The sequence below is a fragment of the Streptomyces sp. NPDC058284 genome (genome assembly GCF_042881135.1).
GTDB lineage: Bacteria > Actinomycetota > Actinomycetes > Streptomycetales > Streptomycetaceae > Streptomyces.
The window spans coordinates 1-56430 of sequence record NZ_JBHVYE010000038.1 but is presented as its reverse complement, the minus strand read 5'-3'; the positions used below and the strand labels follow the sequence as shown (position 1 = coordinate 56430).

Annotated in this window: 49 protein-coding genes (1 of these 49 only partly in view); 13 read left to right on the top strand and 36 right to left on the bottom strand. The window is 72.0% G+C overall.

The window, feature by feature from the left end; translation table 11 throughout:
* Nucleotides 1-264: the end of a hypothetical protein gene (locus ACFVYR_RS34520; RefSeq protein ID WP_384250284.1), read on the top strand. The gene continues 378 nt to the left of window position 1, outside the view; the window shows 264 of its 642 coding nt (coding positions 379-642); its start codon lies off the left edge, out of view; its stop codon occupies nt 262-264.
* A 42-nt stretch (nt 265-306) separates the two neighbouring features.
* On the opposite strand, the gene ACFVYR_RS34515 is transcribed toward ACFVYR_RS34520, so the two are convergent.
* Entirely contained in the window at nt 307-1038 is a 732-nt protein-coding gene (locus ACFVYR_RS34515) for a LuxR C-terminal-related transcriptional regulator (protein WP_384250286.1), read from the bottom strand.
* Entirely contained in the window at nt 1035-2324 is a 1290-nt protein-coding gene (locus tag ACFVYR_RS34510; RefSeq protein WP_384250288.1) for a PspC domain-containing protein, read from the bottom strand. Before ACFVYR_RS34510 ends, ACFVYR_RS34515 begins: the two co-directional genes overlap by 4 nt.
* 184 nt (nt 2325-2508) lie before the next feature.
* Between ACFVYR_RS34510 and ACFVYR_RS34505 the strand changes: the two genes are divergently transcribed.
* Together ACFVYR_RS34505 and ACFVYR_RS34500 are read left to right on the top strand one after the other, a co-directional pair.
* Nucleotides 2509-3897 (top strand): PspC domain-containing protein, encoded by a 1389-nt coding sequence (locus ACFVYR_RS34505; protein ID WP_384250293.1) that lies wholly within the window; start codon nt 2509-2511, stop codon nt 3895-3897.
* On the top strand, nt 3884-4123 hold the full coding sequence (locus tag ACFVYR_RS34500; RefSeq protein ID WP_384250296.1) for a hypothetical protein: 240 nt from the start codon (nt 3884-3886) through the stop codon (nt 4121-4123). Before ACFVYR_RS34505 ends, ACFVYR_RS34500 begins: the two co-directional genes overlap by 14 nt.
* On the opposite strand, the gene ACFVYR_RS34495 is transcribed toward ACFVYR_RS34500, so the two are convergent.
* From ACFVYR_RS34495 to ACFVYR_RS34485, 3 genes are all read right to left on the bottom strand, one after another.
* Nucleotides 4120-4683 carry a DoxX family protein gene (locus ACFVYR_RS34495; RefSeq protein ID WP_384250298.1) on the bottom strand — a complete coding sequence of 188 codons (564 nt, stop codon included), beginning with the start codon at nt 4681-4683 and terminating at the stop codon, nt 4120-4122. The two genes, ACFVYR_RS34500 and ACFVYR_RS34495, sit on opposite strands and share 4 nt — an antisense overlap.
* Nucleotides 4684-4857: 174 nt before the next feature.
* Complete coding sequence (locus ACFVYR_RS34490; protein ID WP_384250742.1) at nt 4858-6123, bottom strand: hypothetical protein; 1266 nt, start codon at nt 6121-6123, stop codon at nt 4858-4860.
* 151 nt (nt 6124-6274) lie between these two features.
* On the bottom strand, nt 6275-7060 hold the full coding sequence (locus ACFVYR_RS34485; protein WP_384250300.1) for a class II aldolase/adducin family protein: 786 nt from the start codon (nt 7058-7060) through the stop codon (nt 6275-6277).
* A 118-nt stretch (nt 7061-7178) separates the two neighbouring features.
* Between ACFVYR_RS34485 and ACFVYR_RS34480 the strand changes: the two genes are divergently transcribed.
* Nucleotides 7179-7679 (top strand): pyridoxamine 5'-phosphate oxidase family protein, encoded by a 501-nt coding sequence (locus ACFVYR_RS34480; protein WP_384250303.1) that lies wholly within the window; start codon nt 7179-7181, stop codon nt 7677-7679.
* Nucleotides 7680-7750: 71 nt separating this feature from the next.
* Here ACFVYR_RS34480 and guaA read toward each other — a convergent pair whose 3' ends face one another.
* On the bottom strand, nt 7751-9337 hold the full coding sequence (gene guaA, locus ACFVYR_RS34475; protein ID WP_384250305.1) for a glutamine-hydrolyzing GMP synthase: 1587 nt from the start codon (nt 9335-9337) through the stop codon (nt 7751-7753).
* Nucleotides 9338-9759: 422 nt separating this feature from the next.
* Between guaA and ACFVYR_RS34470 the strand changes: the two genes are divergently transcribed.
* A complete protein-coding gene (locus ACFVYR_RS34470) occupies nt 9760-10083 on the top strand; it encodes a chorismate mutase (protein WP_384250307.1) in 324 nt (107 codons plus the stop codon).
* A gap of 726 nt (nt 10084-10809) precedes the next feature.
* Here the strand turns inward: ACFVYR_RS34470 and ACFVYR_RS34465 are convergent.
* From ACFVYR_RS34465 to ACFVYR_RS34455, 3 genes are all read right to left on the bottom strand, one after another.
* Nucleotides 10810-11520, bottom strand: coding sequence for a hypothetical protein (locus ACFVYR_RS34465; protein ID WP_384250310.1), 711 nt, complete (start codon nt 11518-11520; stop codon nt 10810-10812).
* Between the two features lie 137 nt (nt 11521-11657).
* Nucleotides 11658-12551, bottom strand: a complete 894-nt coding sequence (locus ACFVYR_RS34460; protein ID WP_384250312.1) for a hypothetical protein — start codon at nt 12549-12551, stop codon at nt 11658-11660.
* A 119-nt stretch (nt 12552-12670) separates the two neighbouring features.
* Nucleotides 12671-13036 (bottom strand): hypothetical protein, encoded by a 366-nt coding sequence (locus tag ACFVYR_RS34455; protein ID WP_384250314.1) that lies wholly within the window; start codon nt 13034-13036, stop codon nt 12671-12673.
* 291 nt (nt 13037-13327) lie between these two features.
* On the opposite strand from ACFVYR_RS34455, the gene ACFVYR_RS34450 reads away from it, so the two are divergent.
* The gene (locus ACFVYR_RS34450) at nt 13328-14386 is read left to right on the top strand and encodes a hypothetical protein (protein WP_384250316.1); all 1059 of its coding nucleotides are present in this window, start codon (nt 13328-13330) and stop codon (nt 14384-14386) included.
* A 114-nt stretch (nt 14387-14500) separates the two neighbouring features.
* Here ACFVYR_RS34450 and ACFVYR_RS34445 read toward each other — a convergent pair whose 3' ends face one another.
* From ACFVYR_RS34445 to ACFVYR_RS34410, 8 genes are all read right to left on the bottom strand, one after another.
* On the bottom strand, nt 14501-16324 hold the full coding sequence (locus ACFVYR_RS34445) for a GMC oxidoreductase (protein ID WP_384250318.1): 1824 nt from the start codon (nt 16322-16324) through the stop codon (nt 14501-14503).
* A 76-nt stretch (nt 16325-16400) separates the two neighbouring features.
* The gene (locus ACFVYR_RS34440) at nt 16401-18017 is read right to left on the bottom strand and encodes a succinic semialdehyde dehydrogenase (protein WP_384250320.1); all 1617 of its coding nucleotides are present in this window, start codon (nt 18015-18017) and stop codon (nt 16401-16403) included.
* A 168-nt stretch (nt 18018-18185) separates the two neighbouring features.
* Nucleotides 18186-19922, bottom strand: coding sequence for a protein kinase (locus ACFVYR_RS34435; protein ID WP_384250322.1), 1737 nt, complete (start codon nt 19920-19922; stop codon nt 18186-18188).
* 88 nt (nt 19923-20010) lie between these two features.
* Nucleotides 20011-21681, bottom strand: a complete 1671-nt coding sequence (locus ACFVYR_RS34430) for a serine/threonine-protein kinase (RefSeq protein ID WP_384250325.1) — start codon at nt 21679-21681, stop codon at nt 20011-20013.
* A gap of 104 nt (nt 21682-21785) precedes the next feature.
* Nucleotides 21786-23507, bottom strand: a complete 1722-nt coding sequence (locus tag ACFVYR_RS34425; RefSeq protein WP_384250327.1) for a protein kinase — start codon at nt 23505-23507, stop codon at nt 21786-21788.
* A gap of 132 nt (nt 23508-23639) precedes the next feature.
* Nucleotides 23640-26357, bottom strand: coding sequence for a protein kinase (locus ACFVYR_RS34420; protein ID WP_384250330.1), 2718 nt, complete (start codon nt 26355-26357; stop codon nt 23640-23642).
* A 125-nt stretch (nt 26358-26482) separates the two neighbouring features.
* A complete protein-coding gene (locus ACFVYR_RS34415; RefSeq protein ID WP_384250332.1) occupies nt 26483-28648 on the bottom strand; it encodes a serine/threonine-protein kinase in 2166 nt (721 codons plus the stop codon).
* A gap of 430 nt (nt 28649-29078) precedes the next feature.
* Nucleotides 29079-30788 (bottom strand): glycerol-3-phosphate dehydrogenase/oxidase, encoded by a 1710-nt coding sequence (locus tag ACFVYR_RS34410; RefSeq protein WP_384250335.1) that lies wholly within the window; start codon nt 30786-30788, stop codon nt 29079-29081.
* 228 nt (nt 30789-31016) lie between these two features.
* Here ACFVYR_RS34410 and ACFVYR_RS34405 point away from each other — a divergent pair, with 228 nt between their 5' ends.
* Nucleotides 31017-32270, top strand: coding sequence for a nucleotide sugar dehydrogenase (locus ACFVYR_RS34405; protein WP_384250338.1), 1254 nt, complete (start codon nt 31017-31019; stop codon nt 32268-32270).
* Nucleotides 32271-32359: 89 nt separating this feature from the next.
* Here ACFVYR_RS34405 and ACFVYR_RS34400 read toward each other — a convergent pair whose 3' ends face one another.
* The 4 genes from ACFVYR_RS34400 to ACFVYR_RS34385 all read right to left on the bottom strand — a co-directional run bounded on the left by ACFVYR_RS34400 (nt 32360) and on the right by ACFVYR_RS34385 (nt 36698).
* The gene (locus ACFVYR_RS34400; protein ID WP_150171160.1) at nt 32360-33484 is read right to left on the bottom strand and encodes a GuaB3 family IMP dehydrogenase-related protein; all 1125 of its coding nucleotides are present in this window, start codon (nt 33482-33484) and stop codon (nt 32360-32362) included.
* Between the two features lie 113 nt (nt 33485-33597).
* Nucleotides 33598-35100 carry an IMP dehydrogenase gene (guaB, locus tag ACFVYR_RS34395; RefSeq protein ID WP_384250342.1) on the bottom strand — a complete coding sequence of 501 codons (1503 nt, stop codon included), beginning with the start codon at nt 35098-35100 and terminating at the stop codon, nt 33598-33600.
* A gap of 165 nt (nt 35101-35265) precedes the next feature.
* Nucleotides 35266-35841: a sigma-70 family RNA polymerase sigma factor gene (locus ACFVYR_RS34390; RefSeq protein ID WP_055563244.1), complete on the bottom strand. Its 576-nt coding sequence runs from the start codon at nt 35839-35841 to the stop codon at nt 35266-35268.
* Between the two features lie 245 nt (nt 35842-36086).
* A complete protein-coding gene (locus tag ACFVYR_RS34385) occupies nt 36087-36698 on the bottom strand; it encodes a response regulator transcription factor (RefSeq protein WP_003948568.1) in 612 nt (203 codons plus the stop codon).
* Between the two features lie 389 nt (nt 36699-37087).
* On the opposite strand from ACFVYR_RS34385, the gene ACFVYR_RS34380 reads away from it, so the two are divergent.
* On the top strand, nt 37088-37423 hold the full coding sequence (locus ACFVYR_RS34380; protein WP_384250344.1) for a WhiB family transcriptional regulator: 336 nt from the start codon (nt 37088-37090) through the stop codon (nt 37421-37423).
* Nucleotides 37424-37516: 93 nt separating this feature from the next.
* Here the strand turns inward: ACFVYR_RS34380 and ACFVYR_RS34375 are convergent, their stop codons facing one another.
* Nucleotides 37517-38416 carry a LysR family transcriptional regulator gene (locus ACFVYR_RS34375; RefSeq protein WP_384250347.1) on the bottom strand — a complete coding sequence of 300 codons (900 nt, stop codon included), beginning with the start codon at nt 38414-38416 and terminating at the stop codon, nt 37517-37519.
* Nucleotides 38417-38497: 81 nt separating this feature from the next.
* Between ACFVYR_RS34375 and ACFVYR_RS34370 the strand changes: the two genes are divergently transcribed.
* Together ACFVYR_RS34370 and ACFVYR_RS34365 are read left to right on the top strand one after the other, a co-directional pair.
* On the top strand, nt 38498-39175 hold the full coding sequence (locus ACFVYR_RS34370; RefSeq protein ID WP_384250350.1) for an MOSC domain-containing protein: 678 nt from the start codon (nt 38498-38500) through the stop codon (nt 39173-39175).
* A gap of 59 nt (nt 39176-39234) precedes the next feature.
* Nucleotides 39235-40008 carry an SDR family NAD(P)-dependent oxidoreductase gene (locus ACFVYR_RS34365; RefSeq protein ID WP_384250353.1) on the top strand — a complete coding sequence of 258 codons (774 nt, stop codon included), beginning with the start codon at nt 39235-39237 and terminating at the stop codon, nt 40006-40008.
* A gap of 263 nt (nt 40009-40271) precedes the next feature.
* On the opposite strand, the gene groL is transcribed toward ACFVYR_RS34365, so the two are convergent.
* The 3 genes from groL to ACFVYR_RS34350 form a co-directional block, all read right to left on the bottom strand.
* Nucleotides 40272-41900: a chaperonin GroEL gene (gene groL / locus ACFVYR_RS34360; protein WP_384250356.1), complete on the bottom strand. Its 1629-nt coding sequence runs from the start codon at nt 41898-41900 to the stop codon at nt 40272-40274.
* A gap of 137 nt (nt 41901-42037) precedes the next feature.
* Entirely contained in the window at nt 42038-42346 is a 309-nt protein-coding gene (gene groES / locus ACFVYR_RS34355) for a co-chaperone GroES (protein ID WP_384250359.1), read from the bottom strand.
* 589 nt (nt 42347-42935) lie between these two features.
* Entirely contained in the window at nt 42936-43856 is a 921-nt protein-coding gene (locus ACFVYR_RS34350; protein WP_384250361.1) for a polysaccharide deacetylase family protein, read from the bottom strand.
* Nucleotides 43857-43938: 82 nt separating this feature from the next.
* Between ACFVYR_RS34350 and ACFVYR_RS34345 the strand changes: the two genes are divergently transcribed.
* Nucleotides 43939-45189 (top strand): methyltransferase domain-containing protein, encoded by a 1251-nt coding sequence (locus ACFVYR_RS34345; protein WP_384250364.1) that lies wholly within the window; start codon nt 43939-43941, stop codon nt 45187-45189.
* A 10-nt stretch (nt 45190-45199) separates the two neighbouring features.
* Here the strand turns inward: ACFVYR_RS34345 and ACFVYR_RS34340 are convergent, their stop codons facing one another.
* Together ACFVYR_RS34340 and ACFVYR_RS34335 are read right to left on the bottom strand one after the other, a co-directional pair.
* Entirely contained in the window at nt 45200-46435 is a 1236-nt protein-coding gene (locus ACFVYR_RS34340) for an RNA polymerase sigma factor (protein WP_384250745.1), read from the bottom strand.
* Nucleotides 46436-46631: 196 nt separating this feature from the next.
* Nucleotides 46632-46988 (bottom strand): YciI family protein, encoded by a 357-nt coding sequence (locus ACFVYR_RS34335; protein WP_384250367.1) that lies wholly within the window; start codon nt 46986-46988, stop codon nt 46632-46634.
* Between the two features lie 169 nt (nt 46989-47157).
* Here ACFVYR_RS34335 and ACFVYR_RS34330 point away from each other — a divergent pair, with 169 nt between their 5' ends.
* Nucleotides 47158-47754, top strand: a complete 597-nt coding sequence (locus ACFVYR_RS34330) for a class I SAM-dependent methyltransferase (protein ID WP_384250371.1) — start codon at nt 47158-47160, stop codon at nt 47752-47754.
* A gap of 12 nt (nt 47755-47766) precedes the next feature.
* On the opposite strand, the gene ACFVYR_RS34325 is transcribed toward ACFVYR_RS34330, so the two are convergent.
* From ACFVYR_RS34325 to tsaB, 4 genes are read right to left on the bottom strand one after another with little or no spacing between them, the layout of a single operon-like run.
* On the bottom strand, nt 47767-48030 hold the full coding sequence (locus ACFVYR_RS34325; RefSeq protein WP_384250374.1) for a hypothetical protein: 264 nt from the start codon (nt 48028-48030) through the stop codon (nt 47767-47769).
* Nucleotides 48027-49139: a tRNA (adenosine(37)-N6)-threonylcarbamoyltransferase complex transferase subunit TsaD gene (gene tsaD, locus ACFVYR_RS34320; RefSeq protein WP_384250377.1), complete on the bottom strand. Its 1113-nt coding sequence runs from the start codon at nt 49137-49139 to the stop codon at nt 48027-48029. The genes ACFVYR_RS34325 and tsaD overlap by 4 nt, the downstream gene beginning before the upstream one ends.
* Entirely contained in the window at nt 49132-49614 is a 483-nt protein-coding gene (gene rimI / locus ACFVYR_RS34315) for a ribosomal protein S18-alanine N-acetyltransferase (RefSeq protein WP_384250748.1), read from the bottom strand. The genes tsaD and rimI overlap by 8 nt, the downstream gene beginning before the upstream one ends.
* Nucleotides 49615-49655: 41 nt before the next feature.
* Nucleotides 49656-50312 (bottom strand): tRNA (adenosine(37)-N6)-threonylcarbamoyltransferase complex dimerization subunit type 1 TsaB, encoded by a 657-nt coding sequence (gene tsaB, locus ACFVYR_RS34310; protein WP_384250380.1) that lies wholly within the window; start codon nt 50310-50312, stop codon nt 49656-49658.
* A 167-nt stretch (nt 50313-50479) separates the two neighbouring features.
* Between tsaB and ACFVYR_RS34305 the strand changes: the two genes are divergently transcribed.
* On the top strand, nt 50480-51034 hold the full coding sequence (locus ACFVYR_RS34305) for a hypothetical protein (RefSeq protein ID WP_384250384.1): 555 nt from the start codon (nt 50480-50482) through the stop codon (nt 51032-51034).
* Nucleotides 51035-51054: 20 nt separating this feature from the next.
* Here the strand turns inward: ACFVYR_RS34305 and ACFVYR_RS34300 are convergent, their stop codons facing one another.
* From ACFVYR_RS34300 to ACFVYR_RS34280, 5 genes are all read right to left on the bottom strand, one after another.
* The gene (locus tag ACFVYR_RS34300) at nt 51055-51264 is read right to left on the bottom strand and encodes a hypothetical protein (protein WP_384250387.1); all 210 of its coding nucleotides are present in this window, start codon (nt 51262-51264) and stop codon (nt 51055-51057) included.
* A gap of 192 nt (nt 51265-51456) precedes the next feature.
* On the bottom strand, nt 51457-51969 hold the full coding sequence (gene tsaE, locus ACFVYR_RS34295) for a tRNA (adenosine(37)-N6)-threonylcarbamoyltransferase complex ATPase subunit type 1 TsaE (protein WP_384250390.1): 513 nt from the start codon (nt 51967-51969) through the stop codon (nt 51457-51459).
* Between the two features lie 61 nt (nt 51970-52030).
* Nucleotides 52031-53245 (bottom strand): alpha/beta fold hydrolase, encoded by a 1215-nt coding sequence (locus tag ACFVYR_RS34290; RefSeq protein WP_384250392.1) that lies wholly within the window; start codon nt 53243-53245, stop codon nt 52031-52033.
* Nucleotides 53246-53269: 24 nt separating this feature from the next.
* Complete coding sequence (gene alr, locus ACFVYR_RS34285; RefSeq protein ID WP_384250395.1) at nt 53270-54421, bottom strand: alanine racemase; 1152 nt, start codon at nt 54419-54421, stop codon at nt 53270-53272.
* A gap of 66 nt (nt 54422-54487) precedes the next feature.
* Complete coding sequence (locus ACFVYR_RS34280; protein ID WP_384250397.1) at nt 54488-55924, bottom strand: NAD(P)H-hydrate dehydratase; 1437 nt, start codon at nt 55922-55924, stop codon at nt 54488-54490.
* Between the last annotated feature and the right edge of the window lie 506 nt (nt 55925-56430).

Sequence of the window (56430 nt, the reverse complement as noted above, 5' to 3'; positions counted from 1 at the left end):
CGGCTGCGCTCCCCCGGCCTCAGCCTCCTCTGGCTCCTGTCCTCCCTCGCGGTGTGCACGCTCGGCCTCTGGTCATCCTTCACGGCCGCCGCGTACGCCGAACCGGGCCGCGACACCTACGCCGACGTCGTCCTCGGCATGGGCGCCGGCCTCGTCCTGTGGCTGACGGGCCTGCTCGGCGCAGCGAAGGCCGTCGGCCACTACCGGTGGGCGCTGCGAAACCTGGGCCCGGCGGCGCCCAGGTCCACCGCCACACACCGCTAGGACCCTCCCCGGCCGACTGGCCGCGCGCCACGACGGGGCCGGTCAGACCAGCCGTCGCGCCGTCGCCCACCGCGTCAGCTCATGACGGTTGGACAACTGCAACTTCCTCAGCACCGCCGACACATGCGACTCCACCGTCTTCACGGAGATGAAGAGCTGCTTGGCGATCTCCTTGTAGGCATACCCGCGCGCGATGAGCCGCAGAACCTCCCGCTCGCGCTGGGTGAGGCGGTCCAGGTCCTCGTCGACCGGGGGCGCGTCGGTGGAGGCGAAGGCGTCCAGGACGAATCCGGCGAGACGCGGCGAGAACACCGCGTCGCCGTCCTGCACCCGGAAGATCGAGTCGACCAGGTCGGTGCCGGTGATGGTCTTGGTGACATAGCCGCGGGCGCCGCCCCGGATGACGCCGATGACGTCCTCGGCGGCGTCGGAGACCGAGAGCGCGAGGAAGCGCACCGGGTTCTCCGCTGCGGACATCAACGGCGCGCAGCGGCGCAGCACTTCCACGCCGCCGCCGCCCGGGAGGTGCACGTCCAGGAGGACGACCTCCGGCCGGGTGGCCGTGATGACCGTGACCGCCTGGTCGACGTCGGCGGCCTCGCCGACCACCTCGACGCCGGTGATGTCGGTACGGCCGATCTCGGCCTGCACTCCCGTACGGAACATCCGGTGGTCGTCGACCAGGACGACTCGCACACGACGCCCGTCCGCACCGCCGCCCTCGTCCGAACCGGTCGGCTCCATGGGCCCGTTCGCCCCGGTCGCGTCGCTCATGTCGTCGCCGTCCTCTCCATCTCCAGCTCGACTTCCGTACCGCCGCCCGGCACCATGCGCAGCCGCGCCGTGCCGCCGTTGCGCTGCATGCGGCCGATGATTGATTCTCGTACGCCCATGCGATCGTCCGGCACGGAGTCCAGATCGAAGCCGGGGCCGCGGTCCCGGACGGACACGAACACCGTCTCCCCCTCGACTTCGGCGAAGACCTGCACGGCACCGCCCTCGCCACCGTACTTGGCGGCGTTCACCATCGCTTCCCTCGCGGCCTGCATCTGTGCGGTCAGCCCCTCGTCGAGCGGGCAGTCGCCGACCACGACGACCTCGATGGGGACGCCGTGCTTGTCCTCGACCTCTGCGGCGCTGCGGCGGACCGCCTCGGCGAGGGTGTCGGGCTCCTCGTCCTCGTCCTTGCCGGTGCCCTCCGGTTTGTAGAGCCAGGCCCGCAGGTCGCGCTCCTGGGCGCGGGCGAGGCGGCGCACCTCGCCCGCGCTCTCCGCGTTGCGCTGGATCAGGGTCAGGGTGTGCAGTACGGAGTCGTGCACATGGGCGGCGACCTCGGCTCTCTCCTGGGCGCGGATGCGCATCAGCCGCTCCTCGGAGAGGTCCTGCATCATGCGGACGAGATAGGGGCCTGCGAGCAGCGCGACGCCGACGAGCACGGCGAGCGAGGCCTGCAGTACGGCACCCAGATGTGCGGCAGAGCCCTGGAGCACGAAGATGCCGGAGACCCCGGCGCCGACCAGAAGCACTCCGGCCGCCGACCGGGCGAGGGTCAGGATGCGTCTGCGGCGGCCGACGGCCATCCAACGGGCCCTGCGGGCATTGTCGGCCTGCCGCCAGACGAGGGCGACACCGGCGGCGACGAGCAGGGTCGGGATGACATAGGCCCTGGTCGAGCCGTCGAGGTCCACATTGCCGACGAAGACCATGGCGACGACGACCATCGCGAGGAGCGCGACGAGCTGTCCCTTGTCGGGCTTGCGGGCCACGAGTCTGCGGCGGCCGTCCGCCGAAGTCTCGCTCGTGACGGCCGCGGGCGGGCGATCGGCGTCCACGCCGCCGATACCGAGCGGGACGAAGAACCAGAACGCCGCATACAGCAGAGCGCCGAGGCCGTCGGCCGTGAACAGGCCGACGAAGATCAGCCTGACCCATACGACGGGCAGCCCGAGGTGCCCTGCCAGACCCCGCGCGACCCCGCCCAGCCAGCGTCCGTCACCGCTGCGGTAGAGCTTGCGCAGCGGTCGGGCGTCGTCGAGGGGCGCTGCGGCGGCTTCCGGCATGTCATCGATATTCACACGTGAGCACGGCGGTGAGCATCAGGGTCGATCCCCGAGACTTCCCTGATCTCAACCCCTGCGCCGGCCCTGTCAGGGGCGCGGCCCGAAAAGTCTCAGGGGCGATATCAGGGTTCGTCCAGGGTCCTCCCGACTGCCGCGGCGGGCCCTCGGCCGTCACCATGGACGCATGACAGATCAGCAGCCCGCCGAGACGGAGACCGAGGCCGCCCTCCGCGATGCCCTGCGCACCGCGCACGGCGAGCCGGGTGGTCCCGCGAGCAGTCGAGCGGGCAGTCACGCGGCGGACCTGCCCGCGGTGGAGCGGAAGTTCCGCCGCGACCGCCGGCAGAAGAAGATCGGCGGCGTGTGTGCCGGACTGGGCCGGCAGTGCGACATGGACCCGGTGATCTTCCGTATCGGCCTTGCCGTGCTCGCGATCACCAGCGGCCTCGGCCTGGTCTTCTACGGCTTCGCGTGGCTCTTCGTGCCGGACAAGGACGAGGAGGAGAACGAGGCGCGCAGGCTCCTCTCCGGCCGGGTCGACGGCCAGGCCCTGACCGCTGTGCTCTTCGCGCTCGTCGGCTGCGGCGTATTTCTCACTCTGTTGAAAAACGGCGGGGCGCTGACCTTCGCCGCCGTCCTCGCCCTGCTCCTCGCGGGCGCGGGGTACTGGTCGCAGCAGCGCGACACCCTCGAGACCGACCCGGTGGCGGCACAGGCGGCGGCGGACGCCCCGCCCGAGGCGAAGGCGCCACCTGTCGCCGGAAGCCCCTCGTGGTGGCGCGACCCCATAGTCAAGGACGGCACGCACGACGGAATGACCGGCTACTTCTGGGGCCCGGACACCCTCCCAGGCCTCGAGGTCCGGTACGGGGTGGCGGGCCACCGGGGCAGGCCCCGCAAAGCGACCGAGGCCGTCCCCGCTCCCCCGCCGAAGCCCCGCGGGCCACGGTGGATCGGCGGCTGGGTGTTCCTGTCCGCACTCCTCGCGGGCGGCCTCGGCACTGGCCTGACCTGGGAGGAGCAGCCGCTCGGCACGACGCTGCAGACCGGCCTCGCGTGCGCGCTGGCGGTGTTCGGCCTCGGGATCGCGATCAGCGCCTTCCTCGGGCGCACGGGCGCGGGATCGATCGTGCTCGCCCTGGTCACCGCCGGGCTGCTCGCGGGCTCGGCGGCCCTGCCGAAGAACATCACCACGCATTACGCCCGCACGGACTGGATACCGGCCGCGGCCACGGACGTCCAGCCTCGGTACGAGGTGGGGCTGGGCCGGGGCACGCTCGACCTGAGCAGGATCGAGATCGGCAGGGGCAGGACGTTGACGACCGGCGCCGAGGTCGGCGCGGGCGACCTGAGGGTGATCGTGCCGAAGGACGCCACGGTGCGGCTGAACGCGGAAGTGGGCGTCGGCGACATCGTGTTGCCGGACGACAAGAGCAAGGACCTGGACATCGCTCCGGGCCGCGAGAAGAAGGTGACGCTGCGGCCGCCCTCGGGCAGCAAGGACGGCGGAACAATCGATCTGCACCTCGAAGTCGGCATCGGACAAGCGAAGGTGACCCGTGCTACGTCATGAATTCCACCCCGGCAAGCTGGTGGCAGGCCTCTTCCTGCTGGCCGTCGCCGTCGTGTACGCGGGTGATGCGGGCGGTGCCTGGGACGCACCGTGGTTCGTCGCTCTGCCACTCGTGATGGCCGGCCTGTTTCTCGCGGGCGTGGCGGCGGCTGTCCACGGGATACGCCCGAGGGGCGCCGCCCGCGGGGGCGAGCGCGTCCGGGGCGCCAAGGCGTCGGGGGACTAGGACCCGGAGTCGCGGGCAGGGCCAGGGTCGGAGGTCCTTCCGCGGCGGGCGGCGAGCAGGGCGTCGACCGAGTAGACCGAGGCCCCGGCGAGCACCAGCGGCAGCCATGCCATCAAGTACGCCAGGTCGTTGCCGTAGTAGTAGGGCTCCTCGTGCCAGCTCATGGTCAGCCAGAGACTGAGGGAGATGAGCGCACCGCCGAGCGCGGCGACCCGGGCGAAGAGTCCGATCAGTGTGCCGATGCCGACGGCCAGTTCACCGAGGGCGATGGCGTAGCCGAAGCCGACGGGGCTCTTCAGGGCCAGGTCGACGAGGGAGGGGATGGCGGAGATGTCGCGGATGCCCTCCATTTGTGCGCCGATCGAGCCCGCGCCGCTCGCCTGCAGGAAGGTGCTGTCGGTGAGTTTGTCCAGGCCGGCGTAGATGAAGGTGATGCCCAGGAAGATCCGCAGGGGGAGCAGGGCGTAACGGGAGGCGGCAGCCCGCCACGTATCGCGCCTGAGGTGGCCGGTGGGGCCGACGTGGCTGATGTGACTGTTCGTCCGTATGCCGTGTGCCATGGCACTCCGCCTCTCGCGTTGTCCCGTCTCTGACGATACGTACGCGGCAGAGTCGCTGCTCATCGGCGGGAGGCGCGTTCCACACCATCGATCCGAAAAGCCAGGGGGAGTTCTGATGTGTGTTGAGGCAGGACAGGAAAGGCGAGGTCAGGGCAGGGTCGATGGGCCGGTGGGTCAGTCCGTGACGTCGATGGTGACGCGGTTCGTCTCCACGCCCGCGGCTGTGACGACCTGGACGTCGACGCGGCCGGGTTCGACGTCGACTGGGACGGGGACGGTCAGCACCGCGTCGCTCGGGTTGGCGAAGCCGCCGGGCACGGGGACGAGTGGCACGTGGACGTGGACGGTGCCGATGCGGACGACGGTGCGGGCGAGCCGGTCCGCTTCCCCGGCGCCCGGCGGTACGAATCCCGCGCCGCGGATCTCGATGTCGTCGCCCGTGCGGATGGGGGCGTCGAGGTCGCCCGCCTCCCGGGCGCGGACGACGGAGAGGATCACGGGACGGCCGCCCTCGGCGTACTTCCCGGCCAGGTATGTCGCGGCCGAGACCAGCACGAGTACGGCGAGGCCCCACGGCAGGTCGGGCAGCTGCCCGGGGCGCCGGGCGAGGCGTACGGCGGCGAAGACCATGGCGACGGCGCTGACCAGGACGTACTGCGTGTCGGTGAAGCTGCCGCGGCCCGCGTCGTCGGTGAGCGGGTCGGCGGCCCGCGGCCGGTCCGCGCGCACCTTCTGCAGGCGCTGGCCGAGCACCCGCAGACTGACGATCCTGCGCACCAGGACGGCCACCGCGCACGCCACGGCGAGGACGGTCACCGTTCCGGCGGCGCGGGCGAGTTCCAGGCCGGCGACCAGTTCGTCGCGGTCCCGATGCCCCGAGGCGGCGGCAAGTTCGCCCGCGAGGACGAGGACCGCGAAGACGACGAAGAGCACCCAGCAGGCGGCCACGGCACGCGAGGTCGAGAGCCGGTTGTCCTCGCCGATCACCGGTGCGAGGACACCGCCGCGGGCCCGGTGCGCGTACGCCGCGCACGTCAGCAGCCCGCCCGTCAGCAGGGCCGCCAAGAGCCCGGCCGTGCGGGCGGACGTCCAGCCGGAGCCGATCGCGGTGAGCGCCTGGACCAGGAGCAGGACCGCGAAGAAGCCCCAGACCACGCCGAGTGTGCGCGTCCACAGCCGCCGCAGCCAGGCCTCGCCCTCGGCCCTGGAGCGCTCGGCGACGTCGCGTGCGGACTGTGTGAGCTCGTCCGAGACCCACTGCCGTGAGGCGCCCGCCGAGTGGGCGACGGCCGCGGGCAGTCCCTGGCCGGCCGCGTACTCGTCCCGCTTGGCGACGAACACGGCCACGGCGCGCCGGTGCCCCTCGCGCGCGCCGTGCGGACAGCCGCCGCACGTGCAGCCGCCCCCGTGCGCGCCCTGCCCCGCCTCCTGCACCGCCACCGTGTACGCCGCCTTCCCCACCCGCGAAGCCCTCGGGGCTCCTCACGAACTTCCTTGCAGAGAAGGGGAATTGTGCCGTACTGAAGGGCGAACGAATCGCCGGGGTCAGGTCAGCGGGGGTGAAAGGCCGGGGCCTGCGTTGACGTCCGGGTCAGGCCAGCAGATCCGGCTCGCTGCGGCTGATGTCCTGCCACAGCGACTGGTAGTTGATCCACGCCACCAGGTCGCTGCCGAGTTGCTCGCGGGTCTGCACCGCCTGCTTGTGGCCGATCAGCACGGGCCGTCCGGCGGCCCGTGCGCTCAGCTGGACCTGGCAGGAGCGTTCCATGGAGATGAACCACCAGGCGGCGGCGTCGACGGAGTCCCCGACCGTGAGCAGACCGTGGTTGCGCAGGACGACCGCCTTGTGACCGCCGAGCGCGGACGCGATCCTGCGGCCCTCTTCCGCGTCCACGACGACGCCCGTGTAGCCGTCGTACAGCGCGTGGCTCTCGTAGAAGGCGCAGGCCTCCTGCGTGATGGGGTCCAGGAGTTCGCCGAGCGTGGAGAGCGCGCGGCCGTGCAGCGAGTGGCAGTGCGCGACGGCGACCACGTCGGGCCGCGCCAGATGAGCCTGGGCGTGGACGGTGAAAGCGGCCTGGTTGACGTGGTGGCGCCCCTCGACCACCTGCCCTTCGGCATTGGCGAGGACGAGGTCGCCGACGGTGACGTGCTTGAAGGGCATGCCGAAGGGGTTCACCCAGAAGCAGTCGGTGTACTCGGGGTCGCGCGCGGTGATGTGGCCGGAGACGCCGTCCTCATAACCGAGCCTGCCGAAGATCCGCAGCGCCCCGGCGAGCCGCTCCTTGCGGTGCCGGCGTTCGTCCGCCACGGAATCGTGGACGGGCGGCATCGCGAACTGCAACCGCTCGACGGGTATCGGTGTGGGCGCCTGCATGTGTCCTCCATCCCTGGCTGTACGAGGCGGAAGGTACCGGTGGTGCGTACAGGAGAACAGGGGGGCGGCTCACGCAAAGGCGACAGGGGATGTCGGGTATCGGCGCCACACTCGGCGCATGACGTTCAACACCCGGAGCACGACGTTCAACTGGGCCGCGTTCACCGCGGCGGAGCCGGACCTCGCCGAGACAGTGGAGCAGCGCTTCGCCGCGTTCACCCATCATGTCCTCGCGACGCTCCGCAAGGACGGTTCCGCGCGCACCACCGGGATCGAAGTCCGGTTCCGCGCCGGGGGGTTGTGGTTCGGGATGATGCCGAACTCCTTCAAGGCGCTCGACCTGCGCCGCGACCCGCGGTTCGCGCTGCAGGCGAATCCGGGGCCCGGCGCGGAGATGGCGGGCGGCGACGTCCGGATCGCGGGCCGCGCGATCGAGGTGCGGGACCGGGAGACCGTCGCGCGCTACGTGGAGGCGGTGAATCCGCCGGACCCGGACGCGTTCCACCTCTTCCGTACGGAACTGACGGAGGTGGTCCGCACGTACATCGAGGACGGGACGTACCTGGCGGTGCGGTTGTGGAAGCCGGGCATGCCGTCGCGTGTCACCAGGCGGAGCTGACAGGGTGGGCAAGCGGACGGCGCCGCCCACAGGTCTGTGGACGGCGCCGGCTCAAGCGTGCGGGGAGGCGGTCACTCCCACTCGATGGTGCCCGGCGGCTTCGACGTCACGTCGAGCACCACGCGGTTCACGTCGGCGACCTCGTTGGTGATGCGCGTCGAGATCTTCGCGAGGACGTCGTACGGCATGCGGGTCCAGTCGGCCGTCATGGCGTCCTCGGACGAGACGGGGCGCAGAACGATGGGGTGGCCGTAGGTGCGGCCGTCGCCCTGGACGCCGACGCTGCGGACGTCGGCGAGCAGCACGACAGGGCACTGCCAGATGTCCCGGTCGAGACCGGCCGCCGTCAGCTCCTCACGGGCGATGGCGTCGGCCTCGCGCAGCAGGTCGAGGCGGTCCTTGGTGACCTCGCCGACGATGCGGATGCCGAGGCCGGGGCCGGGGAACGGCTGGCGCTGGACGATCTCTTCCGGCAGGCCGAGCTCGGCGCCGACCATCCGGACCTCGTCCTTGAACAGCTTGCGCAGCGGCTCGATGAGCTGGAACTCGAGGTCCTCGGGGAGTCCGCCCACATTGTGGTGCGACTTGATGTTGGCGGTGCCGGAGCCGCCGCCGGACTCGACCACGTCGGGGTAGAGCGTGCCCTGCACCAGGAACTCCACCGGCTGGTCGCCGGGGGCCTCGGCGATGATCTCCGCCTGGGCCTGCTCGAAGACGCGGATGAACTCGCGCCCGATGATCTTCCGCTTCTCCTCGGGGTCGGAGACCCCGGCGAGCGCGGCGAGGAACCGCTCCTGGGCGTCGACGACCTTCAGCTGGACACCGGTCGCGGCGACGAAGTCCTTCTCGACCTGCTCGGTCTCGTCCTTGCGCATCAGGCCGTGGTCGACGTAGACACAGGTCAGCTGCGAGCCGATGGCCTTCTGGACGAGGGCAGCGGCGACGGCGGAGTCCACGCCGCCGGACAGGCCGCAGATCGCACGCTTGGTGCCGACCTGCTCGCGGATCACGGCGACCTGCTCGTCGATGACGTTGCCGGTCGTCCAGTTCGGCGTGAGGCCGGCGCCGCGGTAGAGGAAGTGCTCGAGGACCTGCTGGCCGTGCGTGGAGTGCATCACCTCGGGGTGGTACTGCACGCCGTACAGCTTCTTCTCGTCGTCCTCGAAGGCCGCGACCGGCACGACGTCCGTGGACGCCGTGACCGTGAAGCCCTCGGGCGCCGCGCTGCACGCGTCGCCGTGCGACATCCACACGGACTGCTCGGTCGGGGTGCCCTCGAAGAGGGTGGACCCGGCCTTGGAGACGGCCAGCGGCGTGCGGCCGTACTCCCGGGCGCCGGTGTTGTCGACGGTGCCGCCGAGGGTCGTCGCCATCAGCTGGAAGCCGTAGCACATGCCGAAGACGGGGACGCCGGCCTCGAAGAGCTGGCGGTCGACGGTGGGCGCGTTCTCCGCGTACACCGACGAGGGGCCGCCGGACAGGATGATCGCCGCGGGCTTCTTGGCGAGCATCTCGGAGACGGGCATCGTGCCCGGCACGATCTCGCTGTAGACGCGGGCCTCACGGACGCGACGGGCGATGAGCTGGGCGTACTGCGCTCCGAAGTCGACGACCAGAACGGTGTCGGGAGCGGCGGCAGCGGGGGGCGCTGATGGCACGGCGGCGGCCTTCCGGCGTTGAGCTTGAGCGGTGCGTGAGCAGAGGCTCGTGCGTGAGCAGGGGGTCTGTGTTTGTCGATTCTACCGGGCGCGGCAGGACCGTCCTCGTCGTATCCGACAGGCCCCGTGCCCGTGCGGCGGCGCCGGGGCGGGGCCTGGACGTCCGTCTCAGCATGCGAGCCGTACGAGAGCGGGATTGACCCGGCGTACGCGGTTGGGTCCATACTGGTCCCGTGACCAAGCACCTCAGCTTCCTCTTTACCTATGGCAACCGGCCCACCGGCTGCCATGGTCGAGCTGCTTGATCCACTGACAAGCGACTTACCGGGCGCCCCGGGCCGACAAGGCCCGGGGCGCTCTGTCGTACGCGGGACTTGCCGCTCCGGGGCACCACGGTCACCACGGACCACAAGGAGCCCCGCATGACTGCCACCACCACCCCCGCCCCCACCGCGCCCGCCGCTGCCGCTGCCGCCGACAAGACCGGTGCCCGCACCCCCGAGGCCGCGGGCGTCATCGAGAACGCAAGGGAACGGATCGACGCGCTCGACGACCGGATCATCGGCCTCGTCCAGGAACGCATGGCCGTCTCGGCCGTCATCCAGGAGGCGCGGATCACCTCCGGCGGCCGCCGTGTGAACCTCTCCCGCGAGATGGAGGTTCTCGGCCACTACAGCGACGCGCTCGGCAAGCCCGGCACGACGCTCGCGATGACGCTCCTCGAGCTGTGCCGGGGCCGCGTCTGAGCGCCGCCGTGAGGGCGGCGGGTGCCTGCGGAACTGAGTTCGGATCCGTTCTCACCCGTACGGCGCGTGACCGGTTCCGGGCGGGCTTCGTTGGTCCCGGTGTCCGTGTCAGCCAGGGGCGGGCCCGCAAGAACCACGCGTGGCTCCGCTGGAGCGATGAGGCGTGCGGATCATGCCGTGCGCCGTGGGACCTCGCTCCAGTGATTGTGACCGGACGGCAGGGGACAGCAGCCCGGTCACCCAAGAGAACGGTCGGCTCCGGGGACGCCTGGAGCCGGCCGGCCTCAGTCCCGTAATCCGCACCCTTTACCCCTGTGGGTGTGGCCGAAACAGGTGCGGTCGAAATGGTTGCGCCGCCGTCAGCACTTCCAGCACGATGCGTAGAGGGCGGGCCCAAGCCCTCCGTCCACCGTTCCATTGCCAATGGTCGATACCACGCGAGCGCCCCCAGTGCGCCGGGTCGGCCACCGGCACCTCGACCAAGCGGCGCACTCCCCCCGGCGCCGCCCCGAGGCACCGACGCGGCCCTGACGTCGGTGCCGCAAGCCAAGGGCCCCGCGGTTCCGTCCCGCGGGGCCCTTCGCTCTGCCTCTGACCGGTTCTGCGCGCCTACTGGTTCTGTGCTCTTACTGGTTCTGTGCTCTTACCGGTCCTGCGCTCTCACCGGTCCTGCGCTCTCACTGGTTCTGCGCTCTCACTGGTCGTGCCTTCTCCGGCGTTCTGCCGCTACAGGCTCTTCAACTTGTCCACCTGCGCCTCGACGATCTTCTTGGGCACGCCGAACTTCTTCGGCTGGAGCAGGTTGATCGAGTAGAAGGCCGCGAGCGTCGAGCCGCTGCGTACGACGGTGAAGCTCATCGGCGTCTTCTGCCCCTCGATGAGGCCCACCACCTTGTACGAGACGCTTTCGTCGCCCGCCTCCGGGGTGGGCAGGGCGGCGACGTCGCGGTACTTGGAGTCGGCGTGCTCGTAGGCGGTGCACTTCTTCGTGGCCGTCCGCAAGCCTTCCATGATCTTCTCGGCGTCGTCCTGGCCGTGTGCCATCAGGGCGAGGGAGACGACCATGGCGTCCAGTTCATCGGCGTCGGTCAGGGTCCGGCCGACGCGGGACTTCGCCGCCGGTTCGGTGGCGAACATGAACATGTCAGCCAATGACTGGCAGGCGGCCGGGTCCGCGGGCACGGGCTCCGACGGCATCTCCGCCGCGGAGATCTTCTCGAACTTGTAGCCCTTGATGTCGTCCTTGGAGAGCACCGCCTTCTCCAGGGCGGCAGCGGACAGGGCGGGCGCCTTCTTCTCGGCCGGCGCCTGTGCGGACTTGGAGGGTTCCGACGACTTGTCGCCGTCGCCGCCGTTCCCGCCGCCGCACGCTGCGGTCAGACCCAGCGCGGCCGCGACGGACGCGGCCACGACGGCCCGAGACACAGTTGACTTCACGTTTCCTACCTTCAGATGCCACCGCGCGGACGACGGCCCGCGCCGAGGCGATATGAAAGCGGCTGAGTCACGGCTGCCACCAGCGTTTTCCGTAACGATCGGAAACCGCTGGAAAGGTTGTACGCGGCGCGTGTGACTTAGGCCGTCCCGCGCCCGAGCTTGGCGAGCTGGGCGTCGATGATCTTCGGGGCCACCTTCGGGTCCTCGTCCGCCGTGGGCGTTCCGGTGCCTTCCATGCCGTCCTTCGCGGCGTCCTTGTCGCTCTGGACGCCCTCGGGGTCGTACAGGTTCGACGCGTCGAAGACCACGAGCGTCGAACCTCTGCGCACGACCGTGACGCTCTCCCGCGTGACGTAGTCGCCCTTGCGGTGGGCGGCCTTGTACGAGACGGCCTCGTCGCCCTTGTCCGGCGCGGGCAGTGACCTGACGCCGGTGTAGCGGTCGTCGCCGACGCGGAAGCCGGCGCACTTCTTCGCCTTGACCGCCGCGCGCAGGTCGGCCATGGCGTGCACGGCGTCGGCTTCGGCGTAGCCCGACAGGTCGACCGCGGTTGTCGTCGACCCCTTGCCCCCGGCGAGGGTCAGGGTGCGGCTGACGTGGGCCTTCGGCGCGGTCTTCGCCGAGGCGCCGGTGCCGGTGCCGGTGCCGGTGCCCGTTCCCGCGCCGGCACGGAGCGGGGCGGCCACCGGGCCGCACTCCGCTGGTGACGGCTTCGCGGCGGGCGGCGCGTCGGCCCCAGGGCCCGACCCCTCACGCCCGCCCTGCTCGCCCTGCCCGCCCTGCTCGCCCCGCGCGCCCGACTCGCCCTGCGCGTCCGGCTTCTCCACCTCATAGCCCTTGACGTCACCCGCCGCGAGGGCCGCCTTCTCCAGCTTCGAGGCTCCGGCACCCGCACCCGCACCCGCACCCGCACCGGCATGCGGCTTCGTCGGCTTCTTGTCGGCGCCGTCGCTGCCACCGCAGGCGGCGCTCGCACCGAGGGCGGCCACGATCGAGACGGCCACCACGGCACGCGACACAGCTGCCTTCACGTTCTGTTCCCCCGCTTGCTCTTGCGCTTGCTGTTCCTGCCCATGGGGCTACCGAGTTCTACGACGGGAGAAGATCAGTTCTGGTTCCGCGGCGGCGGGGTGCGCCTCGCGACCGGAGCTCACCAGCCCCAGAGCCAGAAGCGGAACGGGCTGAGCAGGACGATCGCGAGGGCCATGCCGCCGATGACGATCACCACGCTCCACACCCGGCGACTGCGCTCGGACCTGGCGCTGCGGCGCGGGCCCGTCGGCGCCGACCGCCAGTCGTCCGGGCTCCACCGCGCGGACTCGGCCTCGCGCCTCGCGCGCCTGCGGCGCAACCGCCCGGCCTGCTCGACCTGTTGGCGCGCGGCCTCCTCGTCGAGGCGCCGGAGCCTTTCGGCCACCATGCGCGCCCGCGCGGACGGCTCCTTCGGCGCGGACGAGCGGATCTCCCGCTCGCTGTCGTTCTCGAATCTCTTCCACACCTCGTCGGGTATGGCCACGCTGTCCCCTCCCCTGGATCTGCCTGGGTCTACTCGGATCTGCCTGGGTCTACACGCGTCCATTTCACTGCGTGCTCATGCCACCTGAGCGGGGCAGTTCTACGGCACCCCGCCACGGCGGCACAAGCGATGTGAGTCACGCCACATAAGCGTGCTGTGAGATCGAGACAACCATTCACAGGGACCACAGGTCATGCATGCGTAACAACGGCCACACCCGCGTCCCCACCGCGGAGGCCTCCACCTCCGTACTGCCGCCCAGGGCAGTGCGCCGGACTTCCTGAGGTCTTCATGAAGCTTCGTCGTGCCGTGGCCGCCGCGGCTGCTACGGCTGCCATCGCCCCGGCCGCACTGCTCTCCGCTCCGACCGCTTTCGCGACCGAGGGCACCGTTCCCGCTCCGCCCGCGGTGACCGCGGACACCGCGAAGACTCCGGAGGCTCCGGAGACGCCGACCGGCACGCCCACCCCACCCGCGACGGTCCCGTCGCCGGGTGCTCCGACTCCGTCCAAGTCGACGCCGGGCCCGGTCTCGCAGCACGAGGAGCCCACGAAGGCGGGCAAGACCCCCGAGATCCCCAAGGGTGCCGACGCCCCCGAGGACCCGGCGGACGAGCCCGACGAGCCCCTTCCGGCCGACTGCCCGACCAACAGGGACGGTGTGGACGCGAACTCGGTGCTTGAGGTCGATCTGGTCGGGCTGCCCAAGAAGCTCGTCCCGGGAAGCGGCTGGCACCGGTTCGAGCTGACCGCCGCCAACCCCACCGATGATCCGCTCGGTGAGGTCAGGTGGACCGCGTTCGTGAACAACTTCCCCGGGAGCAAGGACAAGAAGGACGCGCTGCGGACCTACGCGGACCTGCAGTTCCGCGACCCCGAGACCGACGAGTGGACGACGATCGACAGCAAGCTCAACGACGGCCTCGCCTACGGCACCACCGAGCTCGACGCCGAGGACGAGGCCACCATCGAGCTGCGGGTCAGGATCGGCGCCAAGGCTCCGCTCGGCAAGGGCTACGCGTTCGGCCGCGCCAAGTACGTCGACGCCGTGGACGACTGCGTACACAGCTCGGACAAGTACCACCCACTCACGATCGCCAAGGCGGGCGGTGACCACGAGAGCCCGGCCACGCCGACGGCCACGCCCACGCCGAGCCCGTCCAGGACGCCCGCCGCGGTGAAGAAGCAGCAGGGCGGCGCCCAGGACACCCCGGTCGCCGACGGCAGCCTCGCCGAGACCGGCGCCGGTTCGATGCTGCCGACCGTCGGCCTCGTCGGTGGTGTCGCCGTCGTCGCCGGTGCGGGCGTGATGTTCGCGGTGCGGCGCCGCAAGACCGACTCCGCCGTCTGAGTCCGCACGGCACCCGATCACACGTAAGGACCTGCGCTCGGAGGGGGGCGCAGGTCCTTACGTGTATCCGGGGGCGGGCGGCGCCGCGGGCTACTTCCTGGGCGGCACCGCGGGCTACTTCCTGGGCGGCACCGCCGGCATCCCCAGGAACGGCAGCTTCAGCGCGCCGAAGGCGTCCGCGGGGACCGCCGGGGTCTTCGGCTCGACGGCCGCCACCCGTACGTACCGCAGGCCCTGCGCCGGACGCGGGTCCTCGCCGCCCTTGTTGGGCCAGAACGACATCGCGCGCTCGGCCTGCGCGGTGATCGTCAGGGACGGGTTGACGCCCAGGTTGGCGGAGACCGCGGCGCCGTCGACGACCGAGATCCCGGGGTGGCCGTAGAGCCGGTGGTAGGGGTCGATGACGCCGGTCTCCGCCGAGTCGCCGATGGGGCAGCCGCCGAGGAAGTGCGCGGTCAGCGGGGTGCCCATGAGCTCGCCGATGTTCGAACCGGGGAAGCCGTTGATCTCCTGGGCGAGGAGGGTCGCCGCGCGCGTGGCCTCGGGAATCTGGTCGGGGTTGGGCGCGCCGTGGCCCTGGCGGGCGGTGAGCAGGCCCTTTCCGAGCCCCTTCTCCTTGCGGTACGTGGTCAGGGAGTTGTCGAGCGACTGCATGACGAGGCCGATGATGGACCGCTCCGACCAGCGCCGGTTGGAGAGCGAGCGCACGGCGAGGAGCGGGTGGCGCGCCATGTTGCCGAGCCAGCCGCCGACGCGGTGCTTGCCGCCCTTGAGGCTGTACGGGACCTGGAGCAGCGTCAGGCTGCCCATCGCGTTGGACTTCTTGCCGTAGCGGACGGGCTCGATGTGCGTGTTGGCGTCCGGGTGGATCGACGAGGTGATCGCGACGCCCTGGGTGAAGTCGGCCTTCGCAGCGCCGTGGCGCTTGCGGTAGCGGCGGTCGGTGGTCTGGGCGCCCACCAGAGCCTCGGAGTTGGTGCGGGTGAGTGTGCCGAGCCGCTTCGAGATCCGCGGGAGCAGGCCGGAGTCCTTCATGCGGTGCAGGAGGGTCTGGGTGCCGTACGTGCCTGCGGCGATGACGACCTTGCGGGCCTTGAACGTCCGGCCCCGGCCCTTCCGCTTGTCGTCGGTGGGCAGCGTCGCGACGGCGAAGCCGCCCCGCGAGTCCTCGGTGACGGCGACGACCGACGTCATCGGGTGGACGACCGCGCCGGCCTTCTCCGCGAGGTACAGGTAGTTCTCGTTGAGGGTGTTCTTCGCGCCGTGCCGGCAGCCGGTCATGCACTCGCCGCACTCGGTGCAGGCCCTGCGGGACGGGCCCGCGCCGCCGAAGTAGGGGTCGGGAACTTCCTGGCCCGGCCCGGCCGTTGTACGACCGTCCGCGTCCTTCGCGTCACCGAAGAAGACGCCGACGGGTGCCATGTGGAAGCTGTCGCCGACCCCCATCGCCTGGGCGGTGGCCTTCAGGTGGACGTCCGAGGGCGTCGTCGTCGGGTTGAGCCGCACCCCGAGCATGCGCTTGGCCTGCTCGTAGTAGGGGCGCAGCTCGTCCTGCCAGTCCGTGATGTCCTTCCACTGCGGATCGTTGAAGAACGGCGCGGGCGGTACGTAGAGGGTGTTGGCGTAGTTCAGCGAGCCGCCGCCGACCCCGGCGCCCGCGAGGACCATCACGTTGCCGAGCAGGTGGATGCGCTGGATGCCGAAGAGGCCGAGCGCGGGCGCCCAGAGGTAGTTCTTGATGTCCCAGGAGTTCTTGGGCAGCGTCGCGCGCGTGAAGCGGCGGCCCGCTTCCAGGACGCCGACGCGGTAGCCCTTCTCCGTGAGGCGCAGCGCGGAGACGGCACCGCCGAAGCCGCTGCCTACGACGATGACGTCGTAGTCGTACGCGTCGTCGGACACGTCGGCGCCCTGGTTCTGGGCAGAGCTCTCCTGTGACATTGACTCTCCTCATATGAAAACGCGCGGGCCGATGGTGGCTGAGCGCGCAGCTCCCCACGCCCCTTACGGGACGCTGCTAGCGCAGCCGGAACGCCTTCATGACCTTCAGGCTCGTGTTCATGAACGCCGCGTACTTCTCGTCGTCCAGGCCGAAGGACGGCGCCAGCGGCATGACGCGCTGGGTGGCGACGGTCTGCGCCTCGGTGAACTTGAGGATGCCCTCGGAGCCGTGCCGTCGGCCGAGGCCGGAGTCCTTCATGCCGCCCATCGGGGACTGCACGCTGCCGTAGGCGGGCGCGAACCCTTCGTTGACGTTGACCGTGCCGGTGCGCAGGCGGGCCGCGACCTGGCGGCCACGCTTCGCGTCCTTCGTCCAGACCGAGGAATTGAGGCCGTACGGGGTGGCGTTGGCGAGCTCGACCGCCTCGTTCTCGTCGGTGAAGCGGTAGAGGGAGACGACGGGGCCGAAGGTCTCCTCGGTGCAGACCGACATCGGGGCCTCGACGCCGTCCAGGATGGTCGGCTCGAAGAAGTAGGGGCCGATGTCCGGGCGCGCGACGCCGCCCGCGACCAGCGTGGCGCCCTTGGCGACGGCCTCCTCGACGTGCCGGGTCACGGTCTCCAGCTGCCGTTCGCCGACGAGGGAGCCCATGTCGGCGCCGTACGCGAGGGACGTGCCGAGGCGCATCGCCCTCGTCCGCTCCGCGAAGCGCTCCACGAAGCGGTCGGCTATGGACTCGTGGACGTACAGCCGCTCGATGGAGATGCACAGCTGGCCCGCGGACGAGAAGCAGGCGCGCACCGCGCCCGCGGCGGCCTTGTCGATGTCGGCGTCGTGCAGCACCAGCATGGCGTTCTTGCCGCCGAGTTCGAGGGAGACGCCGACCAGGCGGGCCGCGGCGCCCTGGGCGACCTCGCGGCCCGTGCGGGTGGAGCCGGTGAAGGAGACGTAGTCGGCGCGGCTGACGAGCTCGGGGCCGACGACCGGGCCCTCGCCGAGGACGACCTGGAAGACCTCGGACGGCAGGCCCGCCTCGATGATCAGGTCGCGGGCCCACAGGGCGGTGAGGCAGGTCTCCGTGTCGGGCTTCATCACCAGGGCGTTGCCCGCGACGAGGGCGGGCAGGGCGTCGCCGATGGACAGCTCGAAGGGGTAGTTCCAGGGGGCTATCTGCCCGACGACACCGCGCGGCTGGCGGTTCTCGGTGACCTTGGTGAGGACCGGGACGACGCCGGTGTGCCGCTTGGGGCTCAGGTACGCGGGGGCCTTGCGGCCGTAGTGCCGGGCGGCGACCGCGACGGCCTGCACCTCCTCGTGGGCGTGCAGGCGGGCCTTGCCGGTCTCCAGCTGGATCAGGTCGAGGACCTCGGCCTGGCGCTGGAGCACCAGGTCGTGGAAGCGCAGGAGGACGGCGGCGCGCTGCTTCACCGGGGTCCTCGCCCAGGCGGTCTGCGCGGTGCGGGCCCGCTCGAAGGCGGTGGCGACGTCCTCGGGGGTGGACTCGGGCAGGTCGGCCAGCTTCTCGCCGGTGAGCGGCGTGTGGTTGGCCGTCCGCCCCGAACCGATGACGTCACGGGTGAGCTGGGCGATCAGCTCGGGCGTGACCACGTCGGCGGCGGTGCGCGCGCCTGCGGGGGCCGGGGCGGTCGGGTTCGTTCCGAGGGGCGCTGCGGTGGCCTGCGAGTCCGTCATGCTCGTGAGAGTAGGCCTACGTCAGGGATTTGGGTACCCATCGGTAACGGGGTTCACGGGTCACTCACACGACGCCAGCGATTGCTGGCGTCAAAGCCGCTGATCAGGGCGTTGTCGCGGGCCGCGCCCCTCGGCGCACGTTTTTGGGACACCGTGCGGAACCCGGTCTCAGAGCTTGTCGGGCGCCAGCTCCGCGACCGCCGTCCTCGCGACCTCGCGACCGCGGGCCGTGAAGTCGCCCTTGCCCGGATAGCTGATGACCATCTTGTACATGTCACCGCTCCTGGTCCGGTAGTAGAAGGCCTTGAGCTCGCGGGGCCGCGGGTTCTGGCTGTCGGTCGTGGAGTACGTGACGGTGTTCTCAGCCGCCTTCTCCCCGCGGAACTTGGTCTCCTCCGGCGCGGTCCTGGGAGCGGGATCGGAGGCCATGCCGAGGTTGTAGTCGCCGGACTCCTTGAAGTCGGCGTCGTCGTCGTACATCTGCGCCGCCGCGGTCCCGGCGATCTCACCTTCGTCCTCGGCCTTCTTGCTGAGGGCGAGGCTGATCGTGATGCTGCCGCTCGGGTCGGTGTAGGCGACCCAGTGCGCCTTGGCCGTCGAGTTGTCGTCCTCGGACTTCTCGTACCCCTTGGGCGCGGAGACGGTCGCCGCCAGCTCCTTCACGTCGTGCTTCTGCCAGCCCTCCGTGTCGTCCGAGCCCCCGAAGGGGTTCAGGGCCACCAGGACGCCCGCCGCCACCGCGGCGACGACCACACCCGCGACGGCGGCGAGCGCCTTGCGGCTCAGGAAGATCCCCTTGCCGCGGCCGCCGTCGCCGTCGCCGTCGTTCGTAACGGTGACGACCTGGGTGGGCGCCGGCTGCGGTGGCCGCGCCGCCTCCTCCAGGAGCGCGCGCACCTGCGCCGCGTTCGGGCGCTGCGCCGGGTCCTTGACCAGCAGCCGGTTGATCGCCTCCGCGAGCGGGCCCGAGGCGGAGGCAGGTGCGGCGGGCGTCGCGTTGAGCACCGACTGGAGCGTCGCCGGGGTGTTGTTGCGGCGGAACGGCGAGACGCCCTCGGTCGCCGCGTACAGAACGACGCCCAGCGACCAGAGGTCGGAGGCCGGACCGGGGCGTCGGCCAAGCACCCGCTCCGGGGCGATGAATTCGGGCGAGCCGACAAAGCCGCCCGTGTCCGTCAGGTTGGTCTCGCCCTCGATCTGGGCGATGCCGAAGTCGGTGAGGACGACGCGGTCGTACCGGCCCAGCATGACGTTGTCCGGCTTCACGTCACGGTGCAGGATGCCCGCCTGGTGCGCGGCGTCCAGGGCGTTCAGGACGTCGAGACCGACGCGCGCGGCCTCGCGGGCGTCCAACGTGCCCTCCTGCAGCGCGGCGCCGAGCGAGCGCCCCCGGACCAGCTCCATCACGATCCACGGCTGACCGTCCTCCACCGCCACGTCATGGACGTTCACCACGGCCGGGTGGTCGAGGCGGGCCGCGGCCCGTGCCTCGCGGCGCATCCGCTCGAAGACGTTGGCCCGCTCGCGCTCCGGGAGGTGGTCGGGGACGCGCGGCTCCTTCACCGCGACCTCGCGGTCCACCGTCTCGTCCTTGGCGCGCCACACCGTTCCCATGCCGCCGTGGCCGAGCTTGGCCAGCAGCCGGTAGCGGCCCGCGATGCGCCGGCCCGCGCCCGGCTCGGCCCCGGCCGCCTGGTCCGGCACGGCCTGGGTGGGCCCGGGGGCGGACGTCTGCTGGGGCGGCTGCTCCTGGTGGGCGGGCTGCTGCGGCTGCGCGTACGGGTTGTCGGGGAGAGCCCCGGCACGGTGGCCCGACTGCCCCGGTACACCCGGCTGTTGCGGTGGCTGAAGGCCGAAACTGGTGGGTTCGTACGGCCCGTAGGAGGCTCCCCCGTCATTACTCATGCCCCCATGAGTACCGTGCCGGGCACCTCGGTATCCAGCCAGGCCCCCCACTTGTGACCGGGGTGATGCACGCGGCACACCGCCGGGCTCACCTGCGTACGAACGTGTCCACCGCCGCGTCGAAGTACCGCCGCGCCTGCGCCGCCTCCCCGACAGGCGCCGACACCCACACGTCGAACATCCGGCCGCCCTCCTCCCAGCACAGGTCGAAGGTGTGCCGGTCGCCCTCCGCCGCGGTGAAGCCGTCCCAGGTGAACTCCCACAGCGCGGCCGGCCTGCCGTTGCGCGTGGTCTCCGTGATCCTGCCGCCGCGGTAGCCGGGGTTGTTCCGCGGCCCCGCGGCGTCGGCGCGGCGCTGTGCGGCGAGTGGGCCGCCGGGCTCGCGGCCCGTCTCCTTGATGCCGATGCGGTACGTGCCGTCGGGCGAGACGTAGAAGACGCGGGGGCCGTCGACCTCGCGCCGGAAGCCTTGGGGGACGGCCAGCGCAAAGCCCCTGGGGTCGTTCGCGATGCGGTAGCCCTTGGGCGCCTGGGGCGAGGACGGTCGCGCCGACGGGGACGTGACGGTGACCGTGGGTGTCGGCACACCGTGGGGCGTGGCGGAAGACGCGGCGGGCGGTGTGCCGTTGGCGTCATCTTCCCTGCTCAGCAGCAGCGCGGCGCTGACACCGGCGCCCGCGACGGCGGCCACGAGCGCGGCGGCGATCAGGACGATCCGGCCGTGCCCGCCGTACGGCTTCGCGGGCGCCGCCGTCGGCAGAGCCGCGGGCAGGGCCACCGGGATGTCCCGCTGGGTCGGCGGGTGCCCGCCCCGCCCCGGCCACCCCGGAAGCCCGTGCAGCCCCGGCCGCCCCGGCCGTCCGGCCCCCGGTCTCTCCCGCGCCACCGCGGGCATCCGCCCCGTCTCGACGTACGCCCGCAGCAGTTCCTCCGCCTCGCTCGCGTCGAGGCGGCGCTCCGGGTCGCGCTCCAGGAGGCCGAGCACCACGGGCAGCAGCGGCGCGGCGGCCGCGGGCGGCCGTATCTCGTCGTAGACGACCGCGTGCAGGACCCCGCCGATCGAGTCGCGGCGGAACGGCGACTCACCGGCAAGCGCGGTGGCCAGGAGCGCGCCGAGCGACCACAGGTCGGACTCGGGCCCCGTCCGCTCCCCCGCCATCCGCTCGGGCGCGGTGAACTCGGGCGAGCCGACGAACGAGCCGACCTCCGTGAGCGTCGTCGCCCCGGTCAGCTGCGCGATCCCGAAGTCGGTGAGCACGACACGGCCGGTCGCCCGCTCCAGGAGTACGTTGGCGGGCTTGAGGTCGCGGTGCAGGATGCCCGCCTCGTGCGCGGTGCCCAGGGCGCCGAGCAGGTCGATGCCCATCCGGGCGACGGTGAGCGCGTCCAGCGGGCCGCTCCGCGCGATCCGCCCGGCCAGCGAGCCGCCCTCGATCAATTCCATGACGATGTACGGCTGTTCGCCCTGCACGACGACGTCGTGGACGACGATGACATGCGGATGCCGCAGCTGCGCCACCGCCCGCGCCTCGCGCAGGGTCCGCTCGCGCCGGCCCTCCGCCTCGGCGTCGGAGAGCGTCTCGTCGCGCGCAAGCTCCTTGACCGCGACCTGGCGTGCCAGGAGCAGATCGGTGGCGCGCCACACGACCCCCATGCCGCCCCGGCCGAGCGGCGACTCCAGGCGGTAACGTCCCGCGATCACACGGGCGTCGTCCCCACCGGCGCCCGCCCCGCCGGCGTGGTCTCCCAGGCTCCCCATGCGGCCATCATGCCCCACACGTGCGCGAACGGTACGGGTCCGAGCGATCGGCGGGGCCGGTTCCGGCCGCTGCCATCAGGCACCTCAGAGGTGGGCGTACGTGCTCAGGGCTCACGCCACCCGAGGACCATCGCGTCGAACTGCTCCCGCGTGGCCGCCCAGTTCGCGGCCGGAGCCGACATGTAGAGCACGTACTCGACGCCGTCACGGCTGACATAGGACTGCGAGATGGCGCGGCGTGGCCCCGCCGTGGTGTCGTTGGCGCCCGCCTTCCAGCTGAACTCCCAGAGGGCGCCGTGCTGGTCGCGGAACGTGTTGGAGTTCATTTCCAGCCGCCGGTACCCGGGGAGCTTCACCCGCAGGTTCTTCTCCAGCGCCACCTGGTGCGCGTACGGGCTCTCGGACTGCGGGTTCTTGTCGACAGCGATGCGCAGGAAGCGGCGGCCCCCGTCGGGCGTGTAGTCGATCTGGTTGCCGTTCGCCTCGCGCTTCCAGTTCCTGGGCAGCCTGAGGCTGAAGCCCTCGGGGTCCTTCACCCGCTGCCAGTCGTCGGGGATGCCGCCCACCACCCTGGCCGGCCCCTCGCTCGCGCCCGAGCCCCGGTCCTTCGTACCGGCGTCGGCGAAGCGCAGGTAGCCGAGCACACCGCCGCCGCCGAGCAGCGCGGCCACGACGGCGAGGGCGGCGATCGCGGGCCAGCGTCGGCGGCGGCGCGGGTGCGCGGCTCCCTGGTGGGCGAGGGTGTGGAGATCGCCGCCGCCGCTGCCGGGGACCGGGGTGGGGTCGTAGCCGTGGGGCGTGGGGGCCTGGGGGTGCGTGGCGTGCGTGTACGGGGAGGGGGCGTGGGTGGGCGTGTGAGGTTCGGAGGGTGCTTGATGCGCGTGCCCTTGCGCGACCGTGTACGGGCCGGTGGTGGGCTGGGGGCCGTTGGCGGACTGTGTGCCGTTGGCGGGCTGCGGGCCTTCGGCCGGGTGCGCCTGCGTCGGGACGTACGCGTGCGCCTGCTGCGGAGGCCTGCCCTCCGCGGCCTGGGCCAGCATCAGCTCGGCCTCCTCGGCGCTCGGCCGGGCCTGCGGGTCCTTGTGCAGCAGCGCGCCGATGACCGGCCCGAGGACACCCGCGTACCGCGGCGGCGCAGGTTCCTCCGTCACCACGGCCTGCATCGTGCCGAGCGGTGACGTGCGCCGGAAGGGCGAGTGCCCCTCGACCGCCGTGTACAGCGTGGCGCCGAGCGCCCACAGGTCGGAGGCGGGGCCGGGGTTGCCGCCGCTGACCCGCTCGGGCGCCAGGTAGTCCACGGAGCCGACGACTTCACCGGTCCGCGTGATCGTCGAGTCCCCCTCGATCGCGGCGATCCCGAAGTCGGTGAGCAGGATGCGCCGGTCGTCGGAGAGCAGGACGTTGCCGGGCTTGACGTCACGGTGCAGGACTCCGGCGGCGTGCGCGGCGCGCAGGGCCTTGAGGGTCCACAAGCCGATGCGGGCGGCCTCCGTGGGCTCGACGCGGCCGTCGTCCTTGACGGCGTCGGCCAGCGAGCGGCCCTCGACGAGTTCCATCACGATCCAGGGCCGGTCGTCGTACTGGATGACGTCGTGGACGGTGACGACGGCGGGGTGGTTGATGCGGGCGGCGGCGCGAGCCTCCGTCTGCGTACGTGTGAAGAGGACGGCGCGGTCGGCCTCCTGCACGAACTGGGCGGCCGTCAGCTCCTTGACGGCGACGGCCCGGTGCAGCACCTCGTCCTGCGCGCGCCACACCCGTCCCATGCCACCGCGCCCGATGGATTCAGCGAGTCGGTAGCGGCCCGCGAGGAGCTGGCCCTGCATCTGATTCACGTTCCCCCGCAATGGTCTGGTCCCGCCCAGGTTAAGGAGCGGGCGGCGTGCAGGGAACCACAGGGGGGCTTAGGAGACCGCACTGTGACGCATGCCGTGCATGTCCAAAGTGCCGGAATCGGCTCAGTCCGTGACCCGATAAGTGGCCGAGGCCTGCTCGTAGAGCCGCGTCACCTCGTCCCGTTCGGCCTCGGGCCCGCGCACCTGCACCACGTGGTACTTCCCGCCGACGGCCATCGCGAGATTGCGTACGAAGACCTCGCGGCCCGCGCCGTCCTGCCAGGTGAACTGGCCTTCCGCCATGGTCCGTCCGCCGACGTCGATGCGCCGCATACCGCTGGAGGTCGCCCAGGAGGAGTCGCGGAACGGCTGCAACTCGCGCTCGTGCTCGCGCTGGTACTTCATGGGGTCGCTGCCGTACCCGTCGGTGGTGTCGCGGCCGGGGACCAGGAGCAGCTCGAAATCGCCGTGTGTGTACCGGACCTGGCCCCGGCCGTTCTTGGGCTGCCGGTCCCAGCCGCTCGCGACGGCGACGTGGAAGCCTTCGGGGTCCTTGCGCAGGGTGAAGCCTCGCGGGAGTTCGGGCGCGCCGGTCTGCGGCTCCTGCGAACTGGGGTTCTTGCCGTTCTTGCCCTTGCCCTTGTCGTTCTCCTTGTCGTTCTCCTTGTTCTTGTTCTTGGAGCTGCCCTCGTTCCCGCCGGGGCCGGTGCCTGTCCCGTTGCTCGCGTCCGGCGCCGAACTGACCTCGCCCGCAGCCCCCGTACGGTCGCCCGAAGCATGGTCACCGCTCTTGGGCATGAACACCATGGCGTACACGACGGCCGCCGCGAGTCCCAGGAGGATGGCGATCAGCAGCAGCTTCCCCAGCGAACGGGGGCGGCCCGGGGCGCGCGGCTCGCGGGGCAGCTCCGGCTCGTGGGACAGCCGGGGTTCCTCCACCGTCCCGGTCTCCCTCGGCGCCTGCGGAGGGAGCAGCCCCTTGCCGCCTGCGCCCTTGGCGCCCCTGCCCTTCCCGCTTCGGGCCTTCCCGCGCTTGTGGCGTCCGTGTGCCCCCGGCCCGCTCCCCGCGGCACCTGCCACCACGCCCCCGCGCCGCCTGCGGACGACCTCGCCCCGTCGGCGTACGACAGGCAGCCTTCCCGCGTCGTACGCCGGGACCGGTACGACATGCGCACCGGCTTCCGGCTCGGGCGCGGAGCGCACGAGGGAGCGCAGCCAGCCGCTCAGCTCCTCGAAGTCGAGCCGGTCCGTCGGGTCCTGACGCAGCAACGACTCGACGACCGGCCGCAACGGCCCGCACTCCTCGGCGAAGGCGGGCGGCTCGGCGCACACGAGCTGGACGAGTTCGGCCGTGCTGTCCTCCGGATACGGGGCATGGCCCTGCACGGCACGAAACAGCAGCGCGCCCAGGGCCCACAGGTCGGTGGCGGGGCCGATCGGTGCGGCCAGCTGCCAGTTCTCGTGCACGGGCCCTGCCTGCTCGGGCGCCCACCGCTCAGTGACGGCGCCAACGACGACCATGCGCGCGTGGCGGGCGCGCTCGGCGGCGAGAGCGGTGGTGGGGCCGCGGACGGCCCCTTCGGCGGGACCTTCGTCCCAGGCCCCGCGCCCGTTCCCCGGCCCGCTCTCCGGCCCATTCCCCGGCTGGCTCTCCGGCCCGTCCTGGTGCGCGTGCTCGTTTTCGTGCGTGGGTTCGTTCCGGTGCGTGGGCTCGTTCTCGTACGTGTGCCCGTACGCGCTCCGTGCGGCCGGGACGCCGCCCCTCGGCACAGCACCGTGCCAGGGCCTCGTCTCCGCCACGCCGTAGGGGTCCGGGATCCGCCCGGCCGCCGCCTCGCTCTCCCCGGTCACCCGCGCGGCCGCACGCGTCCCCGCGCGGTACGCCGCGACGGCGCCGGTGGCCCCGGCCCGCGCGTCCCGCCCGGCGGACTCCGGCGCGGGATCGAGAGACATGTCCCCGGCGTCGTCACGGGACTCACCCCACGCACGGGACGCACGGGACGCACGGGGCGCACCGGACGCACCGGACGCACCGGACACACGTGATGCGCGGGCTACACCAGCGGCCCCAGGAACCCCAGAGGCCCCAGGGACCCCAGGGGCCCCGGAAGCCTCAGCGACCCCCGTCTCCCCGTACCCCGACACATTCCCGACCGACCCCGCCGAGCCTGCCGCCTCCCCTGCCTCCACCGGCCGCGGGTCGTACCCGCAGAGCGCCTCCTCGGCCGCCCCGGCCGCCAGACCCGTCAGCATGACCCGGCCGTCGTCGCAGATCAGCACCGTCCGCGCGGTGATGTTCCGGTGCACCCAGCCGTACGCGTGCAGCACCCGCAGCGCCGCGAGGACGTCCGCCGCGACCTCGGCCGCCCGGTACGGACTCAGCGGTCGGTCCGCGAGGAGCGCCGCGAGGGGCCGCGCCGCCACCAACTCGCTGACTATCCACAGCGAGCCGCCCTCCGCGAACACGTCGAAGACCTGGTCGAGGCGCGGGTGGTCCGGTATCTGCGCGGCCGTCTGCGCCGCCTCGATCGCGCGCCGCACCGCCGGGTCCGTGGGCCTGCGCGTCGTGCGCGACGCGGCCCTGCGCACTCCGGTACCGCCCGTCCTCGCCCGCGGCACGAAACCCTCGGGCAGGTCGTCCACGACCGGCTCGGCCTCGGCAGGACCGCCCTCGCCGACCACCTCGGCCTCGACGATCTCGGGTAACGGCACCTGGCGGACCAGGACTTCCTGCCCGCTGTACGTGTCGAAGGCGCGGGACTCGGCGAACTCGTACTCGTCCGAGGGCGGCAGCGGCAGGCGGTAGCGGTCGGCCAGCACCCGTCCCGCATAGTCGTCCACGTCGCCTCCCGTCCGCCCGGTGGTCAAATCCGTTCGTCTTATGGCTCGTTGCGGCTGCTTACGGTCCGCAAGCACTCACGATACGTGCCGGAGGCGAACCGCAATGAGGGATACCAGATCTCGGGCTAGGACTTCGGCTCGAACGTCCTGGTGAACGTGCGCCATGTGTCGCGCCGCTTCGCGCTTCCCCAGTCATCGGCCTTGGCCGTGTACATCATTCCGTAGCCGAGGCCGTCGTTGACGACGAAGCCACGGTCTATCGACCGGTACTTGGTCCCGCCGTCGACATAGGTGAACTCCCAGTCCGCCGTGTTCCAGCCGCGGAAGCCCACCTTCTCTATGCGGATCCGGTGGTACTGCGACCGGACCATGCCCTTCTCCTGGTTGTTCCAGTCGCGCACCGGGTCGTCCTTGGGCGTGCCCGTCCAGCCGAGCAGCAGCTTCTGCCCGTCGGGCCCGCCGAACCGCGCGCCCGCGGCGCTCGTGGACTGGTACTTCCACCCCTTCGGCAGCCCGATCTTGAAGCCCTGGCTGTGCTTGTACGTCGACTCCGCGCCGTCACCCGGCTTCTTGTCCCCATCGTTCTTGCCCGGGTCGTCCTTCTTGTCCTTGTCCGGGTCGGAACTCGCGTCCTTCGTGGGGTCCTTGGACCGGTCGCCGTCGGTACCCGCGGCGGTTCCCTTGTCCCCGTCCTTCCCGGCGCCCTTGTCCGCTTCCTTGCTCTGGTCGCCGCCCGCGTTCGCCCCGCTGGACGCGGCCTTGTCGCCGCCCTTGTTGTCCTTGCTGCCGGAACCGTCGTCACCGAGCGCGAGGGCGAGCACGGTGCCGAGCACCGCGAGCACGACCACCACGGACAGGATCACCAGCGTCCGCCGCGGCACCACGTCGGTGAGCGACGCCTTGACGGGCGGCCGCGACGACGGGCCCCCCGGACCGGACGGCGATCCCGCGGACGAACCGGTGCGCGACGTCGTGGACGCGGACGTCCCCGCGGCGCGCGCGGCGGCTGCCTTGCGCAGCGACTGCACGGCGCCCTTCAGCCGGTCGGCGGCGACCTCGGCCGTGCGCCCCGCGGCGGCCCCGACGGCGGAGACACCGGAAGCGCCTCCGGCCTTCCCACCGGAAGTACCGGTACTCCCGGAACCACCAGCGCTACCGGCAACGCTCGAATTGCCGGAACCGCCCGAACTGCCGGAACCCACAGCACTACCGGCCCCGGCGGCACCGACAGCCCCACCAGCGGCCCCCGCGGCCCCTGCGGCCTTGGACGGCTTGGTCAGCCTGTCGGTCAGCGGAGTCTTCGGGCCCTTGGGAGCCTTCGAGGCCCACGGAGTCCTCGGCGACTTCTGCGCCTTCGGTGACTTCGACGGCGCGGGCGGGACCGGCGGCAGCGGCACCACCTTGGTGGCCTCCACCGGCTCCGGCTCCCGCTTGATCTCCGGAGAGTGGATCACGTCCATGAGGAGCGCCCGCGCGCCCGCGTCGTCGAGCCGCTGCTCCGGGTCCTTGGCGAGCAGGCCGTAGATGACCTTCTCCAACGGGCCCGCGTTCGTGGGCTGTTCGACGTCCTCGGTCATCACCGCGGTGAGGGTCGCGATGGCCGACCCCTTGTCGTACGGCGGGACGCCCTCCACGGCCGCGTACAGCAGGCCGCCCAGCGACCACATGTCGGCCGCGGGCCCCGGCTTGTGGCCGCGGGCGCGCTCCGGGGAGATGTACGAGGGCGCGCCGACGAGCATGCCGGTGGAGGTGATCGACGGGTCGCCCTCGACCTGGGCGATGCCGAAGTCCGTCAGGACGACCCGGCCGTCCTCGGCGATCAGCACGTTCGACGGCTTCACGTCGCGGTGCAGGATGCCCTCGCGGTGCGCGGACCGCAGCACGTCGAGTACGGCGAGGCCGACCTCGGCCGCCCGGCGCGGCGTGAGCAGTCCGTCCTCACGGATCACCTCGGCGAGCGACTTGCCCTCGACCAGCTCCATCACGATCCACGGGCGGTCGTCCTCGTCGACCACGTCGTAGACGGTGACGGCGCTGGTGTTGCGGATCCGCGCGATCGCCTTCGCCTCGCGCAATGTCCGCGTGATGAGCCGCCGCTTCTCCTCCTCGTCGATGCTCGAGGGGAACCGCAGCTCCTTCACCGCGACCGTACGGCCAAGGGTTTCGTCCTTGGCGCGCCAGACGGTGCCCATGCCGCCGCGGCCGAGCACCTCTCCCAGCCGGTACCGGCCGGCGAGGAGACGTGCGCTCTTGTCCCGACGGGCCTCACCCGTCTGCTCCGCGTCCGACATGCGTCCCCTCTGCTGCTACCGCTGCTACCCGAGCAACCCGCCCTGACAGAGCCTTCATTGTCCCTTACTCAAGGACCGGCCGACGCCCAGGGTCCACAGGCCCCCAAGACATGGTCCGCGGCCCCCCATCACGCCTCTCATGATGGGCCGCGCACGAGGACGGCGCCGCTCGACAGCGTGCCGCCGGGCCGCCCGCGCCGTGCGGATCCGGCCACGGACGCCACTCTTCCGCTGGTCACCGGCCGAAGCAAGGCCTCGGCCCCGGCGCACGGGAGACGTACCGCACGCGGGCCGGCCGGTTGAGCCGACGGGTCGTCACCTTCCAGACCAACATGGACATGCCGACCCATTGGGGAGCGAATCGACTGTGCCGACGGGTGAGTTCCGCCCCCGTGCCCTGGATGGGCGGGGCCCCCGCCCCCCTCGTGACCTAGTTGAGCGGCACGATGTCCGGCGCCCCCAAGCGTGCCGCGTCCGCCGTGAGGTCGTCCGGCTGGCGCTGCGACTCGCGCTCGGCCTCCACCCGCTTCTCGTAGTGCTGCACCTCCCGCTCGATCTGGTCCTTGTCCCAGCCGAGGACGGGCGCCATCAGCTCGGCGCACTCCCTGGCGCTGCGCGTGCCCCGGTCGAACGTCTCGATCGAGATGCGGGTGCGCCGGGTCAGTACGTCGTCGAGGTGGCGGGCGCTCTCGTGCGACGCGGCGTAGACGATCTCGGCCCGGAGGTAGTCGTCGGCTCCGGGCAGGGGCTCGCCGAGCTTCGGGTCCGCGGTGATGAGTTCGAGCACCTCCTCGGCCAACGAGCCGTATCGGTTCAACAGGTGCTCCACTCGCACCACATGCAGGCCCGTCCGCGCGGCGATCCTCGCCCGGGCGTTCCACAGCGCCTTGTACCCTTCGGCGCCGACGAGCGGGATGTCCTCCGTGACGCATTCGGCGACGCGCTGGTCGAGGCCGTGCACCGCCTCGTCGACGGCGTCCTTGGCCATCACGCGGTACGTCGTGTACTTGCCGCCCGCGACGACCACGAGGCCGGGTGCCGGGTGCGCGACCGTGTGCTCGCGGGACAGCTTGCTCGTGGCGTCCGACTCGCCGGCAAGCAGCGGGCGGAGCCCCGCGTACACGCCCTGGACGTCGTCCCGGGAGAGCGGCACCGCGAGGACCGAGTTCACGTGCTCAAGGAGATAGTCGATGTCGGCGCTGGAGGCGGCCGGGTGCGCCTTGTCCAGGTCCCAGTCCGTGTCGGTCGTGCCCACGATCCAGTGCCGGCCCCACGGGATGACGAAGAGGACGCTCTTCTCGGTCCGCAGGATCAGTCCGGTCGACGCGTTGATCCGGTCCTTCGGCACGACCAGATGGATGCCCTTGGACGCCCTGACGTGGAACTGGCCGCGCTCGCCCACCATCGCCTGTGTGTCGTCCGTCCACACGCCGGTCGCGTTCACGATCTGCTTGGCCCGGACCTCGTACTCCCCGCCGCCCTCCACGTCCTGCACGCGGGCGCCGACCACCCGCTCGCCCTCACGCAGGAAGCCGGTGACCTTGGCGCGGTTGGCGACCTTCGCGCCGTACGCCGACGCGGTGCGCACCAGCGTGGCCACATAGCGCGCGTCGTCCATCTGCGCGTCGTAGTACTGCATGGCACCGACCAGGGCGTCCTTCTTCAGACACGGGGCGACGCGCAGGGCGTGGCGGCGCGTCAGGTGGCGGTGCATGGGCAGGCCGCGGCCGTGTCCGCGCGACATCGACATGGCGTCGTAGAGGGCGACGCCGGAGCCCGCGTACAACCTCTCCCAGCCCTTGTGCTGCAAGGGGTAGAGGAACGGCACCGGCTTCACGAGGTGCGGGGCGAGCCGCTCCAGGAGCAGGCCGCGCTCCTTCAGCGCCTCCCGCACGAGGGCGAAGTCGAGCATCTCCAGATAGCGGAGGCCGCCGTGGATCAGCTTGCTGGACCGGCTCGACGTGCCCGAGGCCCAGTCCCGCGCCTCGACAAGGCCGGTGGACAGGCCTCGGGTCACCGCGTCGAGCGCCGTGCCCGCACCGACCACGCCCGCGCCCACCACCAGGACGTCCAGCTCCCGCTCGGCCATTCCCGCAAGTGACTCGGCACGCTCCGCCGGCCCCAGTGTCGCTGTCCTCACCGCTGCCTCCCGTTGAGCTCGGGTGTGGTCGGACTCACATCATGCCCAGATTTCCCCGCCGCCCGCCGATCGTGACCCCCGGCCTGTGGACAACACTCCGGAACCCCACGCAACGCAATACCGCAAATCGGTCATATTTACTCCTAGTCTGACATTGCGCTGCTCCGCCTTGTCCACAGGGCTTGCGCACTCGTCCCACACCGGCTATTGGGAGGACGGCCCACCGCCATGCCCGCAGATCTCGCCGTCATCGGTCTCGGCCACCTCGGCCTGCCCCTCGCCCAGGCCGCCGTCGCACGCGGCATCGCCACCATCGGCTACGACCCCGTCCGCGCCGCCGACCTGGCCGGCGGCCGGCTCCCGTGCGACGGCGCCGAAGGCACCCTCACCGCCGCCGAAGTCCGCCGGATGCTCTCGGGAGGCTTCCGGCCGACCGTCAACCCGGCCGAACTCGGCCGGGTCCGCACCGCTGTCATCTGCGCCCCCACCCCGCCGGCCGCCGACCGCTCACTCGACCTGAGCCAGGTGGCCGAAGCCGCCCGGGCGCTGGCCGCACGGCTGCGCCCGCACACCACGGTGATCCTCGAATCCCCCGCGTACCCGGGGACCACGGAGGAATTCCTCCGCCCGATCCTCGAATCGGGCTCGGGCCTGCGGGCCGGCCGTGACTTCCACCTCGCCTACTCCCCCGGCCGCCTCGACCCCGGCAACCGCACCCACGGCTACGCGGGCACCCCCAAGGTCATCGGCGGCCTCACCCCCGCCTGCACCGAATCGGCCGCCGCCTTCTACGGCCGCCTCACCGACAAGGTCGTCCGCGCGCGGGGCCCGCGCGAGGCCGAGACCGTGCACCTCCTGGAGACCAACTACCGGCACGTGAACATGGCCCTGGTCAATGAGATGGCCGTGCTCTGCCACGACCTGAGCATCGACCTGTGGGACGTCATCCGCTGCGCCGAGACCAAGCCCTTCGGCTTCCAGGCCTTCCGCCCAGGACCCGGCGTCGGTGGCCACGGCGTCCCCCTCGACGTGCCGAACCCCTCCCGCGGCGCCCGCCCCCTGCGCATGGTCGAACTGGCCCAGCAGGTCAACGACCGCATGCCCCAGTACGTCATCCAGCGCTCGGCGACCCTCCTCAACGAACACGGCAAGTCCGCCCGCGGCGCCCGCGTCCTGCTCCTCGGCGTCACCTACAAGCCCGACCTCGCCGACCAGCAGGGCGCGCCCGCGCAGGAGGTGGCCACCCGCCTCATGGAGCTCGGCGCGTCGGTCAGCTACCACGACCCCTACGTGCCCAACTGGAGCATCCTCGGCCGCCCCGTCCCGCGCGCGGACTCGCTCTACGAGGCCGCGGCCGACGCCGACCTCACGATCCTGCTCCAGCACCACCGCACGTACGACCTGCAAGGCCTCGCGGTGAAGGCCCAGCTCCTGCTCGACACCAGGGGCGCGACCCCGGCGGGCGCGGCCCACCGCCTGTGACACGCACAGGAACGCGCAAGAAGGGCCCCGGTACGCATACCGGGGCCCTTCTTACAGAGGCAGGCGATCAGCCTTGCAGAGGCAGACGATCAGCGCTTGTGCTGCGAGTCCGCGACCGTCACCTCGACGCGCTGGAACTCCTTGAGCTCGCTGTAGCCCGTGGTGGCCATCGCACGGCGCAGCGCCCCGAAGAAGTTCATCGAGCCGTCCGGGATGTGCGAGGGGCCCGTGAGGATCTCCTCGGTCGTGCCGACCGTGCCGAGGTCCACCTTCTTGCCGCGCGGCACGTCCTCGTGGACGGCCTCCATGCCCCAGTGGTGGCCCTTGCCGGGCGCGTCCGTGGCGCGGGCCAGCGGGGAGCCCACCATCACGGAGTCGGCGCCGCACGCGATGGCCTTGGGCAGGTCGCCGGACCAGCCCACGCCGCCGTCGGCGATGACGTGGACGTACCGGCCGCCGGACTCGTCCATGTAGTCACGGCGGGCGGCGGCGACGTCGGCGACGGCGGTGGCCATCGGCACCTGGATGCCGAGGACGTTGCGCGTGGTGTGCGCGGCGCCGCCGCCGAAGCCGACCAGGACGCCCGCGGCGCCGGTGCGCATCAGGTGCAGGGCCGCGGTGTACGTGGCGCAGCCGCCGACGATGACCGGGACGTCGAGCTCGTAGATGAACTGCTTCAGGTTCAGCGGCTCGGCGGCTCCGGAGACGTGCTCGGCGGAGACGGTGGTGCCGCGGATCACGAAGATGTCGACGCCCGCGTCCACGACGGCCTTGGAGAACTCGGCGGTGCGCTGCGGCGAGAGCGCGGCGGCGGTGACCACGCCCGCGTCGCGCACCTCCTTGATGCGCTGCCCGATCAGGTCGGCCTTGATCGGGGCCGCGTAGATCTCCTGGAGGCGGCGGGTCGCGGTCTCCGCGTCCAGCTCGGCGATCTCGTCGAGCAGCGGCTGCGGGTCCTCGTACCGCGTCCAGAGGCCTTCGAGGTTCAGGACGCCGAGGCCGCCCAGCTCACCGATGCGGATGGCGGTCTGCGGGGAGACCACCGAGTCCATGGGAGCGGCCAGGAAGGGCAGCTCGAAGCGGTAGGCATCGATCTGCCACGCGATCGAGACCTCCTTCGGGTCGCGGGTGCGCCGGCTCGGTACGACGGCGATGTCGTCGAAGGCGTACGCGCGGCGGCCGCGCTTGCCGCGCCCGATCTCGATCTCAGTCACGTTGTGGGGCCTTTCCCTCTTGGTCTGCCTGTCCAGTATCCCCGACACACACGGAAGGGGCGGCCCCGGTCGTCCGGGGCCGCCCCTGCACGCACGCGTGCGGGTGCCGGCGGCTACTTGCGGCTGTAGTTCGGTGCCTCGACCGTCATCTGGATGTCGTGCGGGTGGCTCTCCTTGAGGCCCGCGGACGTGATGCGGACGAAGCGGCCCTTGCGCTCCATCTCCGCCACGCTCGCCGCGCCCACGTAGCCCATGGTCTGGCGCAGGCCGCCGACGAGCTGGTGCAGGACGTTGGCCAGCGGGCCGCGGTAGGGCACCTGGCCCTCGATGCCCTCCGGCACGAGCTTGTCGTCGGAGGAGACCTCCGCCTGGAAGTACCGGTCCTTGGAGTACGAGCGGCCCTGGCCGCGCGACTGCATGGCGCCGAGCGAACCCATGCCGCGGTACGACTTGAACTGCTTGCCGTTGATGAACATCAGCTCACCCGGCGACTCCTCGCAGCCCGCGAGCAGCGAACCGAGCATCACGGTGTCGGCGCCTGCGGCGAGCGCCTTGCCGATGTCGCCGGAGTACTGCAGACCGCCGTCGCCGATGACCGGGACACCGGCCGCGCGGGCCGCGACGCCCGCTTCGTAGATCGCGGTGACCTGCGGGACGCCGATACCGGCGACCACGCGCGTGGTGCAGATCGAGCCCGGGCCCACGCCGACCTTGACGCCGTCGACACCGGCGTCGATGAGCGCCTGCGCGCCGTCACGCGTCGCGACGTTGCCGCCGATGACGTCGACGCCGACGCTCGACTTGATCTTCGACATCCAGCTCAGGGCGTTGCTGTTGTGGCCGTGCGAGGTGTCGACGATGAGGAAGTCGACCCCGGCCCCGGCCAGCGCCTGCGCGCGCTCCAGCGCTTCGGGGCTCGCGCCCACGGCGGCACCGACGAGCAGCCGGCCCTCGGCGTCCTTCGCGGCGTTCGGGTACTGCTCGGCCTTCTTGAAGTCCTTGACGGTGATGAGGCCCTTGAGCACACCGGCGTCGTCGACCAGCGGGAGCTTCTCGATCTTGTGGCGGCGCAGCAGCTCCATGGCGTCGACGCCGCTGATGCCGACCTTGCCGGTCACGAGCGGCATCGGCGTCATGACCTCGCGGACCTGACGGCTGCGGTCGTTCTCGAAGGCCATGTCGCGGTTGGTGACGATGCCGAGCAGCTTGCCCGCCGCGTCGGTCACCGGCACACCGCTGATGCGGAACTTGGCGCACAGCGCGTCGGCCTCGGCGAGGGTCGCGTCGGGGTGCACGGTGATCGGGTCGGTGACCATGCCGGACTCGGAGCGCTTCACGAGGTCGACCTGGTTGACCTGGTCCGCGATGGACAGGTTGCGGTGCAGCACGCCGACGCCGCCCTGGCGGGCCATGGCGATCGCCATCCGGGCCTCGGTGACCTTGTCCATCGCCGCGGAGAGCAGCGGGATGTTCACCCGTACGTTCCTGGAGATGCGGGACGAGGTGTCGACCGCGTTCGGCAGCACTTCCGACGCGCCCGGCAGCAGCAGCACGTCGTCGTAGGTCAGCCCGAGTGTCGCGAACTTCTCGGGCACTCCGTCGACGTTTGCAGTCATGACACCTTCCCCAAATGGCCTTGATCGGTGCGGATGTCCATGCTAACGGCCGTGAAGGGTGTCTCATTCCACGAGCAAGATCATCGGACAGCTTTGTACGTTCACACGTACGCCGACGGCGGACTCCCCGCCGTCGTGCCACGCGCATGCCACGCGCGCGGGGCGCTACTGCTCGGCGAGCGCCCTCAGGCGGCTCAGTGCCCGGTGCTGCGCCACCCGCACGGCGCCCGGCGACATCCCCAGCATCTGCCCCGTCTCCTCGGCCGTCAGCCCGACGGCGATGCGCAGGAGCAACAGCTCGCGCTGGTTGTCCGGGAGGTTGGCGAGGAGCTTCTTGGCCCACTCGGCGTCGCTGCTGAGCAGCGCGCGCTCCTCGGGACCGAGTGAGTCGTCGGGCCGCTCGGGCATCTCGTCGGAGGGCACGGCGGTGGAACCGGGGTGCCGCATCGCCGCCCGCTGCAGATCGGCCACCTTGTGGGCCGCGATCGCGAAGACGAAGGCCTCGAAGGGGCGGCCGGTGTCCTTGTAGCGCGGCAGCGCGAGGAGGACGGCGACGCAGACCTCCTGCGCCAGGTCCTCCACGAAGTGCCGTGCGTCACCCGGCAGCCGGGAGAGACGGGTGCGGCAGTAGCGCAGCGCCAGGGGGTGCACGTGTGCGAGAAGGTCGTGCGTGGCCTGTTCGTCGCCCTCGACCGCGCGAAGGACGAGGGCACCGATCACCGTCGTCTTGTCATCGCGCATCGGTCCATGGTGCCTTGACGGCGAAGAATCCGTGGCACCGCGTCCGTAGTTGTGCACTGAAGCGTTATGAGCAGGTGCGCCGGAACTCATCTCCTGCGCCCTCCCCTCCCGCTCGATCGACTCGTCCCCGAGGAACTCCACACCTCAAGGATGCGGCATCGGCGACGAAACAAGCAGCGGCGGGCATCCGACGCCCCGCCCACCGCGTGGCGGGCGGGGAACGCGGGGCCCCCGCGGCAGCACACTCAGCGGACCAGACCCCAGCGGAAACCGAGCGCCACCGCGTGTGCCCGGTCCGAGGCGCCGAGCTTCTTGAAGAGGCGCCTGGCGTGCGTCTTGACGGTGTCCTCGGAGAGGAAGAGCTCGCGCCCGATCTCCGCGTTAGACCGGCCGTGGCTCATGCCCTCGAGGACCTGGATCTCACGCGCGGTGAGGGTGGGCGCGGCGCCCATCTCGGCCGAGCGCAGTCTGCGCGGGGCGAGCCGCCACGTCGGGTCGGCGAGCGCCTGGGTGACGGTCGCGCGCAGCTCGGCGCGCGAGGCGTCCTTGTGCAGATAGCCGCGGGCCCCGGCGGCGACCGCGAGGGCGACCCCGTCCAGATCCTCGGCGACGGTGAGCATGATGATGCGCGCACCGGGGTCGGCGGACAGCAGCCGCCGGACGGTCTCGACGCCGCCGAGGCCGGGCATGCGTACGTCCATCAGAATCAGGTCCGAGCGGTCGGCGCCCCAACGGCGGAGCACTTCCTCGCCGTTGGCCGCCGTCGTCACGCGCTCGACACCGGGCACGGTCGCGACCGCGCGGCGGAGCGCCTCTCGGGCAAGCGGGGAGTCGTCGCAGACGAGGACCGATGTCATGAGTGTCCTCCGCGGCTCTCACAGCTGCTGCGCGTCACCTTGAGCCTCCAGGCTGGTACATATTCGTCACCTGTGCGGTTGACGCTCTCGGACACCTGCCCGAGCGCTTGTTCTTTCAACCGCCTCGCACTCTCAACGACGGTCACCCGAAAGAGTTACGGGGCAGTCAGCCACCTTCGGCACTCTACGTGAGGGCGCGGACACAGCGGAGAGCGCGCGGAAGACCCTCAACCTTTCATCACAAGCTATGCCCCATTTAGCGGCTTTTCTTCCCTTTTCCTGGTGTCTATGGCTAGATTCGCAATGAGTCATATTTTCATCTCCTTAGACAGTAGATGTACGGTCATGGGCACCGTATCCGCGTCAGAACGGCACCAAGGGGACCAGCAATGGCAGATTTCTCCCGCCTTCCCGGACCGAACGCAGATCTGTGGGACTGGCAGCTACTCGCGGCCTGCCGAGGGGTCGACAGCTCGCTCTTCTTCCATCCGGAGGGCGAACGGGGAGCGGCGCGCAGCGCGCGTGAGAACTCCGCCAAGGAGGTCTGCATGCGGTGCCCGGTACGCGCCGAGTGCGCGGCTCACGCGCTGGCGGTGCGCGAGCCGTACGGCGTGTGGGGCGGCCTCACCGAGGACGAGCGGGAAGAGCTCATGGGGCGGGCGCGCAACCGGCTGGTCACGGCGTCCGCGCCGGCGCCGGTGGGCAGAGCTGTGTCGCACAGCTGAAGGAACTGAAGGAGCTGAAGGAACTGAAGGAACGTTTCTTCGAACAGGCTCTCCGGCGGGCGGGCCGCGGAACAACCTCGGGCGGCTTCCGCCCTACTGGCGGGCGGCAGCCCGCGCGAGATGGTCCAGCGTGGCGGCGACGGCCGGCACCTGCGCCAGATCCGGCAGCGTGAGCGCGACGATCTCCCGCTGCACGGCGGGCTCCACCGTCACGGTGCGTGCACCCTTGGGGCGCACCGACTCGATCGCGAGTTCGGGCAGCACCGCCACTCCGAGACCGGCGCCCACCAGGCCGATCACCGCGGGATAGTCGTCGGTCGCGAAATCGATCCGGGGCACGAAGCCCGCGCTCTCGCAGACCTCCACCAGTTGCCTGCGGCAGCGGGGGCAGCCCGCGATCCACGACTCCTCGGCGAACTCGCCGATGGTGACCGAGTCCGCCTCGGCGAGCCGGTGCCCCTCGGGCACGAGACCGACGAGCCGGTCCGCGAGCAGCGGACGCACGATGAGGTCGCCCCACTCCTCGGCGGCCGTCGCCCCTTCGTACCGGAACGCCAGGGCCACGTCGCAGTCGCCCTCGCGCAGCATCTCCACCGAGCGCGGCGGCTCGGCCTCCACGAGGGAGACGCGCGTGCCGGGGTGGGCCGCGCGCAGGGCGGCGAGGGCGCAGGGGACGAGGGTGGAACTGCCGCTGGGGAAGGAGACGAGCCGGACCCGGCCGGCGCGCAGGCCGGCGATCGCGGCGACCTCCTCCTCGGCGGCGGTGAGCCCGGCGAGGATGCCCGAGGCGTGCCTGACCAGGGCCTCACCGGCCTGGGTCAGGCGCATCTCACGGCCGGTGCGGATCAGCAGCGGCGTGCCGGTCGAGGATTCGAGTGCCTTCATCTGCTGGCTGACGGCGGGCTGGGTGCAGCCGAGCTCGCGGGCCGCGGCCGAGAAGGAGCCGGTGGCGGCCACGGCGCGCAGGACACGGAGGTGACGGGCCTCGATCATGGCGACGAGCATAAGCGACGCTTGGACACATCACGAAATATTGCCGCGCGGCTTTGAGGGTGACTCGCCTAGCCTTCTCGCATGGAGCTTCTTTCGGTGAACGCCGGCCGTCGCACGGCCGTCGAGTACGCCGCTTCCCCCTCGGGCACCACCGGCATCGACAAGCGGCCGGTGCGCGGCCCCGTCCTCGTGAGCGCGCCCGGCGCGAAGGGGGTCGGCGGGAGCGGCGTGACCGGTGACGAGATCAGCAATCTGCGCCACCACGGCGGGAACGACCAGGCGGTGTACGCGTACGCCCGCGAGGACCTCGACGCGTGGGAGCGGATACTCGGACGGCCCCTGCCCCACGGCTCGTTCGGCGAGAACCTCACGACGTCCGGCGTCGACGTGAACGGCGCGCGGATCGGGGAGCGCTGGCGGATCGGCGCCGATCTGGTGCTCGAAGTGACGAGCGGGCGCATTCCGTGCCGTACGTTCCAGGGTCACCTCGGCGAGTCGGGGTGGATGAAGCGGTTCACCGGGGAGGGTGCTCCCGGCGCGTATCTGCGGGTGCTCGAACCGGGCACGATCCGGGCCGGCGACTCGGTCCGTATCGTGCACCGGCCGGAGCACGACGTCACCGTCGGCCTGCAGTTCCGGGCCGTCACCACGGAGCGGTCGCTGCTGCCGCGGCTGCTCGCGGCGGGCGACGCCCTGCACCCGGAGACCGCGGAACGCACCCGCACGTACCTGGCGCGGCACGGCGCCCCGACCGCGTGAGACGGATCGGTGAGCGTCCGCGCAACACGGCGGTCACGCGATCTCACTAGCCTTGGGCCATGACTACGGCTCTGATTACGGGATCAACCGCCGGTATCGGCGCCGCCTTCGCGCGGCGTCTCGCCGGTGACGGGCACAACCTCGTCCTGGTGGCTCGCGACACCAAGCGGCTGCGCGAGCAGGCGACCGAGCTGCACGACCGGCACGGCATCGAGGCGGAGGTGCTGACCGCGGACCTCTCCACGGACACGGGCATCGAGTCCGTCGCGAAGCGGCTCTCCGACCGCAGGGACGCGGTCGACCTGCTGATCAACAACGCGGGCTTCGGCAACAAGGGCCGGTACCTGGAAGTCCCGATGGCCGACGAGCTGACCATGCTCAAGGTGCACTGCGAGGCGGTGCTGCGGCTGACGTCGGCCGCGGCGGAGGCGATGCGGGAGCGCGGGCGCGGTGGCGTGGTGAACGTCGCGTCGGTGGCGGCGTTCGTGCCGCGCGGCACGTACGGGGCGTCGAAGGCGTGGGTCGTGCAGTTCACCCAGGGCGCGGCGAAGGACCTGGCCGGCTCCGGGGTGCGGCTGATGGCGCTGTGCCCCGGCTTCGTACGGACCGAGTTCCACGAGCGCGCCGGGATGGGCACGTCCAACATCCCCGGCTGGATGTGGCTCGACGCGGACAAGCTGGTCGCGACGGCGCTCACCGACCTGGCGCGGGGCAAGACGCTCTCCGTCCCGGACCCGCGGTACAAGGCGCTGATGGGCGTGGTGAAGGTGACGCCGCGGAACCTGCTCGGCGGCGTGACGTCCCGGACGGGCCGCAAGTACGGGCCGCAGTAGGGCTGCGGGGCCCTACGGGTGCGGGGTGTGTCTGCCGGGTTGCGCTCCCTTGCCGGGTGCGGGTCGCCTTCGGCTGGCCGCGCGGTTTCCCGCGCCCCTGGAGGGGCGCAGCCCCATCAAGGGGCGCGGGGAACTGCGCGAGGACGGACCACGGTCCGCGGACGGCAACGCCACAGGCACCCGGCAGACGCCGGCAGACGCATCCCCGAAAAGGCCTGAGGCCCGGCTCCCAGTACAGGGAGCCGGGCCTCGGGCAACTCAGGTCAGTGCGAGTGACCGTGGCCGTGGCCGTGACCGGCCTCCGCCTCTTCCTCCGCCGGCTTCTCGACGACCAGGGTCTCGGTCGTCAGGAGCAGGGAGGCGATGGACGCGGCGTTCTCCAGCGCGGAGCGGGTGACCTTGACCGGGTCGATGACGCCGGCCTTGACCAGGTCGCCGTACTCGCCGGTCGCGGCGTTGAAGCCGAAGCCCTTCTCCAGCTCGGCCACCTTGGAGGTGATCACGTAGCCCTCGAGGCCGGCGTTCTCGGCGATCCAGCGCAGCGGCTCGACGGCGGCGCGGCGGACGACGGCGACACCGGTGGCCTCGTCGCCCTCCTTGCCGAGGTTGCCATCGAGGACCTTGACGGCGTGCACCAGAGCGGAGCCACCACCGGAGACGATGCCCTCCTCGACCGCGGCGCGGGTCGCGGAGATGGCGTCCTCCAGACGGTGCTTCTTCTCCTTCAGCTCCACCTCGGTGGCGGCGCCGACCTTGATGACGCACACGCCGCCGGCCAGCTTCGCGAGGCGCTCCTGGAGCTTCTCGCGGTCCCAGTCGGAGTCCGTGGCCTCGATCTCGGCCTTGATCTGGGCGACGCGGGCGTCGGCGTCGGCCTTGTTGCCGCCGCCGTCGACGATCGTGGTGTCGTCCTTGGTGATGGTGACGCGGCGGGCGGTGCCGAGCACGTCGAGGCCGACCTGGTCGAGCTTGAGGCCGACCTCTTCGGCGATGACGGTGGCGCCGGTGAGGGTGGCCATGTCGCCGAGCATCGCCTTGCGGCGGTCGCCGAAGCCGGGAGCCTTCACCGCGACGGCGTTGAAGGTGCCGCGGATCTTGTTCACGACCAGGGTCGACAGGGCCTCGCCCTCGACGTCCTCGGCGATGATCAGGAGCGGCTTCGAGGAGTTGGCCTGGATGACCTTCTCGAGCAGCGGCAGCATGTCCTGGATCGACGAGATCTTGCCCTGGTGGATCAGGATGTACGGGTCGTCGAGGACGGCCTCCATACGCTCCTGGTCGGACACCATGTACGGCGACAGGTAGCCCTTGTCGAAGGCCATGCCCTCGGTGAAGTCGAGCTCCAGGCCGAAGGTGTTGGACTCCTCGACGGTGATGACACCGTCCTTGCCGACCTTGTCCATCGCCTCGGCGATGAGCTCGCCGACCTGCGGGTCCTGGGCGGACAGACCGGCGACGGCCGCGATGTCGGCCTTGTCGTCGATCGGGCGTGCGGTGGCGAGGAGCTCCTCGGAGACGGCCTTGACGGCGGCGTCGATGCCCTTCTTCAGGGCGGCCGGGGAGGCGCCGGCGGCGACGTTGCGCAGGCCTTCCTTGACCAGGGCCTGGGCGAGCACGGTGGCGGTGGTGGTGCCGTCACCCGCGATGTCGTTGGTCTTGGTCGCCACCTCCTTCACCAGCTGGGCGCCGAGGTTCTCGTACGGGTCGTCGAGCTCGACCTCACGGGCGATGGTGACGCCGTCGTTGGTGATGGTCGGCGCGCCGAACTTCTTGTCGATGACGACGTTGCGGCCGCGGGGGCCGATCGTCACCTTGACCGTGTCGGCAAGCTTGTTGACGCCGCGCTCAAGGGCGCGACGGGCGTCCTCGTCGAACTTCAGGATCTTCGCCATGGGAGCGATTCAGCCCTCTCGAAAACTCGGGTGAACGAACTGCGCCCCTCGCCGCCCGGCAAAGAGCGGGGTGACCAGGGGCGCAACTCAAAAGCAAAATCTGCTGGTGAAGCAGGTGCAGCAGGTGAAGCGGTGAACTACTTCTCGACGATCGCGAGCACGTCGCGAGCCGAGAGGACGAGGTACTCGTCGCCGTTGTACTTCACCTCGGTGCCGCCGTACTTGCTGTACAGAACGACGTCGCCGACCTGCACGTCGAGCGGAAGGCGCTCGCCGTTCTCGAAGCGGCCCGGGCCCACGGCGAGGACAGCACCCTCCTGGGGCTTCTCCTTCGCGGTGTCCGGAATGACCAGGCCGGAGGCCGTGGTCTGCTCGGCGTCGAGCGGCTGGACCACAATGCGGTCCTCGAGCGGCTTGATGGCAACCTTGGAGCTGGCGGTCGTCACGATCCGGTCTCCCCCTTCGGAGATCTCACGGGGTTAAGAGTCTGAGTGTGGCGACCAGGTGGATCCGTCGTCGCGGGTGCCGGACCTGCCCGTCGCTGTTGGCACTCTCCAATGGGGAGTGCCAGAAGTGAGACTAGGACGGGGATTAGCACTCGGTCAAGCGGAGTGCCAATCGGCTGCGTCGGGCTTCAGTCGATGTTGGTGCCCCTGGGCGGGGCGGGCGGCGATTTTTCCCTGTCGGGGCAACGGTTCTCGGGGGCTTTGGGTTCCCCTCCCGCGACTTGTGGGCGCCCTGATTCACGTTGCTCGGCACCGGGGGCTGTGCCCACCCGTTCCGCCCAGCGGAACGCCTGCCCACAGCGGGGGGCGCCAGGGGTCGCCGTGGGGCGGGGGGCGCCAGGGGCCACTGTGGAGTGGAGGGTGCCGGGCGGGGTGGTGCGGTGGTGCGGGGGGATCTTCTGGGTTGCCTTTCTGCCCAGGCGTTCGATTGGATCCACTGATTCCGCGCAGCCCGCCAGCAGTGCGGGCGCGAGCACTCCGCACAGCAGGGCCCCGGCGAGGAGGCGGCGGCGCGCTCGCGCCCGGGGGCTCACAGGTAGTCCTCCAGCCTGGCCACCGCGTAGCCCCTGTCCGTGACGGTCTTCATGACCCGGCGGACCATGTCGGGCATGGTGCCCTCCCAGTCCTTACGCCCCCGGAAATGCGTGAGGATGATGTCGCCGGGGTGCAGGTCCTTGTCCCACTCGCGCCACTCCATGTGATCGGCGAAGCCCTCCGACGCCCACAGCGGCACCGCCTTGACGCCGCAGGACTTGGCGGCGCGCAGGGTGTCCTCGTTGTAGTTGCCGTAGGGCGGGCGGAAGAGCTCGGGGCGCTTGCCGTAGTGCTGCATGATGACGTCCTGCATGCCACAGATCTCGTGGCGCTGCTGCTCGTACGAGAGTCCGGGCAGGTAGCGGTGGTTGAGGGTGTGGTTGTTCAGGGTGACGCCGCGGTCCTGCATCTTCTTGAAGTAGCCGTAGTCCTTCTTGACGAGGTAGTCGCTGAGGAACGCGGTGTACGGAAGGTGCAGCTCGCCCATCATCCGCAGCAGCGCCGGGTCCTTCTCGGCGCCGTCGTCGATGGTCAGGAAGACGACCTTCTCCTTGGTGGGGACCGTCGTGAAGACCGGCGGCAGGCTCGACTGGCCCTTGACCTCGAAGCCCTTGCGGGTCGTGATGCGGGGCTTGGTCCTGGGCGGCGGGGGCGCGGCGAGCGGAGGCTTCGCAAGGCCCCAGCGCTTGGCCGCCGCGACCCGGGCGATCTGGACGGCGGCGAGTTTGCGGGCGTAGGAGTCGAGGGCGCGGGCGGGCGGGGCGTCGAGCGGCTGCTGGCCGGGTGCGGGCTCCACGCCGTCGCCCGCGGACGCGCAGCCCGACGCGATCGCCGAGGCGGTCAGGACGGCCACCGCGGCGCGCACCCGGTTCTTCCGTCTTCTGGCGTATTTTTCTTTTTGTCTTACCAGTTGCATGGCGCCGGATCCTCGCAGCTCAAGGTCGTGTCGGGGCTCCGACACCGCCACCGGCCGCGCACCATCCACCGACTGGCCCACAATGGGGCGGGTGAACGACCCGAACACGCCGAGCGGCCACGCGACCGACCTCGACGACCCCCTCGCCGCCTTCGCCGCCCTCCGCACCGAGGAGGGCCGGGCCCTGCTCGACGAGGTGCGGGACGTCGAGCCCGCGCAGGAGCTCGCCGTGGCGACGCGGCTGCGCCGCGAGCACCCCGCCGCCCTGGTCTCCGCGGCGCTGGCCCAGGCCCGGCTGCGGCAGCGGGCCGCGGCGAAGTTCGGCGCCGGGGACGCGGCCCGGATGTTCTTCACGCCGAACGGCGTCGAGCAGTCGACCCGCTCCTCCGTCGCCACGTACCGCGCCGAGCGCTTCAAGGCCCTCGGCGTGCGTTCGCTCGCCGACCTGTGCTGCGGCATCGGCGGCGACGCCCTCGCTCTCGCGCGGGCCGGCATCTCCGTCCTCGCCGTCGACCGCGCTCCGCTGACCTGCGCGGTCGCCCGCGCCAACGCGGAGGCCCTGGGGCTCGACGGGCTGATCGAGGTCCGCGAGGCCGATGTCACCGAGGTGGACACCTCGGCGTACGACGCGGTGTTCGTGGACCCGGCGCGGCGCTCCTCGGGGCGCGGCCGCATCTTCGACCCCGAGGCCTATTCACCGCCCCTGTCCTGGGCCGTCGGAGCGGCACTCAGGGCGCCGCGCGCCGCGCTGAAGATCGCCCCCGGCATCCCGCACGAGGCGGTCCCCGCCGAGGCCGCGGCCGAGTGGATCTCGGACGGCGGCGACGTGAAGGAGGCCGTGCTGTGGTTCGGCACGAAGGCCCCCTCCTCGCACCGCGCGACGCTCCTGCCCGGCGGCGCCTCCCTGTGGTCCTCGCTGGCGACGATGCTGCCCGACCCCGGCGTACGACCCGTCGGGCGCTACCTCTACGAGCCGGACGGCGCCGTCATCCGCGCGCACCTGGTCGCCGAGGTGGCCGCCCGGGTCGACGGCGGCCTGATCGACGAGACCATCGCGTACGTCACCTCCGACACCCTGCACGAGACCCCGTACGCCACCGCCTACGAGATCACCGACCAACTCCCCTTCAGCGTGAAGAAGTTGAAGGCGGTGCTGCGGGAGCGCGGGGTCGGCATCCTCACCGTGAAGAAGCGCGGCTCCGCCGTCGAGCCGGAGGAGCTGCGGCGCAAGGTGAAGCCGCAGGGGAAGAACGCCGCGACCGTCTTCCTGACCCGGGTGGCGGGCGCGCCGACGATGCTGATCGGGCACCCCGCTCCGGGCGTGCGGCCCTGACAGGGCCGGCTCAGAGCCGGCAGGAAGCCGCCCGCGCGAGGAGCAGCTCCCGTTCCCGCTCGTTGCGCGCAAGCGACGCCGCCCGCTCGAACTCCGCGCAGGCCTCGGCCGGCCTGCCGAGCCGCTCCAGGAGGTCGCCGCGGACGCTGGGTAGCAAGTGGTAGTCCTTCAGCGCCGGTTCGGCGGTGAGCGCGTCGACGAGCGAGAGGCCCGGCTCGGGCCCCTGCGCCATCGAGACCGCGACCGCGCGGTTCAGCTCGACGACCGGGGAGGGGGTGCGGGCGGCGAGCAGGCCGTAGAGCACGGCGATCTGCTGCCAGTCGGTCTCCGCGTACGTGTGCGCCTGGGCGTGGCAGGCGGCGATCGCGGCCTGGAGGGCGTACGGGCCGAGCGCCCGGGAGGAGTCCGCCGCGTCGTGGGCCCGTGCCAGGGCCGCGTAACCGCGCCGGATCAGCATCCGGTTCCAGCGGGCCCTGTTCTGGTCCTTCAGCAGCACCGCCTCGCCGGAGGGGCCCGTGCGTGCCGCGGAGCGCGACGCCTGCAGCTCCAGGAGCGCGGCGAGGCCGTGCACTTCGGACTCCTTCGGCATGAGGCCCGTGAGCACCCGTGCCAGGCGCAGGGCGTCCTCGCACAGCGCCGGGCGCAGCCAGTCGTCGCCCGCTGTGGCCGCGTACCCCTCGTTGAAGATGAGGTAGATGACTTCGAGGACCGAGTGGAGGCGGGTCGCGCGCTCCGGGCCGCTCGGGACCTCGAAGGCGATGTCCTTGGTGGCGAGGATGCGCTTGGCCCGCACGATGCGCTGTGCGACGGCCGATTCGGCGGCGAGCACGGCGCGGGCGACCTCCCCGGTGGTCAGGCCGCCGAGCAGCCGGAGCGTGAGCGCCACCCGGGCCTCGGCGGAGAGCAGCGGGTGACAGGCGGTGAAGATGAGGCGGAGCAGGTCGTCGTCGATGTCGTCGGGGTCGTCGATGTCGTCGGGGGCGGCGGGCTCGGCCACCCGCGCCTGGGTGGTCTCCAGGTCGCGGCCGACCTCCGCCAGCTTCGCTGCGTAGCGCTCGCGGCGGCGTACGAGATCGATGGCGCGGTGTTTGGCGGTGGCCATGAGCCAGGCGCCCGGGTTGTCGGGGACGCCCTGCTCGGGCCACTGTTCGAGGGCGGCCACGAGGGCGTCCTGCGCCAGTTCCTCGGCGATGCCGACGTCTCGTACGATCCGCGTGACACCGGCGATGATGCGCGGCGACTCCATGCGGAAGACGGTCTCGACGGTGTGGCGGGGCTGCCGCTCCGGCGATGTGCGGCGGGGGTGCTCCGGCGGATGGCTCACGGCCACCCATCAGAACACCCCCGCGCACCCCCCGCAAAGGCTGGGACCCGCCGACCTGGACCGGTCGGATCCGAACGAAATCCGAACGACAGACGCTGGCCAGGACGCAACGGGCGGACTAGCCCTCCTCGATCTCCCTGACCTCCGCCGTGACCGTCCAGTAGTCCTCGTGGGTCTTCAGGAAGCGCTTGGTCCACTCGACCGCCTCGGCCATGTCCTTGGCCTGACAGATCGAGTAGCCGCCGACGACCTCCTTGGTCTCGGTGAACGGCCCGTCGGTGACGGACAGCTCGCCCTTGTCCCAGGTCACCCGGGAACCCTCCGAGGTCGGCCGCAGGCCCGCGGTGTCGAGCAGCACCCCGGCCTTCGTGATCTCTTCGAGCAGCGCGCCCATGCGCTCCTGCAGCTCGGGGCTCGGGCCGCCCTCGGGGGCGTTGTTCTCGTCGATACGGATCATCGTCAGGTAGCGCGGCATCGCGGTCTCCCATCGGGTGGTGGCGGGGCTTCTCCTCGCCTCTCACCCCTGCGTCGAACGGGAGACGCCCGTTTCGACATCGTCGCCGAGATTTCTCGAAGTTTCTTCTCCGCGCAGGTCACAGGCGGGTGCTTCCGGTGCTCCGAGGGGCTGTGCCAGGCTCGTCCGCATGCCCTTCGACCACAACGACCACTACCATCGCCTCCTGTTACGGAGCCTGCCGCCGCACGGCCGCACCGCTCTCGACGTCGGCTGCGGCACCGGTCGCTTCGCCCGCCGTCTCGCGGCGCGCGGTTACGAGGTCGACGGCGTCGATCCCTCGGCCGCGGTGGTCGCGGAGGCCGAGGCCCTCGGTGGAGGGCCCCGCTACCGTCGGGCGGACGTGACCGGGGAGGAGCTTCCCGGGGGCCACTACGACGTCATCACCTGCCTGGCGAGCCTGCACCACATGCCGTTCACCACCCTCACGCGCCTGCGCGACGCCCTCGCGCCGGGCGGCGCCCTGCTCGTCCTCGGCTGTTACGCCGGGATGACGCGGTGGGACGTCGTGGCGTCGCCCGCCAACGCGGTGGCACGGGCGACGGTGTACGCGACGGAGCGCCTGCGCGGCACGTACACGCCCTCGCTCAAGCCCCCCGTGCGCCCGCCGGACATGCGGCTCCCGCAGATCCGCGCCGAGACGGCCCGTCTCCTGCCCGAGGCCCGCGTACGCCAACTGCTCTTCTGGCGCTACCTGCTGACCTACCGCAAGCCCGCCGCGGCCTGACCGCGCCTGCGGCTAACCGCCCTCGACCGACTCGAACCGCCACCGGTGCACCGCCCGCGTGACCAGCTCCGCCGGGGGCTCGGGCAGCTCGGGCAGCGCGTCGTCGAGAGCCGCGTCCCACCAGGTGATGACGAGCACCCGGTCCTGCGGCGCCCGGAAGGCCTCCCGGCGCAGCGGCCCGCGCCCGCCGTCGAACCGCTGCTCCCGCGCCCACGCGAGGAGTTCGGCCCCTTGCCCCTCGACGGCACGGGCCTCCCACATCAGCGCGACGGTCACGAGTACAGGTTCTCCTTGCTGACCTCGTGCACGTGGTCGTGGTCGTGGCTGTGGGTGTGCCCCGGCACGTGCGGCTCCGTCACCGGCAGCGAGGAGTCCGCCGACAGGTCCCATGACGAGGCAGACCGGTTGCGCGCCACCATCTCCGCGCCGAGGGCCGCGACCATCGCGCCGTTGTCCGTGCAGAGCTTGGGGCGCGGCACGCGCAGCCGGATGCCGGCCTTCTCGCACCGCTCCTGCGCGAGCGCCCGAAGGCGCGAGTTGGCGGCCACGCCTCCGCCGATCATGAGGTGGTCGACGCCCTCGTCCTTGCAGGCGCGCACGGCCTTGCGGGTCAGTACGTCGACGACCGCCTCCTGGAAGGACGCCGAGACGTCCCGCACCGGCACCTCCTCGCCCGCGGCCCGCTTCGCCTCGATCCAGCGGGCGACGGACGTCTTGAGCCCGGAGAAGGAGAAGTCGTACGGGGCGTCGCGCGGGCCGGTGAGCCCGCGCGGGAAGGCGATGGCCGTCGGGTCGCCCTCGCGCGCGTACCGGTCGATGACGGGGCCGCCCGGGAAGCCGAGGTTCAGCACCCGCGCGATCTTGTCGAAGGCCTCGCCCGCCGCGTCGTCGATGGTCGCGCCGAGCGGGCGTACGTCCGAGGTGATGTCGGCGGAGAGCAGCAGCGAGGAGTGGCCGCCGGAGACCAGGAGCGCCATGGTCGGCTCGGGCAGCGGCCCGTGCTCCAGCTGGTCCACGCAGATGTGCGAGGCGAGGTGGTTCACGCCGTAGAGCGGCTTGCCGAGGGCGTACGCGTACGCCTTGGCGGCCGAGACGCCGACGAGGAGCGCGCCCGCGAGGCCCGGGCCCGCGGTGACCGCGATGCCGTCGAGGTCCTTCGCGCTGACGCCCGCTTCCTTCAGGGCGCGCTCGATGGTCGGCACCATCGCTTCGAGGTGGGCGCGGGAGGCGACCTCGGGGACCACGCCGCCGAAGCGGGCGTGCTCGTCGACGCTGGAGGCGATGGCGTCCGCGAGCAGCGTGGTGCCGCGGACGATGCCGACGCCGGTCTCGTCGCAGGAGGTCTCGATGCCGAGGACGAGGGGTTCGTCGCGCAGGTCAGCCATGAATCTCGGTTCCTTGTACGCCTGATACGGAAGTGGAGGGATCGGTGCGGCGCATGACCAGGGCGTCCACGTTGCCGGGCTGGTAGTAGCCGCGCCGGAAGCCGATGGGCTCGAAGCCGAAGCGCTCGTACAGCTTCTGCGCCCGGGTGTTGTCGACCCGCACCTCCAGCATCACCTCGGCGCACTCGAAAGCGGTCGCGGCCTGGAGCAGGTCGGTGAGGAGGCGGGCGCCGAGGCCCGTGCCCCAGTGGTCGCGGGCCACGGCGATGGTCTGGACGTCCGCCAGGTCCCCGGAGGCGGCGAGCCCCGCGTACCCGACGAGGCGGTCGCCGTCCATGGCCACCACGTAGCGGCGGGTGGCGAGGGGGCCGCGCGCGTGGGCGAGCTCGGACCAGAACATCCCGCGCGACCAGGTGTCGTCCGGGAAGAGCTCCTTCTCCAGGGCGAACACCGCGTCAATGTCCCACCAGCGCATCTCGCGCAGCACGGCGGCCTCGGTGGTCCGGATCACCTGGGTCACTTGGGGGTGACCACCTTGTAGTTCTTGGGCACCTGCGCGTCGGGGCGGCGCAGGTAGAGCGGCCTGGGCTCCAGGAGCTCCGCGCCGGCCGCGAGCCGCTCGGCGGCCAGGGAGGCGAGCGCGGCGGCCGAGACGTGCTCGGGCCCCCGGGCGTCGGGGAAGGTGTCGGGGTAGAGCAGCGCGCCGGCGCCGACCGCGGGGAGGCCCGCGACCTCGGCGGCGATGTCCCCGGGCCGGTCGACGGCCGCTTCACCCGTACGGGTGCGCGCGTCGTCGTACCGGGCCCAGTAGACCTCCTTGCGCCGGGCGTCGGTGGCCACCACGAAGGGGCCTTCCTCGATGCCGGACGCGTACGCGAGGCCGTCCAGCGTGCACACACCGTGCACGGGGACGCCGAGCGCGAGGCCGAACGTGTCGGCGGTCATCAGGCCGACGCGCAGGCCGGTGTAGGGGCCGGGGCCCACCCCGGCGACGATGCCGGTCACCGCGTCGAGCCCGAGGCCCGCGTCGGCGAGTACCCGGTCGACGGCCGGAAGCAGCAGTTCTCCGTGGCGCCGGGCGTCGACCTGGGTCGACTCCGCGATGACGGCGGAGCCGTCGTGGAGGGCGACGGTGACGGCGGGCGTTGCGGTATCCAGAGCGAGCAAGAGCACGCGAACAGCCTACGGCTCCCGGGCGCGGCGCACGGCCGGACCGGCATCAGAGCGGCGCCGCGCCGGCGGCGGACCGGCGCGGGGTGCGGTTGCCCCGGGTTGGGGCGCGGCTGCTGCTACCGTCAACACGGCAGCCGTACGCGGTACGAAAAGGTGGGTGGCGCAAGGTGTCCAGGAGCAGCTCGGGATTTGTGGCCGGGCTCACCGCCGCCGCACTCGCGGCGGTCGGCTTCCTCGCCTATCAGGCCTCGGCCAGCGCATCGGACCACCAGGCCAAGGACCCCGGCAAGCGCTCCCCCTCGGCCGCCGCGCCGCGCTCCCCCAAGGAGAAGGCGGACCCGAAGGCGGTGCCGGCGAACTCCGGGTCGGGGCAGCGCGTCGTGTACTCGGTGGGCGAGGACCGCGTCTGGCTGGTCGAGGAGTCCGGGAAGCTGCTGCTGACGTACGAGGTCACGCCGGGCACGGTCGACCCGCCGCCGGGCACCTACACCGTCACTTCCCGCAACGGCTCCGTCATGGGCACGGACGGCACGGCGGTCGAGCACGTCGTGCGGTTCACGGCCGTCGGGCCGACCTCGATCGGCTTCAGCGCGGCGGTCAACGGCGCTACGCCGAAGCCGGACCCGGCGAAGAAGACCGGCGGCATCCGCGAGTCGCGGGAGGACGGCAAGGCGATGTGGGAGTTCGCGACGCGCGACCGGAAGGTCGTCGTCATCCCCTGAGCGGCCTGTGACACAGGCCCTCAGAGCCTGTCCGCGCGCCGGGCGGGCCGCCGCTTCGCGGCAGGGGCCGCGTCCTCCGTGGCCGGGTGGCACGGCGGCGTGGAGACCGCCGTCGCCGCGGCGCAGGACGCCAGCAGATCGCTCATCGACAGCTGTGCGGGGCCCGGTGCGACCGACGGCCGCGGCAGCCGGTGCGACTGCGGCCTTACGTCGTGTTCTGAAGCCGACATGGATGCCTCCTGGGCTCCGGGGGCAGACATGGTTAGGTAGACCTAACCAGGATCTCCATCCATGTGACCACGCGCGACGCACACAGCGCAACATTTTGCCGACGACTTGTCGGAACGTTCGGGCGAACGTACGAGGGCGGCCCGCGGGAGCACGGGCCGCCGGGGCGTGGGCGGGGGCTCGAAGACGGGCTCTCAGGCCGCCAGCGACTCCAGGTCGGCGTCCGCCCACCGCTGCCCGAGCCCGGTGAGCGTCACCTCGCGCACCTCGTCCGTCGTGTCCCCGGTCGCCCGGTCGATGACGACGTGCAGCCGGTCGTCCGAGAGCTCCTCGACCTTGCCGTCGCCCCACTCCACGACGATCACCGATTCGGGGAGCGAGACGTCGAGGTCCAGGTCCTCCATCTCGTCGAGCCCGCCGCCCAGGCGGTACGCGTCGACGTGCACGAGGGCGGGCCCGGCGCCGAGCGGCGGGTGGACACGGGCGATGACGAAGGTCGGCGACGTGACGGCGCCGCGCACGCCGAGGCCCTCGCCGAGGCCGCGGGTCAGCGTCGTCTTGCCGGCGCCGAGCTCGCCGGTGAGCATGACGAGGTCGCCGGGGCGCAGGAGTTTGGCCAGGCGGCGGCCCAACTCGCCCATCTGGCGGGGGGAGTTGACCGTGAGGTTGAGTACGCCGGTGGGGGCCTGGTGGTGCGGTGCTTCCATACCGACCACGGTAGCGGCTGGCGGGGCCCGCCCGGTCCGTCCTCGCCTCGCCCGCGCCGCCTCAGCCGCCCGTGCCGCCCGCGCGGTCGGCCGTCCGTACGGCCCCCGCCCGCACGAGCAGGTCCGCGAGGCGGTCCATGACCACCTCCGGGTGCTCCAGCATGACCAGGTGCCCGGCGTCCGGGACCAGGACCAGTTCGGCGTCGGGCAGCCGCTGGGCGATCGCCTCGCTGTGCTCGCTCGGCGTGACCAGGTCCTTGTCACCGGCGAGCACGAGCACCGGCAGCTCGGCGAAGTGCTTCAGCGCCTCCGCCTTGTCGTGCTCGGCGAAGGCCGGGTAGAACTCCGCGACCACGTCGATCGGGGTCGCCTCGATCATCCGCTCCGCGAACCGCGCGATGGCCGGGTCCACGTCCTTCTGCGAGAACGAGTAGCGCTTGATGACGCCCGCGAAGAGGTCAGCGGTGGCCCGCCGCCCCTTCTCCACCAGCTCGGCCTGCGAACCGAGCGCCCGCAGCAGGCCGGGCAGCACCCGCCGGACCGCGTTCATCCCCGCCACGGGCAGCCCGAAGTTCACCTCTCCGAGCTGCCCCGATGACGTGCCGACCAGGGCGACGCCCACGACGCGCTCGCGGATCAGCTCGGGGAACTGGTCGGCGAGGGCCATCGTCGTCATGCCGCCCATGGAGTGCCCGACGAGGACGAGCGGCCCCTCGGGCGCGGCGGCGTCGATGACGGCCTTCAGATCGCGCCCGAGCTGGTCGATGGAGACCGGCGCCTTCCGCTCGAGCTGGTCGACGCCGCGCCCCGAGCGGGCGTGGCTGCGCTGGTCCCAGTAGACGGCGCGCACGACGCCGCGCAGTGCGGCGCGCTGGAAGTGCCAGGAGTCCTGGTTCAGGCAGTAGCCGTGGCTGAAGACGACGGTGAACGGCGCGGGGGCCCGGCGGCCGAAGAGGCGCCGCCGCCGCGAACTCTGGCCGCTGCCCTCCTCGACCTCCTCGACCTCGTAGGCGAGCTCCGTGCCGTCGTCCGCGTACGCCGTGCCGGGCATGCCGCGCAGCGAGCCGTACGGCCCCGACGCGTCGAGCGCGAGCCGCGCCTTCTTGCGCATGCCGCGGCCCACGGTCATCCGCTCTATGGCGACACCGGCGGCCGCGCCCGCGGCGATGACGCCTATCGCGGCGCCCGCCACCCCGGCCCGGCGCCAGTTCCCGGCCGCGGCGGCGACCTCCGTCACCGCTTCCGCCGCGGCAGCCCCCGTGCTGCTCTCGCTCACGTGCCGCTCCTCGTCAGTTCCTGGTCAGTCGTCGGACCGCTCGTTCGCATAGACGCGCGGTACGCGCGATCCGATGCGGGTGACGATCTCGTAGGCGATGGTGCCCGCGGCCTGCGCCCAGTCCTCGGCGGTCGGCTCGCCGCGGTCGCCGGGGCCGAACAGCACGGCCTCGGCGCCCACTTCGGGCTCGTCCCCGCCGAGGTCGACCACGAACTGGTCCATCGCGATCCGGCCCGCCGCCGTCCGCAGCTTGCCGCCGACGAGGACGGGACCGCTGCCGGAGGCGTGCCGCGGGACGCCGTCGCCGTATCCGGCGGGGATCAGGCCTAGGGTCGTCGCACCGGGGGTGACGTAGTGGTGGCCGTAGCTCACGCCGTGGCCGGCCGGGGCGTGCTTCACGTGGGCGAGCGAGGCGGAGAGCGTCATGACGGGGCGAAGGCCGAAGTCCTGCGGGGTGCCCACCTCGGGGCTCGGCGAGACGCCGTACATCGCGATGCCGGGCCGTACGAGATCGAAGTGCGTCTCGGGCAGCGTCAGGGTCCCCGGGGAATTGGCGATGTGCCGCACCTCGGGGCGTATCCCCCGGGCCTCGGCGTACGCGACCATCTCGCGGAAGACCGTCAGCTGGGCGGCGACCGAGGGGTGGCCCGGCTCGTCGGCGCAGGCGAAGTGCGACCAGAGACCGGTGACCCGGACCAGACCGTCGGCCTCGGCGCGCAGGGACTCGGCGACCAGCTCGGGCCAGTCGGCCGGCATGCAGCCGTTGCGCCCGAGGCCTGTGTCGGCCTTGAGCTGGATACGCGCGGTACGCCCCGCCGCGCGGGCGGCGGCGCTCACCTCGCGCAGCGCCCACAGCGCGCTCACCGACATGTCCAGGTCTGCCTCGACGCCCTCGCGCCAGGGGCCGCCCGGCGTCCACAGCCAGCACATGATCCGCCCGGGTACGCCCGCCGCGCGCACGGCCAGGGCCTCCTCCGGTGTGGCGGTGCCGATCCAGGTGGCGCCCGCCTGCCTTGCGGCCTTGGCGCAGGGCACCATTCCGTGTCCGTACGCGTCCGCCTTGACCACGGCCATGAACGCGGCGTCCGGCGCGTGGGCGCGCAGCGAGCGCACGTTGGCGCGGAGGGCGGCGAGATCGATCTCGGCGCGGACACGGAAAGGGGCTGTCTCGTTCATCGCGGACCAGTGTCTCAGAGCCCGCCACCGGGCCCGGCGCCCGCGTGTTCGAGCGCCCGTGCCCGGCTACCCGGGCCGCCGGACCTCCCGCCACACCGCGGGAATCGCGTCGGCGACGTCCTGCGCGCTCGTGGGGGCGCCGTCCGCCGCGCGTCGTCCGGCGAGCCCGTGCAGGTACGCGCCGACGGATCCCGCGTCCCGCGCCGTCAGCCCCGCCGCGAGCAGGGACCCCGCGAGCCCGGACAGCACGTCGCCGCTGCCCGCGGTGGCGAGCCAGGCGGTCCCGGTGGGGTTGACGCGTACGGGGCCCCGCGCCGACGCCACCAGTGTGGTGGACCCCTTCAACAGCGCCGTCGCCCCGTACCGCCCGGCGAGCTCCCGTACGGCGGAGAGCCGACCCGCCTCGACCTGCTCGCGGTCCGCGCCGAGCAGCGCGGCGGCCTCTCCTGCGTGGGGCGTGAGCAGCGTGGGCGCGCGCCGTGCCCGTACGGCCCGCTCCCCCGCGAGCCGCAGCCCGTCGGCGTCGATCAGGACCGGCACGTCGGCGTCGACCACGTCCCGCAGCCGCTCCTCGTCGTCCCCGATCCCGGGCCCCACGACCCAGGCCTGCACGCGGCCCGCCTTCGACGGGGGCCCGGCGGACACCAGGGTCTCGGGGAAGCGGGCGATGACGGCGTCGGCGGCGGGCCCCACGTACCGCACGGCGCCCGCGCCGCCGCGCAGGGCGCCCGCCACGGCGAGCACGGCGGCGCCCGGGTACCTGGCGGACCCGGCGACGACCCCCACGACCCCGCGCCGGTACTTGTCGCTCTCGCCGCCCGGCACCGGCAGCAACCGGGCCACGTCGGCGAATTGCAGGGCTTCCACCTGGCACTCGCCGTCCGGGAGTTCGAGCCCGATGTCGACCAGCCGCACGGTACCGGCGTACTCCCGGCCCGGATCGATCAGCAGCCCCGGCTTGTACGCCCCGAAGGTCACCGTCACATCGGCGCGCACCGCGTCGCCCGGCACCTCGCCCGTGTCGGCGTCGACGCCACTGGGCAGGTCCACGGCGACGACCGTCGCCTCCCGCGCGGCGGCGACGAGTCGCGCGGCGCGCTCCCGGAGCCCGCCCCGGCCGCCGATGCCGACGATCCCGTCGACGACGAGCCTGGCGCGGGCCACCACGCCCTCGGCCCGCTCCTCACCGGCGTCCACCACCGCACCGCCGGCGGCGCGCAGTGCGGCGAGCCCGCCGGGGTGCGTGCGCTCCGGGGCGAGGAGCACGGCGCTGACGCCCGCGCCCCTGCGGGCGAGCCGGGCCCCGGCGTACAGGGCGTCGCCGCCGTTGTCACCGCTGCCGACCAGCAGGGTGACCCGTGCCCCGTACACCCTGCCGAGCAGGCGCGCGCACTCGGCGGCCAGGCCTGCCGCCGCGCGCTGCATCAGCACGCCTTCTGGCCCCTGGGCCATCAGCGTGCGCTCGCTCTCCCTGACATCTTCCACGCTGTACGCAGTCCGCATGGCCCCAGTCTCCCTCCGGGACCAGGAACAGACCCGCCGCTCCGCGACGGATGGGGCGGGTGGGTGGGCTGCCCCCGTCTCCCCTCAGCGGCTACGAACAGGCCCGCCGCTCCGCGGCGGATGCATCCCACCCACCCACCCGTTTGCCCCGCACCGCACGGCGGAAGTAGGGGCGGGCGGGTGGGCGTCAGCCCCGCATCGCACAGCGGAACAGGGCGGGTGGGTGGGCGTCAGCCCCGCTGCGAGCAGCGGAGCAGGGCGGGTGGGTGGGCGTCGCCCCGCATCGCACAGCCGGAGTCGAGGCAGCGAGCCCCCCCACCGGCCCGCAGCCGAGAACGGCCCCCGGGGCAGGTGCACCACCACCGGGCCGCGGCCGCGACCAGGTGCACCCCCACCGGGCCGCAGCCGCCAAACCGGCCGGAGGGGACGTGGGGGTATGTGCGAACGGAGCACCGAGCATCCTGTAGCCCCATTGTCCGGGCAGCGTGACGCAGGGATAGCGAGTA

What these genes read in the sequence shown, in the direction of transcription:
- ACFVYR_RS34515 (WP_384250286.1), bottom strand. Translation starts at nt 1,038, where the DNA reads ATGAGCGACGCGACCGGGGCGAACGGGCCCATGGAGCCGACCGGTTCG.
- ACFVYR_RS34510 (WP_384250288.1), bottom strand. Translation starts at nt 2,324, where the DNA reads ATGCCGGAAGCCGCCGCAGCGCCCCTCGACGACGCCCGACCGCTGCGC.
- ACFVYR_RS34505 (WP_384250293.1), top strand. Translation starts at nt 2,509, where the DNA reads ATGACAGATCAGCAGCCCGCCGAGACGGAGACCGAGGCCGCCCTCCGC.
- ACFVYR_RS34495 (WP_384250298.1), bottom strand. Translation starts at nt 4,683, where the DNA reads ATGGCACACGGCATACGGACGAACAGTCACATCAGCCACGTCGGCCCC.
- ACFVYR_RS34485 (WP_384250300.1), bottom strand. Translation starts at nt 7,060, where the DNA reads ATGCAGGCGCCCACACCGATACCCGTCGAGCGGTTGCAGTTCGCGATG.
- ACFVYR_RS34480 (WP_384250303.1), top strand. Translation starts at nt 7,179, where the DNA reads ATGACGTTCAACACCCGGAGCACGACGTTCAACTGGGCCGCGTTCACC.
- ACFVYR_RS34470 (WP_384250307.1), top strand. Translation starts at nt 9,760, where the DNA reads ATGACTGCCACCACCACCCCCGCCCCCACCGCGCCCGCCGCTGCCGCT.
- ACFVYR_RS34450 (WP_384250316.1), top strand. Translation starts at nt 13,328, where the DNA reads ATGAAGCTTCGTCGTGCCGTGGCCGCCGCGGCTGCTACGGCTGCCATC.
- ACFVYR_RS34445 (WP_384250318.1), bottom strand. Translation starts at nt 16,324, where the DNA reads ATGTCACAGGAGAGCTCTGCCCAGAACCAGGGCGCCGACGTGTCCGAC.
- ACFVYR_RS34440 (WP_384250320.1), bottom strand. Translation starts at nt 18,017, where the DNA reads ATGACGGACTCGCAGGCCACCGCAGCGCCCCTCGGAACGAACCCGACC.
- ACFVYR_RS34435 (WP_384250322.1), bottom strand. Translation starts at nt 19,922, where the DNA reads ATGAGTAATGACGGGGGAGCCTCCTACGGGCCGTACGAACCCACCAGT.
- ACFVYR_RS34430 (WP_384250325.1), bottom strand. Translation starts at nt 21,681, where the DNA reads ATGGGGAGCCTGGGAGACCACGCCGGCGGGGCGGGCGCCGGTGGGGAC.
- ACFVYR_RS34425 (WP_384250327.1), bottom strand. Translation starts at nt 23,507, where the DNA reads ATGCAGGGCCAGCTCCTCGCGGGCCGCTACCGACTCGCTGAATCCATC.
- ACFVYR_RS34415 (WP_384250332.1), bottom strand. Translation starts at nt 28,648, where the DNA reads ATGTCGGACGCGGAGCAGACGGGTGAGGCCCGTCGGGACAAGAGCGCA.
- ACFVYR_RS34405 (WP_384250338.1), top strand. Translation starts at nt 31,017, where the DNA reads ATGCCCGCAGATCTCGCCGTCATCGGTCTCGGCCACCTCGGCCTGCCC.
- guaB (WP_384250342.1), bottom strand. Translation starts at nt 35,100, where the DNA reads ATGACTGCAAACGTCGACGGAGTGCCCGAGAAGTTCGCGACACTCGGG.
- ACFVYR_RS34390 (WP_055563244.1), bottom strand. Translation starts at nt 35,841, where the DNA reads ATGCGCGATGACAAGACGACGGTGATCGGTGCCCTCGTCCTTCGCGCG.
- ACFVYR_RS34385 (WP_003948568.1), bottom strand. Translation starts at nt 36,698, where the DNA reads ATGACATCGGTCCTCGTCTGCGACGACTCCCCGCTTGCCCGAGAGGCG.
- ACFVYR_RS34380 (WP_384250344.1), top strand. Translation starts at nt 37,088, where the DNA reads ATGGCAGATTTCTCCCGCCTTCCCGGACCGAACGCAGATCTGTGGGAC.
- ACFVYR_RS34375 (WP_384250347.1), bottom strand. Translation starts at nt 38,416, where the DNA reads ATGATCGAGGCCCGTCACCTCCGTGTCCTGCGCGCCGTGGCCGCCACC.
- ACFVYR_RS34370 (WP_384250350.1), top strand. Translation starts at nt 38,498, where the DNA reads ATGGAGCTTCTTTCGGTGAACGCCGGCCGTCGCACGGCCGTCGAGTAC.
- ACFVYR_RS34365 (WP_384250353.1), top strand. Translation starts at nt 39,235, where the DNA reads ATGACTACGGCTCTGATTACGGGATCAACCGCCGGTATCGGCGCCGCC.
- groL (WP_384250356.1), bottom strand. Translation starts at nt 41,900, where the DNA reads ATGGCGAAGATCCTGAAGTTCGACGAGGACGCCCGTCGCGCCCTTGAG.
- ACFVYR_RS34350 (WP_384250361.1), bottom strand. Translation starts at nt 43,856, where the DNA reads ATGCAACTGGTAAGACAAAAAGAAAAATACGCCAGAAGACGGAAGAAC.
- ACFVYR_RS34345 (WP_384250364.1), top strand. Translation starts at nt 43,939, where the DNA reads ATGGGGCGGGTGAACGACCCGAACACGCCGAGCGGCCACGCGACCGAC.
- ACFVYR_RS34340 (WP_384250745.1), bottom strand. Translation starts at nt 46,435, where the DNA reads ATGGAGTCGCCGCGCATCATCGCCGGTGTCACGCGGATCGTACGAGAC.
- ACFVYR_RS34335 (WP_384250367.1), bottom strand. Translation starts at nt 46,988, where the DNA reads ATGCCGCGCTACCTGACGATGATCCGTATCGACGAGAACAACGCCCCC.
- ACFVYR_RS34330 (WP_384250371.1), top strand. Translation starts at nt 47,158, where the DNA reads ATGCCCTTCGACCACAACGACCACTACCATCGCCTCCTGTTACGGAGC.
- tsaD (WP_384250377.1), bottom strand. Translation starts at nt 49,139, where the DNA reads ATGGCTGACCTGCGCGACGAACCCCTCGTCCTCGGCATCGAGACCTCC.
- rimI (WP_384250748.1), bottom strand. Translation starts at nt 49,614, where the DNA reads ATGCGCTGGTGGGACATTGACGCGGTGTTCGCCCTGGAGAAGGAGCTC.
- ACFVYR_RS34300 (WP_384250387.1), bottom strand. Translation starts at nt 51,264, where the DNA reads ATGTCGGCTTCAGAACACGACGTAAGGCCGCAGTCGCACCGGCTGCCG.
- tsaE (WP_384250390.1), bottom strand. Translation starts at nt 51,969, where the DNA reads ATGGAAGCACCGCACCACCAGGCCCCCACCGGCGTACTCAACCTCACG.
- alr (WP_384250395.1), bottom strand. Translation starts at nt 54,421, where the DNA reads ATGAACGAGACAGCCCCTTTCCGTGTCCGCGCCGAGATCGATCTCGCC.
- ACFVYR_RS34280 (WP_384250397.1), bottom strand. Translation starts at nt 55,924, where the DNA reads ATGCGGACTGCGTACAGCGTGGAAGATGTCAGGGAGAGCGAGCGCACG.